Here is a 57,671-nt window from a genome sequence, read left to right as displayed (position 1 = left end):
ACAAACACATAGGCATCCCAATTGATGCTTACCAAGCTAAGTTTAAGCAACGCTTTAATATCGATGAAGCCAGTGAACTGGCGGGGGCGGCAATCATCGTATTTGGGCGTTGTTATTGGAACAAAGATAAGAGTCGAAAGATCATTCAGTTGTGGAACAAAGATATTCGTCGGATGCACATCATTTTAACCGAAGACTAATCAAGTGAAGTTAGGTTTGGATGCCAGCCGGTTTATAAACTACGCACAGTTAATATCTGTCAGCTTGTTTCAATTTGCCAATGCATTTTGCAAATTGTTCGCTTGAGATTGGAATATGCTGAGTTATTTTTAGAACAATACTGAACAAATATAGCAATAATATTGTCGAAATTGATGCATTAAAATATATAAAAACAGCTGCTTACGCATTGCTTGGTGATTCTGACATCGATTGTGGCATGGGATATGCTCTAGGTAATATTGACCATCAACACTTGGTCGTTCTATTTATTACCTAAGGAGTCCATCATGGCTTATTCAAACTTAAACCTCGCTAAGCAACAGCTACATTTTGCGATTAATCAGCATCTCTATGAAACATCGGATGCTTACCGTTGTCGAGTGGACTATGTGATTAAACTTATTGGTGAGCAAGCGGAGAAAGAGCTAGGGATTGCGCACACCAATCAGCATGTACTCTATCAAGAAACCGATTTTGTACTGGGGTACAACTAATGCATTGTTATGTTAAACATTGCGGTGACCCATCGCTCTTTGTCACCGCAATGCCATCACTGAATGCAGCTATTTTGCCGTTTACTCTGCCACCATTTATCACCAAACAGGTAAAAGGCTAAGCCCAATAAGACTAGTCCTGCACCAATGATCAGTGTTTGACTGACCTGTTCCTGGTTGAGTACAGCCCCTAGCGCCATAGCAAATACAGGTGTAATCAAGGTTACTAGTGATACAGTGCTAGCATTAAGGTGCTGCAATATATAGAAATAACCTACAAAGCCAATTAATGAGCCAAATATCCCGAGGTAAACGATTGACCAAATAGACTTTTCACTCCAAGTCTCTGTAGGCACAGTGCCATCAAATAGCAACCAAGCAAGGGCGAATAGCGGAGTTGATATCAGCAAGGCACCCACGGTGCTTGCGATGGGATGAATACTCAAGCTTACCGTCTTAATTAACACACCACTTAAGCTAAACAGGGTTACCGCACACAGGATTAATACTAAGCCTATACCTGCTTCACTGCCCAAAGCCAATTTAGATGAGCAGACTATGGCCAATCCTGAAAATGCCAAAATGAGTGCAACAATTTTCACTCGGCTAAACTTGGCTTCGCCTAAAATCCTTTGCGCCAACAGCCCTGAAATAATCGGTGACAGCCCAAAAAGCAGCGACATGGTACCAGAGGGAATATAACGGGCAGCCATATAGCTTAGCAGCATGCCACCGACAATACCGATGGCTGAAAAGCCATATAATTTAAAGGCTGTTGCAGATAGCGGTAAACGTATTGAACTGCAGGCAATCACTAAGCATCCAATCACTAGTGCCAGCACCATGCGTAATAATACCGCCATAGTGGGATGAACACTCTCGCTGCTCCAGACTATCCCCAGTGGGGTTGTTGACCAGATCAGTACCACAGCAATAAATGCGATAGGGACGAGCTTGGGAAGTGATGGCTTTGTTTTCATTACATGTCTACCTCAATGTTCCATATTGTTAGCAAGGTGACGACAACAGGTAGGCAATGCGATAAAGCGACCGCAATGCTTGAAGTTGCGGTCAGGGATGGCTAATAGCTGGGAGTTTAGTCCATATGATCCGCGGGTGCTTTCAGCCACACACAAACACTAGTTGCGAGTTTTCGCACTAGAGGTTGGTTACACTGGAGTGTATTGGGGCTTGTTAACACAAGGGAGTTCATATTGGTCATTATTTCACTATATTAGTCATTGGTTTCATACTGAATGGCAGGCGGAAGATTGTCAATCAGATAATTAGGCTAAAACTGATTACTGGGGCTCTTTCTTTACTTCCCAAATTAAGCGCTACGGTTCACTGACATTATTTAGATTATTGAGCTAGTATGAATAAACATGAAATGGATTTTACATAGGGCAGGCATGATAACGCGCGTAATATTGATTTTGTTGTTGCCATTTACCTGTGTGCTTTCCGCATTTGGTACTCAAGCTCCAAGTCTTATTCGCTACAATATCTCCGCAGATAAAGTCGATGGCAAACAAAGCTATTATATTGATGTGCTCACATTAGCACTGGAAAAAAGCCGTCCAGAATACGGTGATTTTGAGCTTAAACCTGTTTTTATGTCGATGCCGCAAAGTCGCACAATCAAATTAGTCGCCGATAGAAAGTTAATTGATATTGTTTGGACCATGACCTCCCCTGAGCGTGAACAGCAATTATTGCCCGTGTACTTTCCCATAATGAAAGGTTTGATGGGTTATCGGATCGCAATTATTCGCCGTGATGAACAGTTGCGGTTTGATCACATCAATGATCTTGAAGATATGAAACAGTTGGTTTTTGGGCAAGGTAATGACTGGCCAGATGCTGATATTTTACAGTCCCATGGCCTTTCAGTGGTAAGAGGCGCGTCTGATAACTTGCTAAATATGTTGGTTAAAGGCCGATTTGATGCATTTCCTCGTGCGTTACACGAGCCTTGGGAGGAGGTTTCCGGGCGCAGCGATGTGATGATAGAAACTGGATTACTAGTTAAATACTCAGCACCGATATATTTCTTTGTTAATGCTGATAATCATCAGTTAGCTTCGCGAATTCAGTTTGGTTTAGCAAAGGCGATTGATGACGGCAGTTTCGATGAGTTATTTTTTAGCCATCCAACTACAGCGGGGATATTACAAAAAGCTAAATTGGAGCAGCGGCGAGTAATTGAACTGAATAATCCTAATTTATCCTCGGAAAGTCAGGCACTCACAAGTAGCAAAAATTTGTGGCTACAGTAATTAACCATGTCATTTATCTTAATCTGTAATCCTATGTTTGATCTAAACGGTGATGTTATTGGTTCTGCTTGAGCGAGGAATGGCAATTGAGATAAGTTGCAGGAGTGTTTAAATATCAAAAGGGGCATTGCCCTTTAGCGAATGCCCCTTTGTTGTGTTTGCGGTTGTATGAACCTTTGCCCTTTTTAGGCTTTTCAACTCTTGGCCTAAATAAATTGCTGGTTACTAACGCTTTAATTGCGTTGTCTTTAATCTCTCCTCGACCATGTTCGTGGCCAATATGCGAAGAAGCACGTGGTTTTGCCATATTATTTTCCTTTTACTACAACGAGTGCCGTTACAAAAATCAATCTGATTGAATTGTTGATTTCAGCGAGTCAGTGCCTGCTGAAATTGTGGAGAATATAGGCTATTGCCGACTATCTGTACAGTGATAAAGTGGTCACTTTTTGCGATCAAACCCACAAATGTGATGGCAATTTAGTCAATGTTGGTTGGTTGTTTATCTTGTGGGGGAGGTTGGTGGGTTAGGTCTCCGAAAAGGTGCTAATTTTTAGTGGGGCTGGCTGTAAGCTGTTGTTTTTAAGCCCTTTTGCTTCAAAGGCGCTTGTTAGATGTTGGTGAGGTATAATTCATTGATTATTAAGCCTAATTGCCTCAATTAGCATTGCATCATGATGGTGAGTTGGCTAATATTTTAGATACGTGAACTCAAGCACATTTTTAGTGTCATAAAGTGTAGGTAGCGTTGTGTTGTCCGTGCTTCGGGTTAGTCTAGTTTTGAAAATCTTAATGGTTTGAAGGTGATGAATGGATAGAGCTAAAATCTTGATTATAGATGATGACCCCGTCTGCACCGGCGTGTTACTTGCTATGTTGGGCGATGATTATCAAGTCACCACCGCCAATTCAGGTTTAGGTGGTATCGATCTTTTAGATTCAACCACCCCAGATTTAATCTTTTTAGATATCAGTATGCCGCAAGTTAACGGCTACCAAGTGCTTAAGCACCTTCAGCAAGACAGCATCAAAGCGCAAATACCTGTGGTGGTCATCAGTACATTAGCTGAAGAGTCAGATCAGGAGTTTGCCAAAAAGTTAGGCGCGAGTGATTATGTGACCAAACCAATTTTGCCCGATGCTATTCAACAGAAGCTCGACAAGTATCTAGCGAGCTCCTAGAAGTACAATAACCATATGAAAATAAAGGTTAATGGAAATGCTCTGCCGTAATATTAGCGAATCAAATTGTTATAAGCAGATAGGCTGATTTTTAAACTAATCAGTTAACTTTTAATCGCTGATCGATTATATTTAATCGTCCAGTTTCATGTTGACTCGCAGGGATGCAGTATGGGTCAAACGTCAAACTTAGAAAGCTGTGCTAGCACATTTACCAATTATCAGACAAATGTGCTTAAACTTTTACACAAATATTCTCAGCAACTCAGTCATCTTTAATCGACAACCATAGCGCTTTTAGTTGCGGGAAAAATAAGCTTAGTACCACACCAAAAAGGCTAGCCCACATCACGCACACTAGTGCTGCTACAGCGTATAGCCCCAACTCATTATCCGCTACAGCTACATACATGTGATGGGTGCCTTGTAGCAGCCCAATAAATATTAATAAACATACAATACTACCAATAATTGGTTTTACCATGTTGCTCACCTTATGTAATAAATTGTATCTAACATAGCTAACTTTGATGGCAATATGCAAGTTTACTTAATCCGAGGGGTGATACAGGTAGAGGAAAATCAAATAGCTAGATTCAGCTAACAAAATTCCTTTATTACAATAACTTGTGGAATGTTAAAAATAGCGAGGTCATGTGGCCTTGTGATTTGTCGCTTGTTGAATACTTATTGATAAAGAAGATCGGCTACTTAGCATGATTTTTGACAGGCGAATTTAAGGCGAATATCACAGAGAATGGTGACTTCCTTAAAAGGTTACACAACCTACAAGTCGGTTGTTCAAAGCAGTGTTTAAAGGCGAGTTATAGTGGTCCATATGCGGTGGCAACCAATCTAAACCTAGCGTCACTAGCTTTAAATTGGTTACTTAGCCGCTGAACCACTAACTGCTCGCTGAGGGAGCAACTCTTTAAAATCGTTAGTATAAAGAGTTAACGTCCGCCCGGCTCGGCAAAACGCGTCATCCAATCTTCCACTTGGTTGTACCAATAAATAGAATTATTAGGCTTCATAATCCAATGGTTTTCATCAGGATAATAGATCATGCGTGATTCGACCCCACGGCTTTGTAGCGTGCGGAATAGCTCAAACCCTTGTCCTACCGGTACGCGATAATCAAGTTGACCATGAATGACCAAAGTCGGCGTGTTGAAGTTGCCTGCGCCATAGTGTGGTGAGATAGACTGGTAAATTTCTGGGTTATCCCAGTAGTTACCAAATCGGGTACTATGTACGGCAAAGTCGGCTGACATTTGTGAGTACATGTTATAAACCGCTGCATGGATAAGTAATGCATTAAACGGGTGTTTTTGTCCCAAAATAATCGATGTTAAATAGCCGCCGTAGCTCGCGCCGCCAGCCACCATACGCTCACTATCAATCCAATCTTTGCTCTCAAACCACTCGGTGGCTTTAAATACATCTTCGAGTGATTTATTTTTCCAGTCTGGGTTGATGCTGTCGGCAAATTCTTGTCCAAAGCTACTTGAACCATGGAAATTAGGCCATGCGGTTACATATCCCCAAGATGCAAAAGTTTGTGCATTCCAGCGGTAGTGAAACCCGTCAGAGATAGCGTTATGTGGTCCGCCATGGATCAGCATCATTAGTGGGTACTTTTTGCTGCGATCAAATCCAGGTGGATAATGCACCCACATCTGAATATCTTGGTCATTATAACCTTTATAGGTGACTGACTCATAAGTGCCCAGATCGACATCAGCTAGAATATCGTCGTTAAAGCTATCTAAACGAGTCGTTTTACCACTGCGGGTATCAATTTTAATCACTCGTGCAGGATAGAGAAAGCTATCATTGGCAGCGACGAGGGTACCGTCATTGGCGATTGAAGGCTTGCCATAGTTGGTGGTATCGGTAATGGGCTTCACTTTGCCATTTTTGGCGCTGATGTGGTAAATACGGCGTGTGGCTGCATCGTCGATTGCCGCATAAAAACCTTTACTGTCAGCGGTCCAAACGTAGCGCGCAACCGAACGATCCCAATCCGTGGTGATTTCACGCAGTGTTTTACGCTGAATGTCATACAGGTTTAGGTTTGCCGTGTCGGCATAGAAGCCATGGATAAGTTGACGGGTAAATGCCAGCGTTTTTCCATCAGGGCTGAAACTTGGGTTGGCATCGGGAGCTTCATTTTTTGGCGTGAGATTAACCGCTTTATCACTGCCTATCTTAGCTAAGAAAATATCGATTTTTGGATCGACATTGCGCGTTTTTTTATCCGCTGCCCAGCCATTGGCATTGAAGGCAATGTACTGTTCGTTAGGGCTCACATCGTAGCTAGCTGCACTTTGATAAGAGCGAGGTAGCTGCTTATTGAATGCGGTAGTGACTGGTTCTATTTCGCCGCCGTTAGCATTGATTCTAAAAACGTGGGCTTGTCTGTTTTCGTCAATCCAGTGATCAAAACTTGAATAAGGCAGCTCATTCCATTGTTGTGCAGATAATTTACTGTCTTTATCAGCTTTAAGTTGCTCACTCATTTGCTGCCAGTTTTTACCTGGGAAAATACGGCTGATGAAATATAAGTGTTCACCGACCCACTTTACTCCGTAAACTCCGCCTGGCACTTCGGTTAGGCGTTGTGCTTCGCCCGCTTTGTTTAAAGGCAACAGGTATATTTGTCCAGCTTCATCGTCATCACGTTTGCTGACAAAAGCAAGGGTATTACCATCTGGTGAAAATACCGGTTCGCTAGCACGTAAACCTTTAGCGGTAAGTGGTCGCTGACTACTGCCATCTTTGGCAAATAACCATAGTTGAGTCGCACCTTTATCTTCAGGTACGTCATATTGGGTAACTGGCGCAACAATGTATTCACCATGAGGGGAAATCATTGGGCTACCAATTCTGTTGAGTTGCCACAGCACATCAACTGAAAGAGGCTTGTTCTGCGCCGCAAATGCATTTGCCAGAGGCAGTAGCAGGCACAGTAATATAATCCCGGCTTTCTTCACGAGTGGTCTCCTTGGATAACATTCAATTTGTGATTAGTTTTATTATTGTTAGCCCTCAGTAAGCTGGGGGCGTCATGAGTATAGCGGTGTTCAGTTAAAAGCTGTATCAGAAAATATGTAAGTTTATGTAGCTGAACATTGAGATTGGAAGCAACAAATAACTAGCGTGTGAGTGCAATATCACCACTTCGCACGTAGGCGAAATCGCCATCAAGATTGACCAGTTTAGCTTCGATATGCATCGACATCGGAAACTGGCTATCGGGCTGCTTTATAATGACCTCAGCGTAGGTTCGATAGCGGTTTGACAACATATAATGTTGCTCATCTGACTGACAGTCGAAATAGAAGTTGGGCTCGCTTAAGTTAATGTTCTCTAGTCGGTGTTGGGCTTGACGTAGGTACTTCTCGGTGGTGGTGACGTGGCATTGAAAGTGCTGGTTATTACTTGAGAATACAAACATCAACGCTTTTTCATCGTTCAAATCTCCTTGATAACCCCCATCGTAACGGGTGAGCTCAATGGTGGCCGCCATTGCGCACGGCATTAAAAGCTGGGTTATTACCGCACCCCATAGCGTCAGATTAGTTATGTTTCTAGCCATCACTGCATCCCCGTTACACAGGCTTACTTTGATATTAGTTGACAAGTTAGGATAGATAAAGCTCATTTTATCAATGGTTTACTTAAGTTTTTGCTAATTTTAATCTATGAGTTAACAATAAAAAAAAGGGTAGCGCTTGCTACCCTTGAATCACGCAATTGCCAACTTACATTCTATTCAGGCTTTTGCCAGCTTAGTTCGGTGCTAGACTCAACTGCTGCAGCAATATCCGCTTCGTTAAATAACAGTGGGCGGAACTGTTTGCTGCTCGAGTACAGCTGACTTTGGTCACTCGATTGTGGAGAGGTGATATTGCTCGACTGCGAGTAAGTTAAAATGCCTTTTGCGACAGGCCCTTGGTCGGTAAAGCTCACCGCCATCATCCAACTTGAGCCATAACGGATAGGGTAGCCTTGCGCCGTCAGGCCTGAAGGCAGTTGTGCTTGGCTAACCGGATCTGTGACGCTAGGGTAGGTGTGTTGCGGTATCAAGGTGTCATCACCAGACAGGCTGGTTGAGAACACATTAAAGCCACCAGATGCATTGTGGCTGCCAGGCCACGGTAGTTTGTTACCTGAAGGGCTGCCATCGGGTAGCGATTTTTCAACAAACTGAACCGTGCCAAGTGCTGCGTCCACAGCAAAGCCCGCGGCTTCAAGGTTTATTGCTGCGCGTGCCAGTGCAACAAGTGCACTGCCGTCAGTTGCCAAGGTGTTTGGCGTATTTGCTGCGTCATTGGCGTCAAAAGGCACACTCAACATGCTAGTTTGATCAAATAGATGCGCAAATTCACGGATTAATGGCCCACCAATACTGTCGTTGTCTTGTCTGCCATTCCACTGCTGCAATGCATCACAAGCAGCGCTGATATCCTTGCTCAGTGTTTCGCTAATCATCACCGGCGTATCACCTTGCGCGGTACATTGGCTGATTAAGTCTTCAAACACCAAATGTTGCAGATAAACTTGATTAGACAGCGCCGCGGCTGCTAGCTCATCAAGGTTAAACTTGCCATCTTCACCACCGGCTTCTTGCATAAGCTTGAGCGCCATTCGAGTGCGCAGCGATTGCTGGCCTCGCTCTGGACCATACATTGCAGAGTAGCCCTCAAGTGGGCTAGCTAAGTTGGTTGACCAAAAAGAGTTGTTGGAGTTTTGCACAAAGTCACTGCGTTCTAACTTAGGCGCAAACTCATAGCCAAGCGGTGCATCGTAGGCAAATAACGAACTGTTTCCAGGCAAAATTGTAAACCCAGCCTGTGCACGAGTGGCAATAATGTCGGGATTAGACTTTAACAAGCTAATTGCCACGCCAGTTAAACCGGGTACCGTTGAGTCATCAATATAGAAAGCGTTACCCGCTTTGTCGGCGTACATGGTGTTATTGAAAATGACGCCGTCATAATTCTTGAAGGCTTGCTGAAACTCATCTTTGTTGGTTGCGCGATTCATGGCAAGCCAGTGATCGATTGGATCTTTATTTGCCATGTTGGCGTCTTGTAGCATAAAGGCCTGGCCATCATCCCAACCAAATGGCGCTTGAGTGACTGGGGCTTCAGCAATGGGCCCTTTTGGTGTGGTATAAATATCCTTTTCAGCCACGAGCATGCCGGCGGAACCGCCGTTCACTAGAATTTGTACCGTTTCTTTAGTAATCGGCATCGCTTCGCCGTCAAACAGGTATTGCATACGATCGCCACTGACTAACTCTAAGTTATAGAGCACAAAATGTTCAGCAGTAGAGAAGGTATGTGTCCAAGCTAAGTCTTTGTTAAAGCCAATGTTTATTGCTCCTGGCATACCGACTAAAGAGCCACCCATTACATCTAAGTGCCCTGGGATAGTTAAATGCGACTGCCAGAAACGTAGGTTACCTGTATGGGGAAAGTGGGGATTGCCCAGCACCATTCCCATCCCATTTTCAGTTTTATCTTTACCTAAACCCCAACCATTTGAGCCCAAATCGCGTGGGTTGGTTTCTGGGGTAGTGATCGTTTGTTGGTGGGCTATAAATTTATTATTTATGTCAGTAATAAAGGCCGTTTGTGCTGCAGTTGTCGCCGCTGGGCCAATGATACGCGGTAGGTATTCTTGACCATCACCGGGGTTGGCATAGAAAATGAGATCTAAGAAGTTTGCTGCACCAGGCAGTAATGCAATGGAGAACAGATAGTTAGCGACATCTATACCATTGATTGGTTTGACCCATGGTTGACCTGCGCAGAACGGCTCTGCAGTTTGATTGCCGGCTTCTACATCAGCTAAAAATTGGTTATATCCGGCACTAAAACCTTCCATCAGGGCGCGGGAATTGTAGCTAAAGCTGCTATATTGGTTTTCCGCTTTTTCACGGATTTTTAACGCTTTATAAGCGAAATCAGAAATCAGGTTGCCATTATCTTCAGCGGTTGGTAAGCCTGTCGAAAAATCAATAGATGCGTGGGGGCCAAAATACATTGAACGTTCAGAATTGGCCTTAATGAACCCGTCTGCGAGTACACATAAATTGTCTTGGGCTTGAGCATAGCCACTACCAAAACCTAGGCTTTCTAGGTTGTCTGCTTGAATATGTGGAACCCCATAAGCGGTGCGACGTATTTGGGCTTTCAGTAAGCCATCAGGCGCGAAAACCTGCAATGGCGGAGTGATCTCAGGTTGTGGTTTGTCTCGTTGAATATTGGCGCCGCCGTCGTCACTGCCACATGCTGTTAAAAACACAGATGAAGCAATGCCCATGGTAAGCATGAACTTATTTAAACGCATCGAATGGTCCCTTTTTTGTTGTGTTTTAGCACCAGTAAATAACCGGTGATGTCCCAAAAAATTCGAATGCCCTAATTTTGATTTTTAGATATTAATTAACAGCTTATTGTTCAAATAATTAAGTTTCTAGCGTCAAATACCGCAAAGACATAAACAACCATTTAAACAGTCATTCAAACGTTTGTCTATATTTTGTCAGGCACAATGGATTAGGAGTTTGATAAGCCAGGCTTTGCGTACTTCAGTTTGGATGTTTAGCGAATGAAGTGGTTAAAAAGTGCTAAGTAACTATTTTATGGAGGTTAAGCGACTAAGTCTTCGGAATACATAATGGTATTGCGTCCTGCTTTTTTGGCTTTATATAGTTGTTGATCTGCAGTGGCGAGCAAACGAGCGAGTCCACTCTTAGTCTGCTGTTTGGCGATACCTATACTAACGGTAATACTGATCTTTTGTTCGCCAATGTCGACTTGTTGTTGCGGAATTTTTAGCTTTATTTTTTCGGCAAGTTTAATCACGTCACTCATAGCTGGTGCGGTCAACAAAATACAAAATTCTTCTCCGCCAATACGATAACTTATCGCTGGATTAGAAAGCTGTTCAAGCGTCTGCGCGCAATGCTTCAGTACAGTATCTCCCGCTTCATGACCATACCTATCATTGACCTGTTTGAAAAAGTCGATATCTAGCACTAATACATAAACACTGAGGTCAGTTTGATCGCTGATACTATTATAGTCACGTGATAAAGCTAGGCGATTAAAGCTTTGGGTCAACGGGTCGCGTAGTGCAAGTTGTTGAAGATGATACTCTGAATGCTCGCGGCTATTTTCATAAAGATATGACACTATCCACACTATTAAGTAGGCGCATAGGAAGTTAACAATAGGTGGGCTTATCAATACTGCAGTTTTTAAAAATATGTCGTTTAACACTGTGCAAAGTAAAACTACTGTTGGAAACTGCGCGGATTCTTTCCCTAGCATTAAAAAATACACTATGGGTAAGGTCAGTGCCCAGCTAAATAAGAAGCTAGACAGCTGCGCTTGATAAATTGCGTAAATGACTAGTGCAGTAAGGGTATAGATATATAGCTTGGCATGCCAAGGACGCTGTTTGTTATTTGCGCTTAGCCAAAGCAAATAGATCGACAAAGCGGCAAACAAAAACTGAAAAAACGCCAATATAGGTTTTGCCGGGATAACGCTAACAAGGAACAAATTAGCTAATCCAAGCAGTAACCCAAGTAAACCCAATAAAGCACAGATGCCCATCAAAATGCGCGACCTTAGCTGCTGAGTGTTATCAAGTACGCTAGATTCCACGTTTTTTCCTTAAATGTGTTTTGGGCTTCAATCTTAATCCATTGCACTATATGTTATGGGATTGTTAGCCATGAAGGCAATAATGGATTGGATTAAATAAGGATAATTATGTGTTTACGAGTATTAAATAGTCTTAATGGCGGGTATCCGGTGACAGGAAGGAACATGAATTGGTTTCGACCGATTGGTGTTTGCTTGTATCGATTTGCTGCCGGACTGCATAAGCAAGGAATCAGTAACCAGCGCGCTGAGTTAGAAAACTTACCTTTATCAGCGGTTTTTTGCTGGCACTCATTGTATAGCAGTGTGGTTTCCATGATGGGCGATGAAGATCAAGGCTATGGTGCTGTAGATGGTATGAATGAAAAGGGGTTAGTGGTCAACGCCCTATATGACACTCCCGCGACCTATGCTAAACCCGAGCCGTATTTCTCTGATGGTAATATTAGTATATTACGGTGGCCGCAATATATTTTAGACAGCTTTGCGAGTGTGGATGAAGTCGCTGGTTATGCGGAAAGTAATTCGTTACGTGTTCTTGAGGAAGCCGTTCCTGAGGGGGGCGCAGCAGAGGGTTTAGTGCCAGGCACTGTCCACGTGGCGGTATCTGACCGACTTGGTAATTCACTCATTATTGAGTTCAAAAATGGTGAGCTGATTTGTTATAAAAACCCCGAGTATCGAGTTGTCACCAATGAGCCTGATTATGCAACACAACTTGAAATAATGAAGTACTGGCAGTACTTATGGGGGCAGACTAAACCTGCCATAACCGAACCTAATTTCACTGTTCCTGGTGGAACCTCACCGGTGCAAAGTTTTGAGAAATCGAGCTTTTATTTAACACTTTCCGATAAGGCGAATGATGCCGATGTTGTTGCACAAACTCGGGCATTTATGCAAATAGGTGCAGTGCCGTATCACTTTAATCCTAGTCAATCTGAGTCGCCAACCTGTACAAGATGGACCAGTCTAGCAGACCCGGTTGCCATGAGTTATTACCTACTTAACCCACTCAATATGAGCCCAGCTTGGGTTAAATTTAAGCATACAGAAGCCAAGTGTGCACGGCTTAGATTAATCAGTGTTGTCAATATAGGCAAGGTTACTGCTGGAGTGGATAATCACCCTAACATATATGGCGACATAACTGATTTGCTCATTGAGTGCGATGACCCATTTGCTTATCGCCGCTAGCAACCGCTGACTTCATAGCCTAAAGCACTCAGCTTTAGGCTAGGTTGAATAGGCGATTAGTTCGTTGTGCCTCTATTCGGGACCATGTGATTGTATCGCTGCGCGAACCGAAATGGGCTCATTTTAAAGGTACGAATACTGTCTACCCAGCCGACAACAATAGGCACGAGTGTCCAGCTAAAGAGCAAGTACAGGCTGCCTTTTAAGTAGTGCCCTAAATAGAACTTGTGTAAACCTAGCCCGCCGAGTATTAAACCAAAACATATCGCCAGTTTTTGGTTTTTAATCCGCATGTTGGGATCGACGCCCGCTAACGCTTCAAGTCCTATGGGAGTGTCACATTGCGGACAGTTGTTAGCATTCACTGACATAGTCTCGCTGCAAGCCGTACATCGTGTTTGAAGATTGTGTCTATTTTTCATTGCAAACTCCGGCTTTCTCGTTATTAGTGGCGGCTCTATTATGCGTACAAGTGTTAGCTGAGTGACAGATGCACAGTTCACATTTTTAAAATAATCTCGTTGGTGCTAGGTGTATTAGTCATGGCGAAACCTGAAAAACCCACGCTGGACTATAATTAACTGCAACCCTATCGTTAAAAGCTTAAACGGCCATTAAGTTGTGGGAGGAAGGTATGGCTATGTCTAAAACGCAGTGCAGTGGTGGCTTTAGTGAGATTGTATCGCGAAAAATGCAGATAGATTGCCAGGTGGATATGCCGGCAAAAGCAGTGGATGCGAGCAGTTATCATGTCACTACGACATGGTTAGATGAACAAGCACAGCTGTCACTCATCGAGAGCTATATGCATGAAGAAGACGCGTAGATTACTAATAAATTGCAATGGATTTTTCAAAGCTAGCAGTGATTAGCCCTCTCTATGAGTGCAGCTTGATGCTGGCTTAGAGACGTTTATTTAAAAACAGTCCGCGCTATTAGCAAATCACTAGCAAAGATAACATGAAAGGGACGTTCGCTCTTTGGTATAGCACAGTATTTATTGGGCTACCTAGCTAGCGCAGTAATATTACTTGCTAGATAAGCATGACAAATAGCGTAAAGCAGCATAAAACGGGTTAATGTTTTGCTAATTAGGCCGATATCACTCTTATAGAGACTATTGGCAGTGCTATGTTTTAGCGCTGCCTTGAGGAGTGGTGTTGTGAACGTGATAACCAAAGCAGTGGGTGCTGCCGAGCCCATCGGTGATTTCAGTCAACTAAAAATTGCCTCTCGAACGACTAATCAGCAAACTAGCCAAGCAACGAGTACAAGTGCACTATCAACCACTGATAATGACGTGGTGCAAATATCTGCTCAAGCTTATCAGGCGCTGGCAAGTGACTCTGGTATGACACTACACGCTCAGCGCCGTGCAAATCAGCAAGTTGCAAGCAAGGAAAGCGCCGAACTTGCCCCCAAAGACAAACTCGATGAACTCATTGATAGCCTCAAGCAGCAGGTCGAAGAGTTGCAAAAGCAACTCGATGAACTCGTTGGCGATCGCTCTGAAGGTGCTGATAAGCAGCGTAAGGTACTTGAAGCACAATTGACGAGTCTATTGGCGCAAATTGCCGCGCTAACAGAGCAGCAGCTTAAGCAACAAGCCTAAGGTTCAAACTTACATCCTAGTATGGCCATCATCTGTGATGTTTGCCTTTTGTCTATCGTGCCGGTGCTATATAAGATAGAAAATTACAGCCTCGTGCTATCGCTGCTGGTGGGTTATCACTGCTTGCGTTAACCATTTTTAACTTCCGCTGTGTTGGTCACATGTTGCAATCTCTGTTTGATTTGGGGCGCGTCGACAGCCAATTTGTCGTGTTATTACCATCTAAAAATATTCACACTTAATACTCATGTTTATGAATTTTTATTCACCATTGGGGCGTGGGTAATCATGTGTGTAGCCCTAAGCTTATGTTGCTGCAATGTTGTTGAGTGTGAACCAGCCAATCGAGCCAATATGAGTCATTTCTCTACACCTTAGGTGTAGTCTCACTCCCAGAAATATTAATGCTTAATAAATAACCTGTTGGCTAATTTTGCTTTATCTATAGCAGTTTAGGCTAAATAACGGCCTGTTTATATATCATTTTCAGTGAAAAATATGATCTGTAACCTGTATTGCGTATACCCCTTTAGAGATATTTGAGTGTTCGGCTAGTGATGGTTGTCACACAAATGTTGCTTTGATGTTTACGGTTAACTTGGGTGTTTGTATAGCTGGAAATGTCTTTTTGACAAGTTGATTACAATAATAAATAGCATAAAAAGTGAATAATATTCACTTTGAGGAGTGTGAGATGAAAATTCAAAAACTCGCGATTGCGATCGCTATCTCTGCGGTACTCGCCGGCTGTAATGACAGTGATGATGGCAACAACGTGACTTGTGGTGAAGGCTCTGAGCTAAACCCGGATACTAACGTATGTGAAGTCACCCCAGTTGATCCTGTTGATCCTGTTGACCCGGTTGATCCCGTGGATCCTGTCGAATGTGGTGAAGGCACAGTGCTCGACCCAGACAGCAACACCTGTATTGTGCCGCCTACAACTGGACCTGTAGATTTTTACAACAGTGATAGCTGGCAAGAAAGTTTCCCTGAGCAACATGCTACGTGGGCGAGTACCGATGAAAATAATCCAGAATCTGGTAAGCCCACAGACCTATTAGAGGCTAACCCAAACTTGGTTAGCGCGTGGGCAGGCTACGGTTTTGCTAAAGATTACAACCGTGCCCGTGGCCATCACTTTGCTTTGACTGATGTGATACAGAGCCTAAGAACCGGCAGTCCCGTTGTCGGGCATGATGGTAAAGTGGTCGGGGAGGCAATGGCAGCCTCTTGTTGGTCGTGTAAGTCTCCAGATGTCGCCCGTATGTACGATCTTATCGGCGAAGGCAAATTTGCCAACAACAGTTGGTCGACCTGGGGCCACGAAATGAGCAACACCATTGGCTGTGCGGACTGTCATGAGCTAGGCGAGAATACCTTGCGCCTAAGTCGTCCTTATACCGAGCGTGCAATGACGCAAATTGGTTATACGTTTGCAGAGCAAAACCATAACGGTCAAGCAAGCCAAACGTGTGCGCAATGCCATGTTGAGTACTACTTTGATGGTACAGATGACAAGAAAGTACGTTACCCATGGGATCACTGGGTACCTGGTGTTGAAACCGATTATGCCAGTGTGGTGGGCTATACAGGTAGCGATGAGCTCTACAAAGGTTTTGCCGCAGAAGCGCAGTTAGCTTACTACGACAAGATTAATTTTAAGGATTGGACTAACGCGATTTCTGGTGCACCATCTCTGAAGACTCAGCATCCTGAGTATGAAAACTTGATGGATCGAACCAGCCACGTTATGCCAAATCACTTGGAGTTCAGCTGTAACACTTGCCACATGCCACAGGCAGAGAATGCTGAAGGGGTAATGTACTCAAATCATAACGTTAAGTTTGATGCTAGCAAGCTGCCAAGCGATTGTACTATGTGCCATAGTGCCAGTGATTTTGAAACTAAGTTTGCTAATCGAAAAGCGGAGATTGATGCACTGCGATTCGATGCTAATGGTACCGATCCTCGCCTAACTGAAGTTCACTTCAAAGCGCAAGCTGTGTGGGCTGCCAACGGCGTAGAGGGGATTGAATCAGGCAAGACCATTGGCGAAGCAAAAGGCAATTATGAAGCTGCACTTAATGCTGGAAACGAACTCGCTACCGAGATGAATAGTTTACTGGGCAAAGTGCGTAATGCGCAGTGGTTCTGGGATAGTGCCACGGCATCGCATGGTATCTATGCACATAACATCACCGAAGCCAAGCGCCTATTGGTTAAGTCTAATACCTTATTAGATGCCGCCCTTGTTGAGGCTGATGCCCTTCTCGCTAAGTATGCGCCAGACTATGTGTATGATGCGAGTAAGTATGACAGCAAAGCGAAAGTACAAATTGAAGCCGGTCTTGATTACGACAAGATGAAGTCTGATAAAGATACCTTCATTGAAGAGCGTGTTAAGAAAGAGTGGCCAGTTGAACTGCGCTAACTAGCAAGACCATCTCATCTCTATATTTCCCATCAAAAAGCCAGTCCGCTCCAGACTGGCTTTGTTTCGTGTAGCAAGCCATCCCATGTTATTAAACCGTGAAACTTGATTGCCTATACTGCATAATCAATGTGTTAGGGAAAGGCTAGGTTAGACTAATTTGTTTCAAATGCAGGGAAGTGTCATGAATAAGTATCGCATTTTTATTGCCATTTTAGGTGGCTGTTTTGTTATGAACGCGAGCGTTTCTGCCAAAATATACCAGTGCGAAGTTGATGGTAAGAAGGTGTTCCAAGACCATTTATGTGAGGCTGTTGAAAGCCAACAAGAAGTGGCTGTGGTTGAAAACATCAAAAGTGAGTTTACCGAGCAAGAGCGGCGCTTGATTAACAATAATGAAGTGGCGATAGGGATGAGCGAGAAAGCTTTGCTAAAAAGTCGAGGCGAGCCCGATCAAAAACTTCGCTCTGGCCGAGGTGCAGAGCAGTGGCTTTACCAAGGTGAAGACGGCCGGTTTTCTCAAGTAGTTGTGATTAACGGTAAGGTGTACGATTGGCGAGATTGATAGAATAGCTTTTTAGCTATCCAAGAGTGTTCATTTTGTAATATTTCAAGGAAGTGTTTTATATCATGTTTAAATATGAAGAACCCGAAAAAGTTTTTACACCAAAAGGAAAATATGTAAATGACCGGATGTATGTTCATCGAGATGACTTAGAGTATGCCCTTAGAAAAGCACTCAGAAAACCTAAACATATAATCATATATGGAGAAAGTGGTTGTGGAAAAACGTGGTTGTATAAAAAGGTGCTTAAAAAGCAGAAGCTGCATTATGAAGTTTTAAATGGGGCGACAATTAGTTCATTGGGCTCAGTTAGCGATGCGATTAAAAGTTTAAGCGCTAGAATTCAGCCTTTTGAAAGAACTGCTTACGAAGAGTCTAAGAGCGCATCAGGTAATGTTGCGGTAGCAAAAGGTGAGTTAAAGCATAACAATAAGTATGAGGTTATGACTAGCGAACCGTATCTAGAGTTGGTAAAAAAGTTATTTAAAATAGCAGGTTCAAAAGAGTCTATATTAGTTATTGATAACTTAGAACATATTGTGAAAAATGAGGATCACGTCAGAGAACTCTCATCGATATTAATGTACTTAGATGATGATGAATATGCCAGATATAAGGTTAGAGTTATGCTGGTGGGGACTCCAAATAATCTTCGAGATTACTTTTCTAAAGTTGACTCTAGCCAAACTATAATTAATAGAGTTCAGGAGATACCCGAAGTATCCATCCTTGAGACAGAGAAAGTTAAACAACTTGCGAATAGAGGTTTTTTTAATTTAGTTGGGCTGGAATTAGAATCAGATCTTGTTTCGGGGTTTAACAAAGACTACTTTTTGTCGGCGATGTCTTGGTTTTCAACAAATGTACCTCAATATATTCATGAATTAGGGTTAGAGATTTCAATTGAAGCCAAAGAGTTGAACAATGGTGTAATCAATAATGATTTATATAAAAACTGTTTAAGGAACTGGGTTCAGGAGGCCTTGGTCAGTGAAAATGCCAGGGTGGAAGAGCATATTAATTCAAAAGCTACTAAGCACGGTAGAAGAAATCAAGTTATCTACTGTGTTGGAAGAATGAATAGTAATGAGTTTTCTGCTCAGGAAGTTGAAGATAATGTTCGTAGTACATTTCCAGTAAGTACGCAGAATAAAACACTTAATATATCAGCTATTCTAAAGGAACTGTCAACAGGGAATAACCCTTTGATTAGAAAATCACCTAAAGGCACTAGGTATAGATTTTTGGATCCAAAAATAAAAATAATGGCAAGATGGATGTTAGATAAAACAGATAAAGAAAATATCGAAGTAAAAAAATTTGAAGAGAGTATTAAGTTTTAGTCGCCTATTTTATTTTGAGATAAAGCCTGCTAATAACTCCATAGCAGGCTTTATATTTAATTGATTACTCTGGATCGTAATCCAATACCGGTGCTAACCAACGCTCTGTTGTTTCAATGCTCATGCCTTTACGTTTAGCGTAATCTTCTACTTGGTCGCGGCCAATATTGGTCACCCCAAAGTAGCGCGATTGTGGGTGGGCAAAATACCAGCCAGACACTGCCGCGGTCGGGAACATGGCGAAACTTTCGGTGATATTCAAATCAATGGTTTCATCAGGTTTGAGCAGATCCCATAGTAAGCCTTTCTCGGTATGATCCGGGCAAGCTGGGTAGCCAGGTGCCGGGCGAATACCTTTGTATTTTTCGCGAATAAGCGCTTCGTTATCAAGTTGCTCATCGGCGGCGTAACCCCAAAACTCTTTACGTACTCGCTCATGCATACGTTCAGCAAACGCTTCGGCTAATCGGTCAGCTAAACACTTAAGCATGATGGCATTGTAGTCATCGTGAGCGGCTTCAAAACGGGCGACATGTTCGTCAATACCATGGCCGGCCGTCACCGCAAAACCGCCCATATAATCGGCCACACCTGAATCTTTTGGCGCCACAAAATCCGCTAAACAGAAGTTATCGTTACCAACGCGTTCAATCTGCATGCGCAGGTGATGGGTGGTCATCTCCAGTTCATTACGATTTTCGTCGGTATAGATTTCAATGTCGTCATGATTAACGGTATTAGCTGGGAATAAACCAATGACCGCCTTGGCGGTGAGCCACTTCTCTTCAATGATGGTTTTCAACATAGCTTGGGCATCAGCATAGAGCTTGCGCGCTTCTTCACCCACCACTTCATCATCTAAGATTTTAGGGAAGTGACCGTGTAACTCCCAACTGCGGAAAAAGGGGGTCCAATCGATGCGCTCAATCAAGTCTTCTAATGGGTAGTCATCGAACACTTGACGACCGAGCTTATTGGGCACAAATGGGCTGTAGTTATCCCAATCATGCTGGCAGCGGTTGTCACGGGCTGCTTCAATGCTGATTATCTGCTTGCGCTTGGCTTGGGAATTACGCTTGTCGCGCATTACTTGGTATTCGTTGTAGGCATCATCTATGGTCGCTTGACGAGTTTCATCGTTTATCAGCTTAGATACCATAGGCACTGCGCGTGATGCATCGGCAATATAGATAGCACCTTCGGGCGAATGCGGCGCAATTTTCACTGCGGTGTGAATTTTAGAGCAAGTCGCACCACCAATAATGGATGGGATGGTTAAGCCCGCTTTGTGGAAAGACTTAACGTTATGCACCATTTCATCAAGGCTTGGGGTGATCAGTCCAGACATGCCAATAATATCCACATTTTCGGCTTTGGCGACTTCAATGATTTTCTCAACCGGCACCATAACGCCAAGATCTATCACTTCATAACCATTACAGGCCAACACTACGCCGACAATGTTCTTACCAATATCGTGCACATCACCTTTCACGGTGACCATTAAGATTTTGCCGTTAGACTGGCCTTCGACCTTTTCCAGTTCAATATAAGGGTTGAGGTAGGCAACGGCTTTTTTCATCACCCGCGCAGACTTAACCACTTGGGGCAAGAACATTTTACCTGAGCCAAATAGATCGCCCACAATATTCATGCCGTCCATTAACGGCCCTTCAATGACATCCAGTGGTCGATTAGCGGCCAAGCGAGCTTCTTCTGTATCTTCGTCAATAAAGTCGGTGATACCTTTAACCAGTGCATGGGCTAAACGCTCATTAACAGGCTTGCTGCGCCACTCTAAGTCTTCTTTTTTACCTGCAGTGCTACCATCGCCGCGGTACTTCTCTGCAATGTCGAGCAGTTGTTCGGTGTTGTTAGAGTCGGCCACAGGACAAGGCAAGTTTTGCACAACGGCTTCGACCTTCTCTTTAAGATCGGCATCGATGTCATCATAAATGGCAAGCTGTCCCGCATTAACAATCCCCATATCCATGCCCGCTTGAATCGCATGGTAAAGGAATACGGCATGAATAGCCTCACGGACCGGATTGTTACCTCTAAACGAGAATGACACATTCGATACCCCGCCTGAAATCATTGCATGGGGCAGGGTGCGCTTAATTTCACGGGTGGCTTCAATGAAATCTACCGCATAGTTGTCATGTTCATCGATACCGGTGGCGATGGCAAAAATATTGGGATCAAAAATAATGTCTTCAGGGGGGAAGCCCACTTTATCCACTAATACATTGTAGGCTCGGGTACAGATCTCCACTTTACGCGCCATGGTATCTGCTTGGCCAACTTCATCGAAGGCCATAATAATCGCTGCAGCGCCATAGCGCTTAACTAAGGTAGCCTGCTCAATGAACTTGTCTTCACCTTCTTTCAGGGAAATAGAGTTGACGACGCCTTTACCTTGAATGCATTTAAGGCCCGCTTCAATTACTTCCCACTTGGAAGAGTCAATCATGATGGGGACACGGGAAATATCAGGCTCAGAGGCGATTAAGTTGAGGAACTTTTGCATCACCTCAACCCCGTCAAGCATGCCTTCATCCATGTTGATATCGATGATTTGTGCGCCGTTTTCCACCTGGTCGCGGGCCACCGATAGCGCTTCTTCATATTCGCCGGTTTTAATAAGGCGCAAGAATTTAGCTGAACCGGTCACGTTGGTACGCTCACCCACATTGAGAAACAGCGAGTTTTCATCAATGGTCAGAGGCTCAAGGCCAGACAAGCGACAGGCAACAGGGATATCAGGTAAGGCGCGGCATTGATGTTTAATGACAGCTTCACGGATGACACGAATATGATCTGGAGTGGTACCACAACAGCCACCAATAATGTTTAAAAAGCCTTCAGCCGCCCAGTCGCCAATAACGCTGGCCATCTCTTCTGGCGTTTCGTCATAGCCACCAAACTCGTTGGGTAAGCCGGCATTAGGATGCGCTGACACATAGCATTCAGCTATTTTTGAAAGCTCTTCTACATAGGGGCGCAGCTCTTGCGGGCCTAAGGCGCAGTTTAAGCCGATAGACAGGGGCTTTACATGGCGCAGTGAGTTATAAAAGGCTTCGGTGGTTTGTCCGGTAAGTGTACGACCTGAGGCATCAGTAATCGTACCGGAAATCATAATCGGCAGTCGCTGGCCGAGTTGATCAAATACGGTTTCTATGGCGAATAATGCCGCTTTGGCATTGAGGGTATCAAAAATGGTTTCCACCATGATGATGTCGCTGCCGCCGGCAATGAGTGCCTCAATTGACTCGATATAAGCCTCGACAAGCTCATCAAAGCTGACATTGCGATAACCCGGATCGTTTACATCCGGGCTGATAGAACAGGTTCGGTTGGTGGGGCCAAGTACCCCTGCAACATAGCAATGGCGGCCCGTTTCAGCGGCAACTTCATCAGCGGCTGCTCGAGCCACTCGGGCTCCTTCAAGGTTGATTTCGGCCGACAGTTCTTCCATTTCATAGTCGGCCATCGCGATGCGCGTGGCGTTAAACGTGTTGGTTTCGATGATATCGGCACCAGCGAGCAAATATTGCTTATGAATCTCTTTGATGATGTCTGCTTGGGTTAACACCAACAGGTCGTTATTGCCCTTAACATCGCACGGCCAATCTTTAAAACGTTCACCACGAAAGTGTTCTTCTTCTAATTTATGGTCTTGGATCATGGTACCCATAGCACCATCTAAGATCAGGATCTGTTGTTTCAGCTGCGCTTCGATTTGCGCGTTGATTTGCCTAACTTGAGTTATCGGGGTACGGATCGCCATAAATTTTACCTATTTAAAACAGACTGCAACAGACACACATTCGCTCTAAGCGACGTAACACATTGTATAGCATTGTTTATTTGATCAAAATATTGCTTTCATACAATAAGGAGACCAGCGGTTTTAAGTATTAGCTATAGCATGCTTAATCAACAACATGCAGTGTTACTTTTAGATGTTTATACGTATAGACGTCTATACTAATCAGTTGACCTGCTAAGAGCAAGTTTATTGCTCGATGTTTATCGGTTTTCAAGTCCGCTGTTTATCCCACGCTATCGATGTTTACGACCGATAATAGTGCGCTAAGTTTGTACTATGCTTATACAACGTCAAGCAATGGAGATGCGTGGTGATCAACAAAACAACGTTGCCAGCATTTAGGTGGTTAATACTGATACTCGCTTCTATGGTCATTACATGGCCCATGGCCACCAATATTGATTTTAATATTGGTCAGCTCATCATCGTCGTTTCAATTATTTGGCTTGGATTAATAGCGCTGCTATTTGTGATGAGTTTGCGCAGTCAATGAAGCGACGAGTTGGAGTATGAAAACATGATATCTCCAATTACCTTGATACTGGTTATTATTGGTTATATCGGTGTTTTATTCTTAATTGCCCAATGGGCAGAATCAGGCAGTATACGCGCGCAGAAAGTCACCAATAGCGTGTCAGTTTACGTGCTATCTATTGCAATCTATTGCACCAGTTGGACCTTCTTTGGCAGTGTCGGTATTGCGACCACCTCTGGCGTGTTAATGTTGACCATCTATTTAGGGCCCAGTTTAGTTATGCTGGTGCTATGGCCGTTGATGCAGCGCATCTTGCTGGTTAAGCAAGTTTATCATGTCACCAGTATTGCCGATTTCCTATCCGCTCGATTTAATCGCAGTATCACGCTTGCGGCGCTGGCATCGGTTGTGGCTATGGTCGGCGTAGTCCCTTATTTAGCGCTGCAATTAAAAGCAATTAACGGCGCAATAGACACCGTAATTGACAGTGGCGAGCCTGTATATCAAGCACTGACTTGGTTCATTTGGGCTGGAGTAGCATTGTTTACCATTGTTTTTGGCATTCGGCATTTAGATCCAACTGAGCGCCATCCTGGGATGATGTTAGCTTTAGCTATTGAAGGCAGTGTCAAGCTCATTGCGATGCTAGCGGTGGGGTTATTTGTCAGTTTTTACCTGTTTGATTCACCCTTGGCGATATTAACTCAACTGCAACAGCAGTTGCCTGAAATGGCACAAACGATGGCGCAAAAACCTGCATTAATGACTTGGTGTAGCTATTTGTTGTTAGCCGGTTCAGCATTTTTACTCCTTCCTCGCCAGTTTCACGTTATGGTGGTTGAAAACGCCAATGCTAAGCACGTCATAAAAGCGCAATGGATGCTGCCGTTATATCTATTCTTGATGACGGTATTTGTTACCCCCATTGCGGCTGCTGGCTTGTTGTTACTTGGCCCGCAGAATCCAGATATGTTTATGTTGGCTTTACCAATGGCTTCCGGCCAACCTTTGCTGACGCTGTTGGTATTTATTGGCGGCTTCTCGGCCTCAATGGCGATGTTGATGGTGTCTGGCATGACCTTATCGACCATGTTCAGTAATCACATTGCACTGCCTTTCCTGCAACGTTATTTCCCAAACTCCATATTTAAACGCTATTTACTGCAAAGTCGTTGGCTGGCTGTATTTTTGATCCTCGGTGCAGGTCAGGTGTTTTATTTACTTTTGGGCGACTCCTATATGTTGGTCAATATGGGGATGTTGTCATTTTGCGCGATATTACAGTTTATGCCGTTAGTGATTTGTGGCCTTTACTGGCCAACGGTTACCACCAAAGGCGCCATTGCCGGTTTGGCCGCAGGATTCAGCGTTTGGGGTTATTGCTTGTTACTTCCCTCGCTGATGAATAGCGGTTGGTTATCGGCAGATATTTTGACCGCAGGTCCGTGGGGGATAGATTGGTTGCGCCCAGAGCATCTGTTTGGCTCGCAAATGCAGCATATTAGCCATGGGACTTTTTGGTCGTTAATTGCCAATATTTCGACGTTGATCATGGTGAGTCTTTTTAGTCAAACCCCTGCAGAAGAGCAGCGCTACAGCGCTGAGTTTATCGATGTCATGGCCGACAAAGGCGAAGACAATGAAGCCTTATTTGAGTTGCTACCACAGGATATCGACTTAGCCCCCAAATTGACCATTATTGCCGATATTTTTGGTCAATATCTCAGAGATGATTTAGCCAAACTCAAAGTCGATATGTGCCTATTAGAGGTGGGCTTGTCGGTTGAAGACCCGGTTAACGTGCAAGAGTTGGCCAATTTAGAGCGAGCCACAGAACGGTTGTTGAGCGGGATAACCGGGGCATCAGTGGCACATATGGTTGTGACACAATCAAACTTGTATTCGAAGTCAGAAAAGCAGGTGCTTGCTCGCTATTACAGACAGCTATTAACCCAATTGAAAATTAGCCCAGCTCAACTGCGACAGCAGCTTAACTATGCAAAAGAAAAAGAGCAGTTGGCAAAGCAATACTCTGACAAAATGGAAGCCCTGGTTGCCCAACGTACCGAGGAGTGGCAGGCGGCGATGGATAAGCTTAAGCGCACCCAAAATCAGCTGGTAGAGCATGAAAAGCAGGCATCATTGGGTAAAATGGTGGCGGGCATAGCGCATGAGATCAACACTCCTATCGGGGTATGTGTCACCGCCGCTTCGCATATGAATGATCAGGTCAATGAGCTAAAAAGATTGTTCCTAGCTGGTGAGCTAGACGAGCAAGAGTTTGTTCAGTTTATTGATACATGCATTGAGGCCATGGATATTATTTTAAAAAATAATGCCCGCGCCTCAAACTTAATTCAAAGCTTTAAGCGTGTTGCCGTCGATCAATCTAGTGAGCAGCAACGGCAATTCTTACTTAAGGAGTATTTGCAAGAAGTAATATTATCGCTGCGGCCAACATTGAAGCAGTTACCCCATCATATAACGATTGACTGCGACCCTAGCTTAATGTGCCATACCTATCCAGGTGCATTGTCACAGGTGATCACGAATTTGATCATGAATAGTATTTTGCATGGGTTTGAAGCTGAGCAAATCGGCACTATGACCATTCAAGCACAGTTACGAGATGAGACGGTTGAACTGATCTATGCTGATGATGGTATCGGTTTAGATGAAGAGGGGGTAAAAAATCTCTTTGACCCATTTTATACCACTAAGCGCAATGAGGGCGGAAGCGGCTTAGGTGCGCATTTAGTTTACAACTTAGTCAGTCAAAAACTGCAAGGGAAGGTGGATATCAAAACCGCGCCAAATGAAGGCTTGGTTTATCATATTTTATTTCCGAGGTTATTAGTTAAAGATCATACCAAGCCACCGCCAATAAACTTTGATATCTGAGCGTTTACATAGAACTAGGCTAATCTAACCTTGGCGCTTGTAGTTAAAAGTTGATCAACATGCTTGTATCTGCGCCTGCCAAGTCGTTAGGCTAGGTGCATAGTGTTCATTAACAAGCTTATCCATCTGATGAAAATAACCAGCGTATATCTAATGCGTCACGGTCAGTGCCAAGGCGGTCAAATTTTACGGGGCACTACCGATGTCGCGCTTAGCGCGCAGGGGCAAGCCTTGATGCTCGACAATATTGCTAAGTTGGTAGACAAACTTGCGATGCAGTCGCAGCAACTAAACGCGTGTTTTAGCTCACCGCGGCAGCGCTGCATGTCTGTGGCTAAGCAACTTAACAGCCGTTATGGGCTTGCGTATCAGCAGTGCGACGGGTTAGCCGAGATTGACTTTGGCGAGTGGGACGGCCAGCCACTAGATGAGCTATATCAATCTTGCCAGCCGCAACTTGAAGCCTATTGGCAAGATCCATGGGCAAACCCTGCACCCAATGGCGAAACTATGGCAGCTTTTGAAATGCGAGTGCAAACTGGCTTTGAGCACATAGCCAATCAATGCCGGGGTCAACACATATTATTATTAACCCACGGTGGAGTGATACGTCACTTGATGGCACAAGCGCTAGGCGTTAGTCGAGCCAGTGGTTTTTATTCTCAGCTGGATATCCCCTATGGCGCTGTGGTCAATATCACCTTATATCAGGGCGAGGATGGTCAGATGCACTACCGGCTGCATTGGCCTAATGGTTAATCCGTTCGATTTCGCTTAAGTCGGTGAATTGAGGTCGATGTCACTAGGGTGAACTGAGACAACATTTTGCTACTGAGGTTGGCGACTTGGCTGAAAATCGGCATAATAGCCACAGTTAAAGACTATTGGCCGTCTAGATGTCGATAGTCGAAAGTAAGGTGTTGAGCGTCTTATTGGCCTAGTTACTGGGTAAGATAAGCTTAACTTAATAGGGAATTGGGGAGCAGTCTCACTGCCTGCCCAAGCTGTGCCCGCAACTGTACGCCATAACCGATGCTAACCTGCGTTAGGTTATCGCAAGCCAGGATACCTGCCTTACTTTTCGCCAAGAAACTCGAGCGGGTAACTCGAGGGAGCTTGAAATGAAGTACCTCATGATATCGGTTGGCAGCAACTACATTTCCACGGTGACCAAGTGGGAAGTCAGTTAGCGATGCCTACACAAGATTGTCAACATCATAGCGATAATGCACTAAATGTAACTGATCTGCATTGGCATGCGGGTGAGCGCACGATTCTTAAAGGCGTCAACTTGCAGCTTGCTGCAGGTAAAATGTTAGGCATTATTGGCCCAAATGGCGCGGGTAAATCCAGTTTGCTTCGTTGTTTATACCGCTACCTCACCCCCAGCCAAGGGCAAATCTGTTTATTTGGCAAAGATATTAGCCATTACCCTCTTAAGGCGTTTGCTCGTGAAGTGGCTGTTGTGCTGCAAGATACCCCACAGCATTTTGATATGACCACCGAGCAGCTGGTCATGTTAGGGCTGACACCCCACAAGTCTGCATTGTCGCTGACTAGCCAAGCCGACCATTTTGCGGTTGCGCAGGCTCTTGAAAAAGTGGGTTTATCCCATTTAGCTAAGCAAGCTTATGAGCACTTATCTGGTGGCGAGAAGCAACGGGCACTGATCGCCAGAGCCATAGTGCAGCAGCCTAAACTGTTGATATTGGATGAGCCCACCAATCACCTTGATATCCGCTATCAAATTCAGATCCTTGAGTTACTGCATTCGTTAGGCATTACTGTGGTGATCAGTATTCATGATCTCAACCTTGCCAGTGCGATGTGCGATCAATTACTGCTGCTTAATCAGGGGCAAGGCATCGCACAGGGCATGCCATCACAGGTACTCACCGAGCAATTGATTGGTGATGTATTTGAGGTTTGCTGCGCCGTTGCCCCGCATCCACAGCATCAACGTCCGCAAATTACCTACTACTATGGCTATCAAGCCGGTGAAACCCATGCAGGAGGTAATGATGCAAGTTAAACGCACTTTGCCCAAGCAGCTTTATTTCGGCCTCATGGTGATGGCCATTATGTTAGCCAGCACGCTAACGCCGATGCTCGCGGCCAGTTTTGGCGCGGCTGACATTAGTTTTAGCCAAGTCTATCAAATGATACTGGCGCAGTTGCGCGGAGATACGGGTCACTTTGGTGTCACTGAGCGGATTGTTATGGAACTGCGTATGCCGCGTATTGTGCTGGCTTTTGCTGCCGGGGCGGGTTTGGCCGTCGCCGGTGCTGTGTTGCAAACCGTGACCCGAAATCCTTTGGCCGATCCTTACCTATTTGGTATTTCCTCCGGTGCCTCCCTAGGCGCCGTGGTGGTGATAACGCTGCAGGGGCAAAGCGAGCTAGCTGCGCAGCTCAGCTGGCTAAGTTTGCCATTGGGCGCCTTTATTGGCGCGGTATTATCAGTGTTATTAGTGATGGCATTTTGTGGTGGCAGGTTAAGTATTCAGGTGGAGCGTATGCTGCTATCCGGTGTCGCCATCTCGTTTATGTTTGGCGCCATGACCAGCCTATTATTGTATTTCAGTGGTCCACAGGCCGCCGCATCTGTACTGTTTTGGAGCCTAGGAAGCTTTGCCAAAGCCACCTGGGCCGATGTGGGTTTGCCTGTGTTAACTGTGGTGGGTGCGACTTTGATTATTTTGTTGTTTAAGCGCCAAGTGATGGCAATGAAAGCTGGCGATGAAACCGCTCACACCTTGGGCATCGCCGTCGGGCGCTTGCGGGTTGGCATGTTGTTGCTGTGTTCATTGATAACCGCAGTGCTCGTGGCCAATTGTGGTGGTATTGGCTTTGTTGGCTTAATGGTGCCACATATCGTCAGAATGTTGATGCCCGGCCGCTTTGCGCTGCTAACCATAGCCTTAGTGGGGGGCTTATTCATGATATGGGTCGATGTGATTGCACGTAGTTTACTGAGCTATCAAGAGCTACCCATTGGCATCATTACCGCGGTGATCGGCAGTGGTTTCTTTCTGTTTATCTTAGCCAGTAAACGCCAGTAATAGTTCCAATAATAAAGCTAAAAAATAATGATAAGTATAACGAATGACCTTGAGTTTAATAGGAAGAAACATGTTTCAAATCAAGCCCGTTGACCATCAGCAAGATGAGACCATTCAGCATAAAATCGACAACAAAACCAAACCTCTTGGCGCCTTAGGAGAACTTGAAAGTCTGGCCATGCAACTGGCACAAGTTTTAGGTGATCCTATCTGTATTCGTCGACCTAAATTGTTGGTTTTTGCTGGCGACCATGGCATTGCGGCATCGGGGGTCTCTATTGTGCCCAGTGAAGTGACCACTCAGATGGTGGTTAACTTTTTAGAGGGGGGGGCGGCAATCAATGCATTTTGTCGTCAAAGTGGTTTTGAAATGGAAGTCATTGATTGCGGGATTGCGCAGCCATTAGATATGCCAGGGCTCATCAATCAACGATTGGGCGCTGGAACCAATCCTATTCATCGTCAACCCGCCATGACCATTGGTGCAGTAAAGCAAGGTTTTGCTATGGCTAAAGCCCGTGTGGCACACCACCATGCACAGGGGACAAACCTGCTTGGTTTTGGTGAGATGGGCATCGGCAATACGTCGTCAGCGGCTGCGATTATGGCTGCGGCATTGCAAGTTCCTGTGGCCGATTGTGTTGGCCGTGGTACCGGCATTGATGCGGCGACCTTAAAGCGCAAGCAAGCCCTCATTGAAGAAGCGCTACGCATTCACTCTGACAGCCTAGATGATCCCATTGAGCTACTGGCAGCGCTGGGCGGATTTGAAATTGTACAAATGACCGGGGCAATACTTGCGGCGGCAGAATTAAACATGGTGGTGGTAATTGATGGCTTTATCGCAAGCGCGGCGGCGATAATGGCAATAAAGATCAATGCAAATTGCCGTGATTACATGGTGTTTGCCCATAAAAGTGATGAGCGTGGTCACTTACTGATGCTGGAATTTTTGCAAGCTAGACCGCTACTTAACTTAGGGATGCGTTTAGGTGAAGGCACGGGCGCAGCGTTAGCTCTGCCACTTATCGAGGCTGCGGCGAGCTTTTTCAATGACATGGCAAGCTTCGATGACATGGGCATAGAGATTGATACTAAACAACCGCCAGTCAGCTAATCGGAGCAGGTTATGCTAGTAAGACAGTTGCAGCTATTTTTAATTGCTATTGGCTTTTTTACCCGTATCCCTATTCCTGCCAGTATCACCATTGATGCAGAACGGCTCAATCAAGCCAGTCGTTATTTTGCCGCAGTGGGGATCGTTGTTGGCTTAATTAGTGCGTTTACTTATCTATTGCTGGCCCAGTGGCTACCAGCATCTATCGCTATTGTTGCCGCGATGGTGATGAGTGTGATCGCTACCGGAGGCTTTCATGAAGATGGCCTTGCGGATACCGCTGATGGGTTTGGTGGTGGTTGGACCGTTGAAGATAAACTTGCCATCATGAAAGACTCACGTCTCGGCACTTATGGGGCACTGGCGTTGGTGTTAGCCTTGCTGGCCAAATTTGTGTTGTTGACCGAAGTCGCGCTCATTGATGATTACTTTGTTGCCGTTGCTTTGGTTGTGGGTCATTGTTTAAGTCGTATGTTGGCGGCCAGTATGATCTTTTCAGCGACCTATGTGCGTGACACTCAAAGTAAAAGTAAGCCGCTAGCGAGCAGTCAGACCGCCAATGAGCTTGGCATATTACTCGCCACAGGTGCCGCGGTGCTGTGGTTATCTCCGCTTGAACACTACTTATCACTCATCGTCTGCTTAGGGCTAACGAGATTCATCTTACTTTGGGGCTTTAAGCGCCAAATTGGCGGCTATACTGGGGATACGTTAGGCGCAGCTCAACAGGTGAGTGAGCTGGTCATTTACCTGTTTATTTTGGTGGTGCTGGCATGATCTCTTTAATATTGGGCGGCGCGCGCAGTGGCAAGTCTCGATATGGGCTAAAACTTGCTAATCAAGCAAGTGAGCAGGGCAAGAGCTGTGTTTTTATTGCGACAGCACAAGCCTTTGATGATGAGATGCAGCAACGCATCAATCGCCACAAAGAGGAACGGCGCGCCGATGGTATAGCCTGGCAGCTTATTGAGAGCCCACTGGATTTATCGACCAGTCTTGAAACCCATGCTACGGCAAACAATTTTGTGCTGGTGGACTGTTTAACTTTGTGGCTGACAAATCACCTGATGCAGCAAAGTGATTACGCGGTTATCAAAGCGCAATTACTTAATACTCTACAGCAACTGCCGGGAGATGTGGTGTTGGTAAGCAATGAGGTTGGCATGGGGGTGATACCCGCTGATCCGTTGAGCCGCCAATTTGTCGATCAAGCCGGTTGGTTGCATCAAGCCTTGGCCGAGTTAGCCGATGAGGTGGTTTTGGTCACCGCAGGTATTGCTCAGGTGCTCAAATCTGCGCATCAGGTGCATGAGCAGGGCAGATCATGAGCCAACAACAGAAAAAAGTCGCGCAAAACATATTAATGGTTCAAGGGACCACGTCAGATGCGGGCAAGACCACTTTGGTGGCGGGGCTGTGTCGCTACTTTGCCAATAAAGGGTGGCAAGTCGCGCCATTTAAACCACAAAATATGGCGTTAAACAGTGCTGTGACCGATGATGGCGGCGAAATTGGCCGCGCCCAAGCCTTACAAGCCATCGCTGCGCGAGTGAAACCGCACACCGACTTTAATCCTATTTTGCTGAAACCCAGTTCCGATAGCCAAGCGCAGGTGATCATTCATGGCAAAGCGTTAGCCAATATGGAAGCCGCTGAGTATTTCGGTAAAGACAGCCAAGGCTATCGAGTCAAAGCAATGGCGGCAGTCGAGGCGTCATTGTCTCGCCTACAGCAGCAATATCAATGCGTGCTGGTGGAAGGCGCAGGCAGCCCTGCCGAAATCAATTTGCGTGAAGGCGATATCGCCAATATGGGCTTTGCTGAACACGTAGATTGCCCAGTGATTATTATTGCCGACATCGATAAAGGCGGGGTATTTGCCCATTTGGTGGGGACGCTGGCACTGTTATCGGAATCGGAGCAAGCGCGAGTGAAAGGCTTTGTGATTAATCGCTTTCGCGGTGATATTAGTTTGCTGCAATCGGGGATTGACTGGCTAGAGCAATACACCCAAAAGCCGGTACTCGGGGTGCTGCCTTATATCAACGATTTTCATCTTGATGCAGAAGATGCCATCGATAACGTGCCAGCCAAACAAGCCGCCAGCTTTAAAGTGTTAGTTCTTGTCTGGCCGCGCGTCAGCAACCACACCGATTTTGACCCATTGCGGCTTAACCCCGACGTCGAGTTTCAATATGTGCATGCACAGCAGCAAGTCGACTGGCAGTCACTGCCTCAGGCCGATCTAATTATTCTACCTGGCAGTAAGAATGTGCGTGAAGACCTAGCGGTGATGTTACAGCTTGGCTGGGATAAAGCGATACAGCGGCACTTACGCTATGGCGGCAAAGTACTGGGCATTTGTGGTGGTTATCAAATGCTAGGCTTAGCGATTGACGATCCTTTAGGGATCGAAAGTGCAGCCGGTGAGTCTGAAGGGCTAGGTTTACTGCCAATTGTGACCACATTAACGGCCAATAAATGCCTGACACAGGTTAGCGGCCAACTGCACTTAGACGGTAAGCAAGCGCAATTGCAAGGTTACGAGATCCACTGTGGGCAATCACAACTGCTTAATCAACCTCGGCAACCATTGACACTCAGTACTGATACCGCCAGTGAATTTTTTGAGGGGTGCCTCAGTGATGATGACCAGATTTTGGGTACCTATGTACACGGCCTATTTGATCACCCCCAAGCGGGTCAACTGTTACTGCAATGGGCGGGTATGCAAAAGGTGCAGGCGATAGATATTAGCCAACAACGTGAAATGCAATTACAACGACTTGCCGATGGCATCAGTCGCCATTTAGACATGACGGCAATTGAAGCCATCATTACTGGTGAGTCGTAACAAAAATAATGACTCCATTTAGGAAGGGACCATGAGAGCAGACAATCAACAAGGCAATCAAACAACGAATGATAGCCAAAGCGAACGCGACAAAGTGAAAGCTGAGCGCCATAAAGCGCGACAGCAAAAGGTTAAAGAGGGCGTCGATGCCAAAATCGCCAAAGCGCAAACAGAAAAAGGCGTGCTATTGGTATTAACCGGTAATGGCAAAGGCAAGTCTACCGCAGGTTTCGGCAATATCACCCGCGCGGTAGGCCATGGCAAGAAAGCAGCCGTGGTGCAGTTTATTAAAGGTAACTGGCCCTGCGGCGAGCGCAAAGTGTTGGAGCAGGTTGGAGTAGAGTTCCATGTGATGGGCACGGGGTTTACCTGGGAAACCCAAGACAGAGAAAAAGATACCCAAGCCGCCCAAGCTGCGTGGCAAGCAGCAGAGAAATTACTGCAAGATGACAGCATCGATATTGTGCTATTTGATGAACTGACTTACATGGTGACCTATCACTACATCGAACTTGAGCGCGTTCTGGCCGCGTTGAAAAACCGCCCGCCGATGCAACATGTGATTATTACTGGCCGCGCGTGTCATCGCGAGATTATTGCACTGGCGGATACGGTCAGTGAAGTACAGCCTATCAAGCATGCGTTTGAAGCTGGGGTGAAAGCGCAAATTGGTTTTGATTATTAGGCTGCAATGGTATTGTTTGAAGCATAGGCCTGCATCAATGGCATAGTGATTGTTAAGTGTTAAGTGTTAAGTGTTAAGTGTTAAGTGTTAAGTGTTAAGTGTTCAGAGTAATAGATAAATGTGCATATTTTGAATTGTAAGCTCACTAGCGAATAGTGCCGTGCTTTGCTAACGCTAGAGGCTCTATGAGAGTTTGATGCTGGTTTTTATTTTGAATACAGCAAGTCGCTGTCAGCGCTTGCAGCGCAGCTTGTTTCACATTTTTTGGAGAAATGAATCCAAAAGTGTGCCCAAATTGATTGTTAAACTGCTACCCAAGGTCGAAGTTTAACAATCGTTATCAATGTAGACCGTGATTTAGTTGCTCGCACCTTGGCCAAATCGATATACGATCTGTGCATTGAGCTGCCTATCCGATTGTTTATGTTTAGCGCTATAGTGTTGCTGCCAATCAAGTTGCAGCGCCCAGTTGGCCGCAAGTTGGTAATGCAATCCCGCTCCTAGGTTTATTTGGAATGCTTTTTGGCTTAAGTCTTTGTCACGCATAGACTCGCCAAAACCGGCAGTGAGATAGGGACGTAGTGACTGCTCAGTATTAAAATAATACTGGGTATCTAAACTGTATTGCTCAAAGGTGACGCTGTGCTGACTATGATGCTGCTTTAAGTCGGCTCTGGCGTAGCTTAGCCTAGTCGACAGACTTGGCGTAAAATACAACCCCAGACTTATTGTAGGCGCCCATCCTGACGCTAATCCCCAAGCCGAAGACGGCTGTAGCATGCTTGTACCGGCAGAGATACCGACTATAGAGTAGCTAACAGGATCACCAGTTTGTTCATGATAGCTGTTTAGATAACTGTAACGACTAATATTAGATTCAGTTCGACCGCCACCAATGCGATAGCTTAACTGCAATTTCACTTGTTTATCCGTTAAGCCGTTATCTAACTCTTGCTCCGAGATCCCGATATAACCCGTGCCGGCTTTAACAATATCTTGGCCAAATAATTGGTTAACACCTCGGCCTATTGAGTCGATTGGGTCAAGGAAAAAGCGCGCAGTACTGCCCATGCCTTCACTGCCCCAAACGGTACCGCCCCGAGCAAGGATCTGCTGCTCTTTGTTATATGCCCACTCTCCATAAACCCAACCAAGCACCGGGGTTACCACAATGTCTTGAATTGATGGCGTTTCGGCAAAAGCTTCAACGCCGTATTCCCAGTAGAATGTCGACATCATAAATGAGTAAATAAACGCATCCCATTGACGATAGCCAGACTTACGAGCCGCTTGGTAATAAACGCCACCAAAGTATGGGTGGCCAATATAATTAATGGCGAAATCATCGCGATCCCACACCGGACCAGAGCGAACATTATCCCACCATTTTTGCATCAACCTATCATCACTTTTATCCCAGTTGGTAATACTGGTTGGCAGTAATGTCATTGCACCCGCTACACCAACACCGTAAGCGGCGACAGATTTGGTTTGCGACCACAAACGTGCACTATCTTCACCATGTTGAGGGTTAAATAGCGAGACTTTGTAGGGCGACTCATACCGGGCCCCCTGAGAAGCGAGTTCCTCCCAACTGCTGTTGGTGATCGTTGCTCGATAATAGCGCTGCCCGTCTATTGCGATATCATCAAGGGTTATATCTTCTGCGTTTAGAGCCGTACTGACTAACACAATACATGCTGCGGCAACCGACCTTACATTGAGTTTCAACCTAAAAAAAAGTGACACTTTAATCACCTTATATAAATGAGTAAGGCAGTCTGAAGACTAAAGAGGGGGTTACGACTTTCATGGTCATAAAGCTGTTTTTAACGCGGTGCTGCAACGAGAAGTACATATATCGAAAGCCTCAATGGTGTGCGGTTTTACCAATAAAATTTATAGGTGCATTACACATTTTTACTGAGGTTAAATCGATGAATTAGAGAAAGTTATATCTGCTAGTTGAGTATTCCAACCACAAAAAAAGCGACCTGATTAGGTCGCTTATTCAAGTTGTTTTAAGGCTGTAGAATTAATGCCTTATCAAAATCTTTTAAAGAAGGGTCCAGTTGGCCAAAGCTTGTCTTGCCCAGTAACACATCACTCCATTGTGCATGGGAGAGTGAAATAGTCACACCATCATTTGGCTGCTGCGCAACTTGGATAATGCCGTTACGAAGCACAATGCTAAATGCGGCATCACTATCGTTCATGGCTAAGTTGAACTTTGCATATAAACCTTGTGCTTTTTGGGTATCAACTAAATAACGTAAGTATTCTACGTTTGATGCTATCGGCGACTTTTTCAGCCTTTGCTCATCAATCACGCCCATCATTTGGCCTAATTGCTGAAAGCTGTGTAACTCATGACCCTCTAGTGACAGTTTGCCTTCATGCAACAGCGCTTCTGATATATAGAACCCACGTGCATTTGCCGAACTGGTACGTTGTCCAAGGGCTCTTGCAGCGTCAGCTCTAAGCTGCTTTACATCGGCGTTATTTGCATCAACAGCCAATATTTGCGAGGTCAGATAAAGCGACCACTGCCAGCCATCAAGGCTTTGTTTTTGATTAGACGATTTGACCATTTCAATGACAGCTTCAACGCCGCCAAGGCTGTCTATATACTTCTTGGCAAATTCGTTAGTGCGCAGCGGATTAATATCGTAAACGTCCCAACCATTCCAGCCCATTATGCCGTTATAAACTTGCTTTACATGGCTTTCAACTTGACCATAGATCTCTTTATCCTGTCTGAGCGCCAATGGCATATGCACAAATTCCGCGGCACCTTGTGCATCTTTTCCTAGGCTAATTGCCCGAACGGTTTGATCGTGAATGAGTTGCATCGAATCTCTAAAAGCATGAATCGACTGAACGGCCTCTTCTCGGGTTGTATTGGCTGCGCCATGAATGTCGACATGAAAATCAAAGTCGTATGACAATAGCAAATCTGCTGCCTCTACCAATCGAATGGGATCTCGGTATCTATCGCCTCTTAAGGTGTATAAATTAAAGATACCGCCATCGCCATTAATGGCATTAGTCACCATCAAGCTTTTTTCAGGAAAGTAATAGGCCACGCTATCGGTAACATCTGTGGGACTTGGCAGCACAATCACTTCTGTGCCTGCAATATGGTGTGTTTCTATCTCGTTATGCGTAAATGTAATGTCGGGTGATACATAGCCTTTTTCACCTGACAGTTTATCCATGCTGAAGCCAAGTTGATTAGGAAAGGCATCAGGGCCACTCTCAGGGTGAAGCATGCCAAACTGGATCATGGCTCTCGCGTTGAAATTGCCTGCTAAGGCACTAACACCATTGTCTGCGTGTAAGTGTTTTTCCATCCATTCATGGGCGTATACCTTAGTGTTCTCTCCCATCCAGGCTTGGGTACCAAACACATAATGCGAGTGAGTATACAAAACCGCTGCTACATCAAGGCTATCATTCAACAATTGTTCTAATGCAGCGCGTTGCTCTTTTGCCACTGTCATACTATCGCCTGTATCTACAATAACCCAGCCTTCAGGCGCTTGCACTGCGATTACATTTCCAATCCCCCAGCCCGCAATGCGATAGACACCTTCGGTAATTGGCGTAACGGTTTTGTTCTCTACATGCCAAGCTTTATCGACAACCGAAGCGGGTAGGGTGGTGACAGCGCCGTTTTTCATTGTTATGGGTTCGTAGTTCAACGACATATTGTACTGATCTGCTACCGCAAAAAATGCCGTTGTAATTAATAAGCCGCTACCTATGATTTTTGAATACATGTATGAAACCTTCTTTGTTGGACCTGAGATCGTTTAGGCCTGATTTGTTGCGTCAATTAAACGCACTAATCCAACTGAGGTCGACGAATTAGAGAAAGTCATTTGTGCTAATTCACTTGCTGTAAAGCCGTTTCTAAAATGTGGTTAACATGGTTTATATCAACTGGTAGCCCCAATAAAACAATGGCTTATTGTGAAATGATATAGTGTGTTTGAGGCCCGTTTAAGGGTGATACCATCGTCATTGCGGGACGTTTTCAGGCCGGAACCTAACGCCTGTCCGGCGAGGAATGTGCTGCTACTGCTGCGAGGCGCCACAAGCACCTCCATGTGGGCTCTGCGATGACATCTGATGTGAAAGGATTCACAAATGCCGCGATGACATTGATGTCATAGAGCGGCCATGAAACCGAAGCTCGCAGCCGTACCTACAACTAGATATTTTATCTCTTCGATTTAGGTTTTATTAAAATCCCCAAGCTTGTTATATGACTTACTTCAGCCCCATTTCAAGCTAGACCAGAATTTAAACCTATATACCACCACACTTCGACCAGGAACGAAGTATCAATAAATCAGTTTGTTAGAATGCTCATATCAATTCAACCATATTAAAGAGAATAAAATATGATAGCTGTTATTTTTGAAGTTCAAATTGCTGAGGGTAAAACGGCAGAATACTTAGATATCGCCAATGAGATAAAGTCGCAATTGTTTGAAATAGAGGGTTTTATTTCCGTAGAGCGCTTTCAAAGCCTTACCACTGAAGGCAAAGTTCTTTCTCTTTCATTTTGGGAAAATGAAGAGTCAATTCAAGAATGGCGTGCATTAGAGTCGCACAGGTACGCACAATCTAAAGGGCGTGGTGGAGTATTTAAAGACTATCGACTAAGAGTGGCAGGTGTTATGAGGGACTATGCTATGAACCATCGCTCTGAAGCCCCCAAAGATAGCATCGAAGTTCATGGGTGATATGACGAAATTGATAATTGTCACGAGTCGCGATACATTGACTGGATCAGTTATCGACATAGGTAGCCATGAGTTTGAGCAAGCAAAATAACCTTTCCGTGGTATCAGAAAGTTATAGTCAAGAAATAGACATGGCTGCACTAGCTGCCGCTATGTCCGACTCTTCGAGGATGAAGATTCTATGTGCTCTTATGGACGGAAGAGCTTGGACAGCAACAGAACTGAGTGCTGTTGCAGGCATTTCCGCATCCACAACCAGTTCGCATCTATCACGTTTAGTCAAAGCAAACCTCTTAATGTGCTTATCTCAGGGGCGGCATCGATACTTTAGGTTGTATAACAACAGTATCGCGTCATTGTTGGAAAGTATGATGGGTGTAACTTTTCAAACAAGTAACCCTTCACGCTCGAGAGTGCCTGAAGAGCTGCTAAAAGCGAGAACTTGCTACGATCACTTAGCTGGAGACATTGCGGTAAAGCTATATGATTCACTGGTTTCAAATGGCTGGCTTGAAAGTGATGGAAGTGACCTAACATTGCAGGGTAAAGAAGAATTTCTAAAACTTGGTGTTTGTATTGAAGCAAAAACCAAACGCAAGAAATGCTGCCCGTGCTTGGACTGGAGTGAACGAAAGTTCCACCTTGGTGGGTTCTTAGGGGCATCGTTACTCGAATTTCTTGAAATGCATAGTTGGATAGAACGAGTGTCGGGATACCGTGAAGTAATTATTACGCCTAAAGGGCATCAAGAGTTAAGTCGTCACTTTCAGATTAATAAATAGAGATTATATTTTGATTTTTACCAATTAAAGTTTTTACTCTTTCCCGTTCTTGTCCAAAAGTGAGCTAGAAAGTGCTAGTGTCTTAGCCGTAACAAAAGAATATCTAGCTGTTGTCGTTGATGAGTCCTGCTAGTGAAGTCTAACCTCCTCCCTCTAGCCATCAGAGCTTCAATTAGCGATACTATCCTGCTGAAGTCATAGAAAAATTAGCCCGATACAACCAAGGATTGAGATGAGATTAGTGATACAGTTGTGCTGTGCGGCATTGCTCATAAGCAGCGGTGCAGTGCAGGCAAGCAAACCTGCGGAGAAAATTATTGCCCTATCGCCCCATGCGGTTGAGATGCTGTATGCCATTGGGGTGGGCGATAAGATTATTGCTACAACCGACCATGCCGATTATCCGGCTGACGCTAATAATATCCCTCGTATTGGCGGTTATCATGGTATTCAAATAGAGCGGGTGTTAGAGCTTAACCCAGATCTTGTGGTGGTGTGGGGCAGTGGCAATAAAGCCGAGGAGATTGCCAGAATTAAGTCGTTGGGTTTTCAAGTGTTTGATAGCGACCCTAAGTCTTTAGAGGCGGTTGCCGATGAGTTGCTGGCCTTGGGTGAGCTTACCGGGGCACAAACTCAAGCCAAAGCGGTGGCTGATGACTATCGTCAAAATTTACTGTCGCTGCGTCAAGACAACGCATCAAAACCAGCTGTGGATGTGTTTTATCAGTTGTGGTCGACTCCATTAATGACGGTGGCCAAAAATAGCTGGATCCAGCAGATCATTGCGGTGTGTAACGGCAGTAACGTGTTTGTTGATAGTGATAGCGATTATCCACAAATCAGTATCGAAAGTGTGTTGTTAAAACAGCCGCAAGTTATCTTGCAAAGTCAGGATGAGGGCAATATCTTAGGCGTTAATTGGCAGCAGTGGCAGGATATTCCTGCGGTGAAAAATGGCCATATTTACCAGCTAAATGCCGATATTTTGCATCGTGCAGCGCCACGGGCAATTCAAGGTGTGGAAGTGCTCTGCGAGGCGCTGGATAAAGCCCGTTAACTTTTTGCTAGATCACCAATAAAAATACAAAGGATTGAGAAACTGATGACAACATTATTAATTTGTTTGTTTATTGCGATGTTATTGCCTTATTTAGCCAAAGGCCCTGTTGCGGTGGCAATGGCTAAGTTAGGGGGCTATGACAATAATCACCCGCGCGAACAGCAAGCTAAACTAACCGGTTTTGGCGCGCGAGCGGTTGCAGGCCATCAAAATGCGTTTGAGTCGTTGCTGATATTTGGTTTGGCTGTCGTGGCAGTGTTAGCCACAGGTAAGGTTAATGGTGTTGCTGAAACTGCCGCCATTGTGCATGTCATCGCCCGTGTGGCGTACCATATTTTGTACCTGATTGATAAAGGTACTTTGCGGTCTTTGTCTTGGTTTGTGGCCATTATCGCGTCATTTACCATTTTATGTCAGGCATTTTAGTGGCTGAAGTTGGCAGTAAAATTTAAGATTTGATACCAAAAGCCCCGCTGATAACAGTGGGGCTTTTTTGTCGTGCTATCTTAGGCTAAAACCGCATTAAAGCTGGTAGTTAAAGGTCAGCTTAGCGTTACGTTCTTCGCCTGGCATGCCTCCTAAGAACATGGCTTTGTTGTAGTAGCTTTCGTTGAATAGATTGTTAACGTTTAACTGTAGTTGCCAGCTATCTGCTTGATAGCTAATCGCGGTATCCATTACGGTGTAGCTCGGCACATATCCGTCTGGAATGCCAAATGAGCTTGAGTTGGTGCTGCGCTCATCAACATACTGCGCCCCTAGGCTAATGTTTAATGGGCTGGCAAGCGAGAACCAATCAGCCCCATAGGTGACCCAGGCGCTAGCGGTTACATAGGGCACGCCTTTTTGGCGAGTATCATAGCTGCTGCGAGTGGGATCTTTCTTATCCCGTGCATCTTGATAAACGCCATTGACGTTAACTGACCATTGCTCGTTAAGGTAAGCGTTTAGATCGAGCTCTACGCCGCTAGTTTCCTCGGCGCCATCATTGAAGTATTGCGCAACATTAGGCGCTGACACGCCTTCTTCATAGTCTGGGTTAGTGTAACGTAGGTTAGTGCGCTTACTCTTAAACAACACCAATGACGCCAGCAGTTGGTCATCAAAGGCTTTGTAGCGGATACCTAGATCGTCACTGACAGACTCAGAATCTGGGCGATCATCTTCGCCATTGATGCTACCTAATATACTGTAAGCGGTTCTGCCCTTTGAGTGGTTAACAAACAGTGACAGATCATCGGTTGGCATGTAAGTCACGCCTAAGTTATAGGTAATGCCGTTGTCAGTTGTATCTTGTTCAGGCGTAGGCTCTGCTGCACTGGCACGGTAACGTGCGTCTACGCCTAAATGCTCATATGATTGCTTAATTTCGTTAAATGCAACACCGATACGGGTGGTAAATCCATAACCTAGGTAACCAACGTGCTGAACGCCCACGCCCCAGGCATTGACGGTTTTGTTGTAGTTACTCGTAAGCAGTGGATCATAGTCTTCAAAGCTGCCTTGGCCCCAGTTTGGCTGGCGAATATCGTAGATATAAGGATGTTTACCTTGATACAGTACTTCACCGTTCTTATCTTTGATTATCTTATCAGCATCGTAAATAGAGTATTGCTTAAAGCTAATGGTGCGATCTTCAAAATTAGCGTTGAGCAACAGCTCGTTATCAATGCCGCCTAGCTCGAAGTCATAGCGTAGATCGGCAAAGTACTGCCAAGAGGTTTCATCGGCTTCTACTTTTCGGTATTCCTGACGGCGGGCAGCAAAGGGGTAGAGCACACCGTCTTCTACTAGTGGGCCGCGTGGGTCGGCGTTGATGGTGCCACTGCGGTTCCAGTAGACATAGTTATAAGCCCCCGTTTGTCGTGCAAAACCCGAGGTATAATCGCGGTATTGTAGCTGCTGATTTAAAAATAGGTTGTCGTTAAAGTAGATGTTGTGGGTCAGCTTAAAGCGCAGCTCTTCGCCTTCGTTGTCTTTGGCGATAGGTGAGATAATCCCTGCGTCGCCAAAAGCGTAGGGCGTAAGGCCATCGCCGCTTGCTAGCGAGTCAGCAAGCTGCTTACGTTGCGCTTCAGTGAGGTTAATGCCATTGCCGTTAGGGTCATTAATCAGATCTTCCCAGCTCACTTGATCAGCGGCTTTGCCATCAACAGACGCAGCATTAAAAATTCGGATTGGGTGGCCAATGGAGTCAACAGCGATAGCATCTTTGATATAAGATGCGGACAACATAATATCTTGGGTATCGTCGAACACATATTTTAGCGAGGTGTAGATTTCATCGCGGTCGGTACCAATATCACGATAGCCATCACTGCGGGCCGTTTTGCCCACGATGCGGTAAGCTAAGTCGTCTGTAATGCCACCGGTGCTATCAACTGACAAAGCGTAGGTATCCCATTGGCCAACCTCGACGCCGATATCATGTCTAGATTCAAATTGGGGTTTCTTTTCTATCAGATTGATCACCCCGCCAGCGCTCCCCATACCATATAAACCGGTTGCTGGTCCCTTTAGTACTTCGACAGATTCGACATTGGTCAGCGAGCGGGTGGGGTTAAAGCTATTGCCAAGCCCGGCACCGCCATACATGCCATCAAAGGTATAGTTAGCTCCCAGTCCACGAATGACTAAGTTATCGCCAATACCATAGTTATTGCCCGCTTGGGTCACACCACTGATATTACGCACCAAGTCTTGCAAGCTATCTGCGCCCTGAGCATTGATGAGTTCTTCATCAACAATCACCACTGCGGCAGGCGTTTCCATTAGCGACATATTTGATTTTGTCGCCAAGCCTGAATTCATCACCACGTGGTTTTGTCTTCCATAGACAGTAATATGTTCCACATCCTTGTTTTTCTCTGCTTCTGCTTGGCTTACGCTCGCTGAGTTCTCGGCTGAGACATCGGCTTGTTGTGCCAATACTCCTGCAGAAGAAAAGCTTGCGGCACAGGCGACTGCAAGTAGCGAAAAACGAAATTGTTGCATAAGTTAATACCCCTCATCATTATTGTGTAGCGAATGATAATTATTCTCGTTCGCATTGCAATAGATGTTTCTGTGCCTGATACAAATTTGAGGGGTTTGTTATGTTTTTTAGGGTTTTAGCGAGACGATTTACAAAGTAAATCTTGTATATATAGTGTTAAATGCTTAATTTTGCTTAAAGTTTATGCAGTGTCAGCATCGTGTCGTAAACACGCAGGAAGGGAGTATTGCAGTTAGCTGTTCGACTTAATCGTTTAAGCGATGTGCGCCTTTTGAGCAAAAGGCGGCATAGGTTAGGCTAACGTTAAGACAAGCGTTAAGACAAGCTAGTGACTGTGCTATGGCCGTATTATCAGATGATTTCTTTATGCAAGTTTGAAAAAAACAATACTACTTACCAGTACAAGCACCACATAGCCGAGAAACAACTTGCCAGCTTGACGATGTTTAGTCGCTAAAGCGATAACTTGGCTATTATTAACCTGTTTAAGTTGCTCATTGGCCGATTTGGAGACAAACACCATAGGCAGCTTTAACCCTTTAGGTGCACCGAGCTGCTGCCAGATGGCCGGCTCAAATTCTCTTACAGCTTGATAATAGCGGTATTCTGCTACAACTGAGCGCAGCATAAGTACCGCCCATAACACAGCAATAATACTGATAATCCACATGTCTCTCTCCTTGACGCCGTTTAACTAGAAGCTAATTAAGTAAAAGCCATCAAGGTGAACTTTGCAATGGTGTAAATGGAAAAGCTGTTAGTTTGGCATTTGCTGAGCATAGTAAAACACCGCAATCAACATGGGGGTATATAGCAAGATACCCAGTGCCATTGAGATAGTATGAAAGCGACGGCTGTTGAGCTTGGCGCTGTATTTAAGCTTGGGTGAGTATCGTAAGCTTAATAGCGAAATGATCACATAGAGTGCTAACCAAGCGTACCAAAATTCGGCAAATAGCAATGGAGTTTGCTGTAAGAAACCGTAAAAACCGCACAGTCCCACTAACATGAATAGTGCATTGACCATCTCTTCAATTTTAACGATGAGCGGGCTGTTGTCTCGTCCGCTGATGTACTCATAAATTTTAACTGGAAAGGGCAAAATGAGCAGCGCGGCGATTATCCAAAATGACAGTGTCCAAAACATCAATAAATCCTTTTATTTGTCTGTAGGTAGCTAAACTCGTTCCTATAACAATATGGGGATGCATCAATTGAAATTAAAGGCTTACTTTGTGCCTTTACAGCATGCTTGCGTCGACATCCTTAACCTTAATTTTTAACGCTGCTTCACGGGCTTAGTTCTGTCCGAACTAGCCTTCTGTCCGCCGTTCCCATAAAGCGTCCGCTTGTAGGTTGTCCGGTCACTTTTACAGTGTCCGCGGACACTTTTGAACTGACCGTTACTAGCGGATATATCAATAAAATGAATAAAATCAATGTTTAGTGTTTTTTGGCACGGCAATTGTAATAACTCTTACATTATTGATGAAAACCGCTGTAGCGGACACTGTAAAGGAATAACACCATGATTAAGGATACCAGCGCACAAGATAAGGTCGTTGCCCCCAGCATCAAACGTAAGCTTAAGTGGCCTACCATTGTGGGTATTGGTGTGGTGATGCTGTCGGGATTAGTCTGGGCGAGTGTCGGCAGCAGTGGTGTGAGCAAATCAATCAATCGTGGCGAACTGCGTTTTGCCACGCTAGAGCAAGGGACACTAACTCGTGATATCGCCACTACCGGTAAAATTGTCGCCGCTAATGCCCCAATCCTATATAGCCCTGAGCGCGGCACAGTGACCTTAATCGCTAACCCAGGTGATCGTGTTGAGCAAGGCCAAGTGGTAGCAACCATAGAAAGCCATAGCCTAACCAACAGTTTAAAGCAGCAAGAAGCACTGTTAGAAGGGATGCAAAGCGCACTAGAGCGGGCACGCCTTGATGCAAGACGTGAGCAGTTAAAGGCGCAACAAACCATTGATATGGCCAAAGTGGATTTAGAGGCTGCCGACCGCGAGAGTCGCCGTGGTGACAAGCTGATTGAGAACAAGCTGATTTCTAAAATTGACTTTGAAAAAAGCAAAGATGATCTCCACAAAGCCAAGTTGCTGTTTGCTCACGCTAAACAAGAAGCCAGTTTGATGAAAGATACCTTGAGTTTTGAAGTGAAAAACAAAGCACTTGAGGTCGACCGTCAAGCATTGGTGGTATCAGATCTACAACGTCAGGTGGCCGCGCTGAACATTATCGCGCCGGTTGGCGGCATCATTGGTAACTGGTTAACCGAGCAAAAGGCTCGTATTGATCAAAGCCAACCCATTCTCACCGTTGTTGACTTAAGTGCATTTGAAGCGGAATTGGCCGTACCTGAATCCTATGCTGATGAACTAGGACTTGGCATGGATGTGGAGCTGAGCTTCGGCACGGTCACGATACTCGGTAAGGTGTCATCTATCTCGCCTGAAGTGAGAAATCGCGAAGTGACCGCTAGAGTACGCTTTACCCAAAAAGACAGTTTAAAACTACGTCAAAACCAACGTTTATCTGCCCGAGTGCTGTTAGAAAATCGACCGAATGTGTTGATGGTGAAACGCGGCGCATTTGTGTCATCGGGTGGCGGTCGTGCTGTATATAGCATGAACGATGACATTGCGACCTTGACCGAAATTCAATTAGGCGCCCGCAGTATGAGTCACATTGAAGTGATAGCAGGTGGCGAAGTGGGTGACACCTGGGTGATTTCCAGTGTTGAGCCATTTAGCAATGCTGAACAAGTATTGGTTCGCTAGGAGGCGATGATGCAGAGCTTAGTAATGAATAAACATAAATTAGTCACCCTATTAGCCCTTGCCTTGCTGCTAGTGGCGACGCACAACCTAACAGCAAATCCAGCAGATTGGTTTTTGTTAGGCCTGAATATTATCGACATGTCCGCGCCAGCGGTTGAGTCGAGCAACGAGTTTGCTGAAGTGGTTCATCAAAGTATGGACCTTGCAGAAGTCTTAATCTCTATCGCTGAACAGATTTGTTCAAGCGTAACGTATTAATTTTAAAGGAATGAATTTTATGCTTTCAATGAAGAACATCAACAAGGTATTTAAAACCGACTTAGTGGAAACCCATGCGTTACGTGATTTTAATCTTGAGGTGAAAGAGGGCGAGTTTGTTGCGGTCACCGGCCCTTCTGGTTCTGGTAAAACCACGTTTCTTAATATTGCTGGCTTGCTTGAAGGTTTCACCAATGGTGATTATTTTCTGGATGGTGTCAATATTTCCAACCTTAGCGACAACAAAAGTGCTGCCATCAGAAACGAGAAAATTGGCTTCATTTTTCAGGGGTTTAATCTAATCCCTGATTTGAACCTAGCGGAGAACGTGGAAGTGCCGTTGCGCTACCGTGGTTTTAGTCGTAGCGAGCGAGATAAGCGCGTAAAGCAAGCACTGGAGCAAGTGGGATTAGGTGCCAGAATGAAACACCTGCCAGCACAGCTATCAGGTGGTCAGCAGCAGCGGGTAGCCATTGCCAGAGCACTTGCCGGAGAGCCAAGATTCTTATTAGCGGATGAGCCAACGGGTAACTTAGACAGCATGATGGCGCGCCAAGTTATGGAGCTGCTCGAAGACATCAATAAAGCTGGCACAACCATTATTATGGTGACCCATGACCCTGAATTGGCACGTCGTGCCCAGCGCAATATTCAAATTGTCGATGGTCAGGTGTGTGACTTTACCATGTACCAAGGCGGTCAACCGCAGCTGGTTAGCGACAATGTTCAGGCTGTGAGCTAAGGAGGGCGTATGTTTTTCTATTATCTAGATTTAGCTTGGCGCAGTATTAAGAAAACGCCTTTTTTATCAGTGTTAATGGTGCTTGCCATCTCTATTGGAATTGGCATCACTATCACTACCTTGAACATATACAAAATGGCCTCGGTAAATCCAGCTGGCGAGCGTTCTGACAAGTTATTTGCCGTGCAACTGTGGAGCCAAGGTGAAGATTCATGGGATGAGTTTAATCCGCAGATCACTTATCAAGACTCGTTTAACTTACGCCGTGGTGATATTCCAGTAAGACAAACCCCGATGTTCAGAACGGGTGGGGCGATTCAAACTGATAATCCAGATTTAGCGCCCATTCTTGAGGGAGTGCGCGTGACCGATAGCGACTTCTTTAGTTTGTTTTCTGTGCCGTTTTTATATGGCCAAGCTTGGGATAAAAGTGTTGACCAGCAGGCCAAATATGAAGTGGTGATCAATGCCGATCTAAACCAGCAGCTATTTGGTGGCGAGAACAGTGTTGGGCGCACACTCTATATTAATCGCAAACCCTACAAAGTTGTCGGCGTGATTGACCACTGGAGTCCAAAACCTAAGTACTACGACGTAAACAACGGTGCCTTTAATGATTCTGAGCAAGTATTCGTGCCATTTTCGCTTACGCCTATTGAAGAGTATCAAAGTTGGGGTAACAACCAAGGTTGGAAGCATGAAGATACCCGTACAGTGGCAGCAAAAATTGTTTCAGAGCAGCACTGGTTACAGTATTGGGCAGAGCTAAAAGATCAACATGATGTCGAGCTGTATACCGCTTGGGTGCGCAGTTATATTGAGCAGCAGCAAGCACTTGGGCGTTTTAACTCGCCCAATGCCGATGTACAAATTATGGATGTCGCCGACTGGTTAATCGAAAACCAAGTGGTCGCCGAAGATAACAAAGTATTGGTGGGCTTAAGTGCATTGTTCTTAGTGGTGTGCTTGGTCAACATGCTGGGGTTGCTACTGGCTAAATTCCTGAAACGGGCGCCAGAAGTGGGTGTACGCCGCGCCATTGGTGCAAGTCGCGCGCAAATATTTTCCCAGCATATGGTGGAAGTCGGCTTAATTGGCTTTTGCGGCGGCATAATCGGGCTACTTTGGGCTTGGGGCGCCTTGTCATTGCTGGCGGCTAAGTTTGAATTAGAACAAGCGCTAACTTCACTTGATATGAGTATGTGGCTGGTTGCACCCACAATCGCAATTTCTGCGGCTTTGGTTGCCGGTATTTATCCCGCTTGGCGGGTGTGTAGTACCAACCCAAGCATTTATCTTAAGAGCCAATAGGAAGGCCGATTATGTTACAGATAAAACCTATTTTAAGTATGTTATTGCGCAGTAAGAGCTCGCCTCTGTTGCTGCTACTACAAATTATCTTATCGGTTGCGATTGTGGCCAATGCCAGCTTCATTATTCACGAGCGATTAGCCTTGATGGATAGAGACTCAGGCGTGGTAGAACAGGAAGTATTTGATTTTACCATGTACAGCTTCGACCCCAGTGTCGATCTTGTGCAGCAGCAACATAAAGATCTGCAGTTGATCCGTGACCTGCCAGGGGTTAAGTCGGCGACGTTCAGTAGCATGACGCCGCTAAGTGGTGGTGGTTGGTCTTCAAGCTTTACCATTGGCACCAGTGAGGAAGATGAGCGCAGCGCACCTAACTCAGCTATGTACTACGGTGACGAACAGATGGTTGACACCTTAGGGGTTAAGCTGATTGAAGGGCGTAATTTACGTCCGGAGGAGATATTACCCACATTCACCGACAGCGGCGTTAAAGGGATTGTCTCAAAAGCCTTTGCTGACCAAGCTTTTCCTGACGAATCAGCAGTAGGCAAGGTGATTTACAACGGTAATCTAGGTGAAGAGGCGATTGAGATTATTGGTGTGGTTGAGCGCCTACAAGGTGCTTGGGTTAACAGTGATAATCTTGAGTACTCGGTGATTATTGGTGTGGAGCTAACTAACGCGTTTATGCGCTATCTGGTTCGAGCCGAAGAGGGCACGTTCACCCGCTTGAAAGAGCAGATCCCAGAAGTGCTGCACAAAGATCAGAAAAACCGGGTGATTCAAAACTTCACCACACTTACTGAACATCGCACCAGCGTATACCGTGATCACGAGCTCATGGCATCGGTGTTATCTTTGATGGTGGTATTACTGTTACTTATCACTAGCTTAGGATTAACCGGAATGGTGATGTTTAATATTGAACGCCGCACTAAGCAGATAGGCACCCGCCGAGCGTTAGGGGCAACCAAACGCGATGTGGTGAGCTTGTTCTTAGTGGAGAACTATATCATCTGTTTAGTTGGCGGTGTGGTTGGCGGCCTGCTGGCGATAGCGCTTGGTCAGCAGTTAATGCAGCACTATGATCTGCCGCAGCTTGAGTGGCAATATCCACTAGCCACCATTGTTGGCTTAGTGATTGTTACCACTTTAGCGGTGATATTCCCGGCGACCAAAGCGGCTAAAATCTCGCCAGCGATTGCTACCCGTAGCGTGTAAGTGTAATTGAGATAACACGTTAATCATCCAGTTAAGCGGATTGCCTGTGGTATTCATAGTCAATCCGCTTTATCTTCTTAGCAGTATTTTTCCATAGATAGACATAAGGACATATGGATACGATTCTTATCGTTGATGATAATCATGCGGTTTGCAGTGCATTGGCGCTGATGTTAGAGCTCAATGATTATCACACTATCAGTTGTTATTCGCCCGATGAGGTGCTGCCGATTTTGCAGCAGCATGATATTGCCTTGGTGTTGCAAGATATGAACTTTACCCAAGACACCACTTCTGGCGAAGAAGGTAAGACGCTGTTTTATCAGATTAGAGCGCAACAACCGGCACTACCTATTATTTTGTTGACGGCATGGACACAATTGGAAGTGGCCGTTGAGCTGGTAAAGGAGGGTGCGGTTGATTACATGGGTAAACCTTGGGATGACGACAAGCTACTTACCAGTGTTAATAATCTCATCTCTCTACATGCGCTGAGCCGTGAAAATAGCGTATTACAAAAAGCTGAGCATGAGCGCATGCAGGCTCTCGATGGCGCAGACTTGTGCGGAATCGTTTTTGGCAGTGTAGCCATGCAACGCAGTGTAGACTTAGCCTTACAAGTGGCTAAATCTGATGTGTCGGTGTTGATCACGGGCCCCAATGGCGCGGGTAAAGACAAGCTAGCCGACATTATCCATGCCAATTCACCGCTAAAACATCGGCCTTTCATCAAGGTCAATATTGGCGCTTTGCCCATGGAGTTGTTGGAAGCAGAGTTATTTGGCGCTGAAGCGGGCGCTTTTACCGGTGCAAACAAGGTGCGTATTGGCCGTTTTGAAGCGGCTGACGGCGGCACACTTTTTTTAGATGAAATCGGTAACCTACCTCTATCAGGCCAAGTAAAACTGCTTAGAGTGTTGCAAACAGGCGAGTTTGAGCGCTTGGGTAGCCATCAAACCCGTAAGGTTAATGTGCGAGTTATCAGCGCCACTAATGCCGATTTGGCCGAGGATATTGCTCAGGGGCGTTTTCGCGAAGATCTGTTCTATCGTTTAAATGTCATCGAGCTTGCACTGGCTCCGTTGCAGCAACGATTGGAAGACATTATTCCATTAGCGACGCACTTTATTGGTCAAGATTTCAGTATTGATAAGCAGGCCCAACAAGCGCTACAGGCTCATAGTTGGCCAGGAAATGTCCGCGAACTAGAAAATGCCTGTAAACGTGCGGTGATTCTAGCCCAAGATAAGCGATTAACCACGGCTGATTTTGGCCTAGATACCTATTCGACAACTCCCGTGCTGAATCAAGCGGTGACGCCGGCAAGCTCGGCAGTATCTGCCGCCGTTCCCTCACCACAAGAAGCAGACAAAGTGGATGTGGATAAGCACAGTATTGAGCAAGCATTGCAGCAACATAATGGCGTGATTGCGCGCGTGGCTAAGTCACTGGGGTTAAGTCGTCAGGCGTTATATCGGCGCATGGAAAAATTTGGCATTGAGAAGTAGAGCGGGTTAAAAGGAGTCTATGTCACTATGACATTACGCGTTAAATTAGTGCTCGCAGCAATGTTTGCCAGTAGCAGTGGTTTATTATTGTTATTGCTGTTTATCGTGATTGAAGTGCCCGATTTAATTGATCTTATGGGCTATACCGCCCTGGGGCTAATTGTTGCCAGTTGCTTGTTATTAAGTGGTGCCCTAGCGGCATTTTTTACTCGCACACTCGACAATAGCCTCACTGCGTTAGAGGTGGGGTTACTTAATTTCAAAGACAATGACTTTAGCGTCAATATCCCAGTAACGGGTGATAAACAGCTACAAGCACTTGCCGATCTATTTAATGAATCAGCCGGTATTTTACGTAAAGAGCGTCAGTACATTTATCAGCGAGAACTGTTGCTCGATAAAGTGATTCAAAGCTCGCCCAATATCATGTTGTTGTTTGATGATCAGCAACGCATCATCTATGCCAATGACGCTGCGCGCCATGCGTTTAATCAAGGCAGCCGTATTGAAGGTTGTTTGTTGCCAGAGTTATTAGCCACCCAGCCAGAGGCGTTAGTTACGGCGCTGAATAACCCCAAAGGTGGGCTGTTCACCACCGCCGGCGTTGATGGCGCCGAAGATGAAACTTGGCATTTATCCCGCGGACGGTTCATGCTCAATGGTCAATATCATCATTTATTGCTACTAAAGCAGATGACCCGAGAGTTAAATCGGCAAGAAGTGGCGGTGTGGAAAAAAGTTATCCGTATCATCAGCCATGAGTTAAATAACTCTGTCGCGCCAATCGCTTCGATGGTGAAATCTGGACGTAAAATCACCGCATCAATTGACGATCCTAAATTGGCAATGATATTCGACACCATTGAAGATCGTACTCAACATCTTAGCCAGTTTATCTTCAACTATGCTCGCTTTGCTAAATTACCACTGCCAAAGAAAACCGCGGTTGATTGGCAAAAGCTAACTGAGCAATTGCGTCAGCACTATCAATTTACTATTGAGGATAGTTTACCCCGCGAACCCGGCTATTTTGATTTGGTACAGATGGAGCAAGTGCTATTAAACTTGCTTAAAAACGCCCACGAATCGGGCTCCCAGCCCAGTGAGATTAGTTTATCTGTTCAGGTCACTCAGCTTGATGAACAACAGCGTGGGGTGATGATTGTGGTTGCCGATGCGGGCAGTGGCATGTCATCTGATGTATTGGCGCAGGCACTGCTGCCTTTCTATTCCACCAAACAAACAGGTACTGGGTTAGGTCTGCCATTATGTCGTGAGATCTTAGAGGCCCATGATGGTCACATCAGTTTGCATAACCGCCAGCCACAAGGCTTAGAGGTGCGGTTATGGCTGCCGGAGTAACGGTATTGCTAGCGCAAAACTCGGTAAAAAATTGAGGTATCTCAAAGTCCGTTAGATTTTTCTAATAAAAAACTTTTGCATATAACAAGTTTTATATTACACTGCTGCATATCTTATGACGTGCAGAGGTTGAGATGAAAAAACTATTAATTGTGGGTGGAGTTGCGGGTGGTGCATCAACAGCAGCGCGAGCGCGACGTTTAAATGAAGATGCTGAAATTATCATGTTTGAACGTGGCGAGTTTGTTTCTTTTGCCAACTGTGGCTTGCCGTATCACATTAGTGGTGAAATCGAAAACCGTAGTGCGTTAGTCTTACAAACGCCGCAAAGCTTTAAAGCCCGCTTTAACGTTGATGTGCGGGTGCAACATCAAGTCATCGCGATTGATAAACGCAATCAGCAAGTCAGCGTCAAAAACCTTCAAACCGGTGAGATTTATCATGAAAGCTATGATGCGCTGCTATTGTCTCCTGGCGCCGCACCCGTTGTGCCGCCGATTCCTGGCTTGCGAAATCCGCTGACCTTTTCTTTGCGTAATATTCCCGATATGGACCGGATTATGGCGCAGATCTCAACTCAAAAACCTAAGCATGCGACGGTAGTTGGTGGCGGTTTTATCGGCTTAGAGATGGTAGAGGCACTGCGCCATATCGGTATCTCTGTGAGCTTAGTTGAGCTATCAAACCAAGTGATGGCGCCGGTGGATCTTGAGATGGCCAATATGCTGCATCAAACGTTGCTAGCGCATCAGGTGGATTTGAAACTCAATGTGGGTCTGCAAGCGGTCGAGCAGGTCGAAGCTGGCCTTGAATTACATTTGAGCAACGGCGAAACACTGGCGACTGAAATGTTAATCACCGCAATTGGTGTTAAACCTGAGGTTCAACTCGCTGCAGAAGCGGGTCTTGCCGTAGGCGAGCTAGGCGGCATTGCGGTTGATGAGCAGATGCGCACATCCGATCCAGCCATCTTTGCGGTGGGGGATGCCATTGAGTCGATTGATTTCATGACTGGCGAAAACGTGCTGGTGCCGTTGGCTGGGCCAGCTAACCGTCAAGGCCGTATTGCCGCGAACAATATTTTTGGTGCGAATGAGTCCTATAAGCGTACTCAGGGAACCGCTATTTGTCGTGTATTTGACTTGGCAGTGGCCAGTACCGGCTTAAGTGAAAAACGCCTTAAAAACATGGCATTGGACTATGACAAAATTTATGTCCACGGCGCTAGCCACGCAGGTTATTTCCCCGGTGCCCACCCAGTGTCATTGAAGCTGCTGTTTGCTCGTGAAGATGGCAAAATCCTTGGCGCCCAAGCTGTGGGTAAAGACGGCATTGATAAGCGTATTGATGTGCTAGCTGTGGCGTTAAGAGCTGGCATGACCGTGTATGATTTACAAGACTTGGAGCTCACCTACGCTCCGCCTTTTGGATCAGCTAAAGATGTGCTCAATCAAGCTGGATTTGTGGCGGCGAATTACCTTAAGGGTGACACTGTACTATGTCACAGTGAAGAGGTGGCAAACCCCAGCGTAGACCAGGTGCTATTGGATGTGCGCAATCCTGGTGAGCTGGACAAGGTGGGTAGCATTAGCGGTGCGATTAATATTCCCGTAGACCAGCTGCGTGAGCGTTTAGCTGAGTTGCCAAAAGACAAGCAGATTTTAATATTCTGCCAAGTGGGACTGCGAGGTAATGTGGCCTATCGCATGCTACATAATCATGGATTTGATGCTAAAAACCTGACCGGTGGTTATAAAACATATCAGCTAGTGCAGGCACAGTTTTAGCCGCCTGTAGCACTGATTAGGAGAGCGTAATGATTGCATCATTGATATGGCCTTTAGTGGGCGGACTGTTGATTGGTTTAGCGGCCATTTTGTTATTGCTGGGCAATGGTCGTATTGCGGGAATTAGTGGCATTTTTTCCCAAGCCCTATTTGAAAACAAGGGCGCTAAAGGGCTGAGTTGGCCGATGGTATTTGTTATTGGCCTGCTTTTGGGAGGCGGTGGTTACCGACTGTTTTCTGATCAAGTCTTTACTGTTCAGGTTGGTATCGTGCCGTTAATTATCGCCGGTCTATTGGTTGGGGTGGGCAGCAGCCTAGGCTCGGGCTGTACCAGTGGTCATGGTATCTGCGGCATAGGTCGCTTATCTAAACGCTCAATTATCGCTACTTGTGTGTTTATTGCCAGCGGTATGCTCACCGCCACTATTGTGCACTAGGGGGTTGATATGAATAAAGGTGTTGCGCTGATCTCGGGCCTATTATTTGGTTTAGGTTTGATGGTGTCTGGGATGGCCGATCCCGATAAAGTGATCGGCTTTTTAGATGTCAGTCGTATGGCTGATGGCAGTTGGGACCCAGCATTAATGATGGTAATGAGTGGCGCATTAGGCGTGTATTTGCCGCTATATTTTCTCGTGGTCAAGCCACGTATCTTTAACGGTGATAGACCATTATTTGCTGATAAATATCACTTGCCGACCGTGAAAACGGTTGACGGAAAGTTGGTATTGGGCGCGATATTATTTGGCGTTGGCTGGGGAGTTGCTGGCATGTGTCCAGGGCCTGCAATTGTCAATCTAAGTAGCTTCGATCCGCTGTTTATACTGTTTGTCATTGCCATGGTTGCGGGGCAATTTCTAACTAAACTCTGGCGTACTCGACAACAACAAACCGCCGCCTCCGGTTAGGTAAAATAACCCATATTGATTATTAAAAATATTTTGTAAGAGACGTTAAATCAGCAGTTTAGCGTCTCTTTTTTTGTCTAACTCTTCATGCAAAAGAATTATCCTAAGGTATTAAACCTACTACCTTTATCCTAGCCCTAAATGCTGGTTTATCGTGCAAATTTCATTACTGCCATGACGAATGTAGATGATTGCTGTTAAGGTGGTTTTTCTCGTTTTAGGCCGCAGCCATAGCGGACCCAAATGGCATAGTCATAACGAAGGTTAGCAAGGGAATGATGATCAAAGGATTACTCACAATAGCGCTATTATTGTTTAGCTCTGTGAGCCACACGCAAGAGAGCGATATTGAAATCAGTGGTCTGGTTATCGACCGTACGCTGACTCGTTTTGGTAAAGATTTTAGCTTTTACTACTCGAGTTATTGGCGTGACTTGCCTTTTACGCAAGGCTTTAACGTTAGCCTAAACGAAACCGTTTTTCCACAGGCTGGCACTCGCCTTACGCTTGAAGTGAATGGCCAAACACTTTATGTCACCCACTTTGGTCGGCGTGCAAGTCCGATTAAAGAGCGTGCCGAACAAGCCATATTACTCACCATTGATTATATGGCGCAGGTTCGCGCCAATGCGATTACGGGTGAGTTTGCGGATGCCGACGATGGATATTAGCAGATAGCGTCAGTGCAACACGGCTATCTCAGGGATTAAATAACTAGAGAGACAGAAAATGAATTACAGGATGTTAATCATTGCTGCGGGGACCGCTTTTTCAATCAGTGCCCAAAGTACCGAACTTGTCTACACCCCCATCAACCCAAGCTTTGGTGGTTCACCGCTAAATGGCTCATACCTACTAAATAAAGCCAATGCACAGAATGATAATAGTGCCGATAGCAACGACAAGGATTTCGTCACCCGTTTTAAGGAGTCACTAGAGCGTAATATCATGAACACCATCACCCGCGGCGTTGCCAATGGCGAGATCAGTGATGGTATCTATGATACTGGCGATTTTCGTATTGAGGTGGCGACTATTGGCGATGGGGTGATGTTAACCATTACTAACCTGCTCAGCGGTGAAGTCACCGTGATTGAAATGCCAGTGTACGGAGTCTAACCAATGAAACAGTCTATTTTAGTGTTCATTGCTCTGCTACTCGGTGGTTGCAGTCTAGTGCCAAAGCCAGAGCTTAATATTCAGGAAGCTGAGCTTAATCCAATGAGTGAGACCATGCAGGCGTTGCAGGCTAAACAAGGGCCTAAGTATCCAATTCCTGTGGCTGTGTATTCTTTTCGGGACCAAACAGGGCAGTATAAACCGCAGCAAAATGTGAGTTCATTTTCCACCGCAGTGACGCAAGGGGCGACATCCATGTTGGTGCAGACCCTGTTGGATTCCAAATGGTTTACTCCCGTTGAACGTGAAGGCCTGCAGAATCTGCTCACGGAACGTAAAATCAGTAAGAAACAGCCTAAACAGGCCAGCGACAAAGCGGTGCCACAGTTGACCAATGCCAGATTGTTGTTAGAAGGCGGCATTATCAGTTATGAAACCAATATCAATACCGGCGGTGCTGGGGTTGAATATTACGGTATTGGCGCCTCTGAAATGTACCGTGAAGATCAGGTTACCATCTATTTGCGCGCGGTTGATGTGCATACTGGTAAGGTGCTGATGTCGGTATCGACCACTAAACGGGTGTTTTCTCAGGAGATGCGGGCTGGCCTAATCCGTTTCACCAGTTTAAACCGCTTAGCTGAAGCTGAAGTGGGTTTCACCACCAATGAGCCAGTGCAGTTTTGTGTGCTGCAGGCGATTGAGCTAGCGGTATCAGAGATCGTCGATAAAGGTGTCGCATTAGGTTATTGGTCTCCCGCGACTGAGGTGCAAACAGAATCGACCTTAGGCGCGTCATCTTAGACGTTGCTCAACATTAGTAAAAAAGCCCAGTGAGCAAGCTCATTGGGCTTTTTTATTGGTTCCTTTTCAGGCTACAGGCCGCATTGATTGCCAGAATAGTTGAAAGCTAGCTTCGCGGTGTGGTTCATCTTGCCAAAGCTCTGGGTTGTCTAAGAAAAACCGCGTGGTCGCAATATATTGACCATGGCAGCTTTCGCGCATCAGCGCTAATGGGTGTTTAGCTAACAATCCTGCCTGTTGCCCTTGTTTAATCAGCTGTTCAATAAAGCTTAGGATGCCTGTCATAGCTTGCTCTCTAACCTGGTGAGCCACCGAGGGCGACAGC

51 protein-coding genes and 1 riboswitch (2 of these 52 cut by a window edge) are annotated in these 57,671 nt (G+C 45.4%); of the genes, 36 read left to right on the top strand and 15 right to left on the bottom strand.

Annotated features, from left to right (window positions below; translation table 11 throughout):
* Together FLM48_RS17575 and FLM48_RS17570 are read left to right on the top strand one after the other, a co-directional pair.
* A protein-coding gene (locus FLM48_RS17575; RefSeq protein WP_179025545.1) for a hypothetical protein crosses the window boundary here: on the top strand, positions 1-200 show its 3' portion. It extends 727 nt beyond the left edge of the window; the window shows 200 of its 927 coding nt (coding positions 728-927); the start codon falls outside the window, past its left edge; the stop codon is at positions 198-200.
* Between the two features lie 309 nt (positions 201-509).
* On the top strand, positions 510-716 hold the full coding sequence (locus FLM48_RS17570) for a hypothetical protein (protein ID WP_028771579.1): 207 nt from the start codon (positions 510-512) through the stop codon (positions 714-716).
* 56 nt (positions 717-772) lie between these two features.
* On the opposite strand, the gene FLM48_RS17565 is transcribed toward FLM48_RS17570, so the two are convergent.
* Positions 773-1,696, bottom strand: coding sequence for a DMT family transporter (locus tag FLM48_RS17565; RefSeq protein WP_179025544.1), 924 nt, complete (start codon positions 1,694-1,696; stop codon positions 773-775).
* Between the two features lie 405 nt (positions 1,697-2,101).
* Here FLM48_RS17565 and FLM48_RS17560 point away from each other — a divergent pair, with 405 nt between their 5' ends.
* Positions 2,102-2,995: an ABC transporter substrate-binding protein gene (locus FLM48_RS17560; protein ID WP_179025543.1), complete on the top strand. Its 894-nt coding sequence runs from the start codon at positions 2,102-2,104 to the stop codon at positions 2,993-2,995.
* Between the two features lie 115 nt (positions 2,996-3,110).
* On the opposite strand, the gene FLM48_RS17555 is transcribed toward FLM48_RS17560, so the two are convergent.
* Positions 3,111-3,302 (bottom strand): ribosome alternative rescue factor ArfA, encoded by a 192-nt coding sequence (locus tag FLM48_RS17555; protein WP_179025542.1) that lies wholly within the window; start codon positions 3,300-3,302, stop codon positions 3,111-3,113.
* A 503-nt stretch (positions 3,303-3,805) separates the two neighbouring features.
* On the opposite strand from FLM48_RS17555, the gene FLM48_RS17550 reads away from it, so the two are divergent.
* Positions 3,806-4,177, top strand: a complete 372-nt coding sequence (locus tag FLM48_RS17550) for a PleD family two-component system response regulator (protein ID WP_179025541.1) — start codon at positions 3,806-3,808, stop codon at positions 4,175-4,177.
* A 265-nt stretch (positions 4,178-4,442) separates the two neighbouring features.
* Here FLM48_RS17550 and FLM48_RS17545 read toward each other — a convergent pair whose 3' ends face one another.
* From FLM48_RS17545 to FLM48_RS17525, 5 genes are all read right to left on the bottom strand, one after another.
* Positions 4,443-4,661, bottom strand: coding sequence for a hypothetical protein (locus tag FLM48_RS17545; protein WP_028771574.1), 219 nt, complete (start codon positions 4,659-4,661; stop codon positions 4,443-4,445).
* A gap of 469 nt (positions 4,662-5,130) precedes the next feature.
* Positions 5,131-7,173: a S9 family peptidase gene (locus FLM48_RS17540; protein ID WP_179025540.1), complete on the bottom strand. Its 2,043-nt coding sequence runs from the start codon at positions 7,171-7,173 to the stop codon at positions 5,131-5,133.
* Positions 7,174-7,334: 161 nt separating this feature from the next.
* Positions 7,335-7,778: a hypothetical protein gene (locus FLM48_RS17535; RefSeq protein ID WP_051484374.1), complete on the bottom strand. Its 444-nt coding sequence runs from the start codon at positions 7,776-7,778 to the stop codon at positions 7,335-7,337.
* A gap of 173 nt (positions 7,779-7,951) precedes the next feature.
* A complete protein-coding gene (locus tag FLM48_RS17530) occupies positions 7,952-10,540 on the bottom strand; it encodes an acylase (protein WP_179025539.1) in 2,589 nt (862 codons plus the stop codon).
* Positions 10,541-10,842: 302 nt separating this feature from the next.
* A complete protein-coding gene (locus FLM48_RS17525; RefSeq protein ID WP_179025538.1) occupies positions 10,843-11,865 on the bottom strand; it encodes a GGDEF domain-containing protein in 1,023 nt (340 codons plus the stop codon).
* A 165-nt stretch (positions 11,866-12,030) separates the two neighbouring features.
* On the opposite strand from FLM48_RS17525, the gene FLM48_RS17520 reads away from it, so the two are divergent.
* A complete protein-coding gene (locus FLM48_RS17520; protein WP_372847125.1) occupies positions 12,031-13,062 on the top strand; it encodes a linear amide C-N hydrolase in 1,032 nt (343 codons plus the stop codon).
* Between the two features lie 56 nt (positions 13,063-13,118).
* Here FLM48_RS17520 and FLM48_RS17515 read toward each other — a convergent pair whose 3' ends face one another.
* Positions 13,119-13,484, bottom strand: coding sequence for a TM2 domain-containing protein (locus FLM48_RS17515; protein WP_256870967.1), 366 nt, complete (start codon positions 13,482-13,484; stop codon positions 13,119-13,121).
* 212 nt (positions 13,485-13,696) lie between these two features.
* Here FLM48_RS17515 and FLM48_RS17510 point away from each other — a divergent pair, with 212 nt between their 5' ends.
* From FLM48_RS17510 to FLM48_RS17490, 5 genes are all read left to right on the top strand, one after another.
* Positions 13,697-13,888 (top strand): hypothetical protein, encoded by a 192-nt coding sequence (locus FLM48_RS17510; RefSeq protein ID WP_179025536.1) that lies wholly within the window; start codon positions 13,697-13,699, stop codon positions 13,886-13,888.
* A 336-nt stretch (positions 13,889-14,224) separates the two neighbouring features.
* Positions 14,225-14,674, top strand: a complete 450-nt coding sequence (locus FLM48_RS17505; protein WP_179025535.1) for a FlxA-like family protein — start codon at positions 14,225-14,227, stop codon at positions 14,672-14,674.
* Positions 14,675-15,368: 694 nt separating this feature from the next.
* Positions 15,369-17,108, top strand: coding sequence for an ammonia-forming cytochrome c nitrite reductase subunit c552 (locus FLM48_RS17500; RefSeq protein WP_028771567.1), 1,740 nt, complete (start codon positions 15,369-15,371; stop codon positions 17,106-17,108).
* A 184-nt stretch (positions 17,109-17,292) separates the two neighbouring features.
* Positions 17,293-17,673, top strand: a complete 381-nt coding sequence (locus FLM48_RS17495) for a hypothetical protein (RefSeq protein ID WP_179025534.1) — start codon at positions 17,293-17,295, stop codon at positions 17,671-17,673.
* A gap of 65 nt (positions 17,674-17,738) precedes the next feature.
* A complete protein-coding gene (locus tag FLM48_RS17490) occupies positions 17,739-19,016 on the top strand; it encodes an AAA family ATPase (RefSeq protein WP_179025533.1) in 1,278 nt (425 codons plus the stop codon).
* Between the two features lie 64 nt (positions 19,017-19,080).
* On the opposite strand, the gene metH is transcribed toward FLM48_RS17490, so the two are convergent.
* The gene (gene metH / locus FLM48_RS17485) at positions 19,081-22,806 is read right to left on the bottom strand and encodes a methionine synthase (protein ID WP_179025532.1); all 3,726 of its coding nucleotides are present in this window, start codon (positions 22,804-22,806) and stop codon (positions 19,081-19,083) included.
* 559 nt (positions 22,807-23,365) lie between these two features.
* On the opposite strand from metH, the gene FLM48_RS17480 reads away from it, so the two are divergent.
* The 9 genes from FLM48_RS17480 to cobO all read left to right on the top strand — a co-directional run bounded on the left by FLM48_RS17480 (position 23,366) and on the right by cobO (position 33,942).
* Positions 23,366-26,224 carry an ATP-binding protein gene (locus tag FLM48_RS17480; protein WP_179025531.1) on the top strand — a complete coding sequence of 953 codons (2,859 nt, stop codon included), beginning with the start codon at positions 23,366-23,368 and terminating at the stop codon, positions 26,222-26,224.
* Between the two features lie 129 nt (positions 26,225-26,353).
* Entirely contained in the window at positions 26,354-26,983 is a 630-nt protein-coding gene (locus FLM48_RS17475) for a histidine phosphatase family protein (RefSeq protein WP_179025530.1), read from the top strand.
* 175 nt (positions 26,984-27,158) lie between these two features.
* A riboswitch (cobalamin riboswitch) is annotated at positions 27,159-27,316 on the top strand.
* A 100-nt stretch (positions 27,317-27,416) separates the two neighbouring features.
* A complete protein-coding gene (locus FLM48_RS17470; protein WP_179026418.1) occupies positions 27,417-28,256 on the top strand; it encodes an ABC transporter ATP-binding protein in 840 nt (279 codons plus the stop codon).
* Positions 28,243-29,286, top strand: a complete 1,044-nt coding sequence (locus tag FLM48_RS17465) for an iron ABC transporter permease (RefSeq protein WP_179025529.1) — start codon at positions 28,243-28,245, stop codon at positions 29,284-29,286. The genes FLM48_RS17470 and FLM48_RS17465 overlap by 14 nt, the downstream gene beginning before the upstream one ends.
* Before the next feature lie 70 nt (positions 29,287-29,356).
* Entirely contained in the window at positions 29,357-30,403 is a 1,047-nt protein-coding gene (gene cobT / locus FLM48_RS17460; protein ID WP_372847120.1) for a nicotinate-nucleotide--dimethylbenzimidazole phosphoribosyltransferase, read from the top strand.
* Between the two features lie 12 nt (positions 30,404-30,415).
* The gene (locus FLM48_RS17455; protein ID WP_179025527.1) at positions 30,416-31,180 is read left to right on the top strand and encodes an adenosylcobinamide-GDP ribazoletransferase; all 765 of its coding nucleotides are present in this window, start codon (positions 30,416-30,418) and stop codon (positions 31,178-31,180) included.
* Positions 31,177-31,731: a bifunctional adenosylcobinamide kinase/adenosylcobinamide-phosphate guanylyltransferase gene (gene cobU, locus FLM48_RS17450; protein WP_179025526.1), complete on the top strand. Its 555-nt coding sequence runs from the start codon at positions 31,177-31,179 to the stop codon at positions 31,729-31,731. The genes FLM48_RS17455 and cobU overlap by 4 nt, the downstream gene beginning before the upstream one ends.
* Positions 31,728-33,257 (top strand): cobyric acid synthase, encoded by a 1,530-nt coding sequence (locus FLM48_RS17445; RefSeq protein ID WP_179025525.1) that lies wholly within the window; start codon positions 31,728-31,730, stop codon positions 33,255-33,257. Before cobU ends, FLM48_RS17445 begins: the two co-directional genes overlap by 4 nt.
* 31 nt (positions 33,258-33,288) lie before the next feature.
* Positions 33,289-33,942 (top strand): cob(I)yrinic acid a,c-diamide adenosyltransferase, encoded by a 654-nt coding sequence (gene cobO, locus FLM48_RS17440; RefSeq protein WP_179025524.1) that lies wholly within the window; start codon positions 33,289-33,291, stop codon positions 33,940-33,942.
* A gap of 357 nt (positions 33,943-34,299) precedes the next feature.
* Here cobO and FLM48_RS17435 read toward each other — a convergent pair whose 3' ends face one another.
* A complete protein-coding gene (locus tag FLM48_RS17435) occupies positions 34,300-35,691 on the bottom strand; it encodes a DUF3943 domain-containing protein (protein WP_256870966.1) in 1,392 nt (463 codons plus the stop codon).
* Positions 35,692-35,963: 272 nt separating this feature from the next.
* A complete protein-coding gene (locus tag FLM48_RS17430) occupies positions 35,964-37,724 on the bottom strand; it encodes an alkyl sulfatase dimerization domain-containing protein (protein WP_179025523.1) in 1,761 nt (586 codons plus the stop codon).
* 627 nt (positions 37,725-38,351) lie between these two features.
* Here FLM48_RS17430 and FLM48_RS17425 point away from each other — a divergent pair.
* The 4 genes from FLM48_RS17425 (at position 38,352) to FLM48_RS17410 (ending at position 40,964) form a co-directional block, all read left to right on the top strand.
* Positions 38,352-38,696 carry an antibiotic biosynthesis monooxygenase gene (locus tag FLM48_RS17425; RefSeq protein WP_179025522.1) on the top strand — a complete coding sequence of 115 codons (345 nt, stop codon included), beginning with the start codon at positions 38,352-38,354 and terminating at the stop codon, positions 38,694-38,696.
* A 74-nt stretch (positions 38,697-38,770) separates the two neighbouring features.
* Positions 38,771-39,478 (top strand): helix-turn-helix transcriptional regulator, encoded by a 708-nt coding sequence (locus FLM48_RS17420; RefSeq protein ID WP_256870965.1) that lies wholly within the window; start codon positions 38,771-38,773, stop codon positions 39,476-39,478.
* A 232-nt stretch (positions 39,479-39,710) separates the two neighbouring features.
* Positions 39,711-40,535 carry a cobalamin-binding protein gene (locus FLM48_RS17415; RefSeq protein WP_179025521.1) on the top strand — a complete coding sequence of 275 codons (825 nt, stop codon included), beginning with the start codon at positions 39,711-39,713 and terminating at the stop codon, positions 40,533-40,535.
* A gap of 45 nt (positions 40,536-40,580) precedes the next feature.
* Complete coding sequence (locus FLM48_RS17410; protein ID WP_028771544.1) at positions 40,581-40,964, top strand: MAPEG family protein; 384 nt, start codon at positions 40,581-40,583, stop codon at positions 40,962-40,964.
* Between the two features lie 96 nt (positions 40,965-41,060).
* On the opposite strand, the gene FLM48_RS17405 is transcribed toward FLM48_RS17410, so the two are convergent.
* The 3 genes from FLM48_RS17405 to FLM48_RS17395 form a co-directional block, all read right to left on the bottom strand.
* The gene (locus FLM48_RS17405) at positions 41,061-43,532 is read right to left on the bottom strand and encodes a TonB-dependent siderophore receptor (protein ID WP_179025520.1); all 2,472 of its coding nucleotides are present in this window, start codon (positions 43,530-43,532) and stop codon (positions 41,061-41,063) included.
* A 365-nt stretch (positions 43,533-43,897) separates the two neighbouring features.
* Entirely contained in the window at positions 43,898-44,203 is a 306-nt protein-coding gene (locus FLM48_RS17400) for a hypothetical protein (RefSeq protein ID WP_028771542.1), read from the bottom strand.
* Between the two features lie 87 nt (positions 44,204-44,290).
* On the bottom strand, positions 44,291-44,680 hold the full coding sequence (locus FLM48_RS17395; protein WP_179025519.1) for a hypothetical protein: 390 nt from the start codon (positions 44,678-44,680) through the stop codon (positions 44,291-44,293).
* A gap of 381 nt (positions 44,681-45,061) precedes the next feature.
* Here FLM48_RS17395 and FLM48_RS17390 point away from each other — a divergent pair, with 381 nt between their 5' ends.
* From FLM48_RS17390 to FLM48_RS17330, 13 genes are all read left to right on the top strand, one after another.
* Positions 45,062-46,324 (top strand): efflux RND transporter periplasmic adaptor subunit, encoded by a 1,263-nt coding sequence (locus tag FLM48_RS17390; RefSeq protein WP_179025518.1) that lies wholly within the window; start codon positions 45,062-45,064, stop codon positions 46,322-46,324.
* 24 nt (positions 46,325-46,348) lie between these two features.
* Entirely contained in the window at positions 46,349-46,582 is a 234-nt protein-coding gene (locus FLM48_RS17385) for a hypothetical protein (RefSeq protein WP_179025517.1), read from the top strand.
* Positions 46,583-46,601: 19 nt separating this feature from the next.
* On the top strand, positions 46,602-47,324 hold the full coding sequence (locus FLM48_RS17380; RefSeq protein ID WP_028771538.1) for an ABC transporter ATP-binding protein: 723 nt from the start codon (positions 46,602-46,604) through the stop codon (positions 47,322-47,324).
* Between the two features lie 9 nt (positions 47,325-47,333).
* Entirely contained in the window at positions 47,334-48,635 is a 1,302-nt protein-coding gene (locus tag FLM48_RS17375) for an ABC transporter permease (protein WP_179025516.1), read from the top strand.
* An 11-nt stretch (positions 48,636-48,646) separates the two neighbouring features.
* A complete protein-coding gene (locus FLM48_RS17370) occupies positions 48,647-49,858 on the top strand; it encodes an ABC transporter permease (RefSeq protein ID WP_179025515.1) in 1,212 nt (403 codons plus the stop codon).
* Positions 49,859-49,971: 113 nt separating this feature from the next.
* Positions 49,972-51,366: a sigma-54 dependent transcriptional regulator gene (locus FLM48_RS17365; RefSeq protein WP_179025514.1), complete on the top strand. Its 1,395-nt coding sequence runs from the start codon at positions 49,972-49,974 to the stop codon at positions 51,364-51,366.
* 27 nt (positions 51,367-51,393) lie between these two features.
* On the top strand, positions 51,394-52,728 hold the full coding sequence (locus FLM48_RS17360) for a PAS domain-containing sensor histidine kinase (protein ID WP_179025513.1): 1,335 nt from the start codon (positions 51,394-51,396) through the stop codon (positions 52,726-52,728).
* A 134-nt stretch (positions 52,729-52,862) separates the two neighbouring features.
* On the top strand, positions 52,863-54,515 hold the full coding sequence (locus tag FLM48_RS17355) for an FAD-dependent oxidoreductase (protein ID WP_179025512.1): 1,653 nt from the start codon (positions 52,863-52,865) through the stop codon (positions 54,513-54,515).
* Between the two features lie 29 nt (positions 54,516-54,544).
* The gene (locus FLM48_RS17350; RefSeq protein WP_028771532.1) at positions 54,545-54,952 is read left to right on the top strand and encodes a YeeE/YedE family protein; all 408 of its coding nucleotides are present in this window, start codon (positions 54,545-54,547) and stop codon (positions 54,950-54,952) included.
* Positions 54,953-54,961: 9 nt separating this feature from the next.
* Positions 54,962-55,423 (top strand): DUF6691 family protein, encoded by a 462-nt coding sequence (locus FLM48_RS17345; protein ID WP_179025511.1) that lies wholly within the window; start codon positions 54,962-54,964, stop codon positions 55,421-55,423.
* A 278-nt stretch (positions 55,424-55,701) separates the two neighbouring features.
* Entirely contained in the window at positions 55,702-56,094 is a 393-nt protein-coding gene (locus FLM48_RS17340) for a curli production assembly/transport protein CsgE (RefSeq protein WP_179026415.1), read from the top strand.
* Positions 56,095-56,152: 58 nt separating this feature from the next.
* On the top strand, positions 56,153-56,542 hold the full coding sequence (locus FLM48_RS17335) for a curli assembly protein CsgF (RefSeq protein ID WP_179025510.1): 390 nt from the start codon (positions 56,153-56,155) through the stop codon (positions 56,540-56,542).
* A gap of 3 nt (positions 56,543-56,545) precedes the next feature.
* Positions 56,546-57,346 (top strand): CsgG/HfaB family protein, encoded by an 801-nt coding sequence (locus FLM48_RS17330; protein ID WP_179025509.1) that lies wholly within the window; start codon positions 56,546-56,548, stop codon positions 57,344-57,346.
* Positions 57,347-57,412: 66 nt separating this feature from the next.
* Here the strand turns inward: FLM48_RS17330 and FLM48_RS17325 are convergent, their stop codons facing one another.
* Positions 57,413-57,671: the final stretch of a TetR/AcrR family transcriptional regulator gene (locus FLM48_RS17325; protein WP_028771527.1), read on the bottom strand. 317 nt of this gene lie beyond the right edge of the window; only the last 259 of its 576 coding nucleotides appear in the window; its start codon lies off the right edge, out of view; its stop codon occupies positions 57,413-57,415.

It is taken from the genome of Shewanella sp. Scap07, assembly GCF_013394145.1.
Taxonomy (GTDB): domain Bacteria; phylum Pseudomonadota; class Gammaproteobacteria; order Enterobacterales; family Shewanellaceae; genus Shewanella; species Shewanella waksmanii.
This window is presented reverse-complemented; position numbering and strand designations above follow the sequence as displayed.

What these genes read in the sequence shown, in the direction of transcription:
- FLM48_RS17405 (WP_179025520.1), bottom strand. Translation starts at nt 43,532, where the DNA reads ATGCAACAATTTCGTTTTTCGCTACTTGCAGTCGCCTGTGCCGCAAGC.
- metH (WP_179025532.1), bottom strand. Translation starts at nt 22,806, where the DNA reads ATGGCGATCCGTACCCCGATAACTCAAGTTAGGCAAATCAACGCGCAA.
- FLM48_RS17375 (WP_179025516.1), top strand. Translation starts at nt 47,334, where the DNA reads ATGTTTTTCTATTATCTAGATTTAGCTTGGCGCAGTATTAAGAAAACG.
- FLM48_RS17410 (WP_028771544.1), top strand. Translation starts at nt 40,581, where the DNA reads ATGACAACATTATTAATTTGTTTGTTTATTGCGATGTTATTGCCTTAT.
- FLM48_RS17555 (WP_179025542.1), bottom strand. Translation starts at nt 3,302, where the DNA reads ATGGCAAAACCACGTGCTTCTTCGCATATTGGCCACGAACATGGTCGA.
- FLM48_RS17550 (WP_179025541.1), top strand. Translation starts at nt 3,806, where the DNA reads ATGGATAGAGCTAAAATCTTGATTATAGATGATGACCCCGTCTGCACC.
- FLM48_RS17395 (WP_179025519.1), bottom strand. Translation starts at nt 44,680, where the DNA reads ATGTTTTGGACACTGTCATTTTGGATAATCGCCGCGCTGCTCATTTTG.
- FLM48_RS17330 (WP_179025509.1), top strand. Translation starts at nt 56,546, where the DNA reads ATGAAACAGTCTATTTTAGTGTTCATTGCTCTGCTACTCGGTGGTTGC.
- FLM48_RS17465 (WP_179025529.1), top strand. Translation starts at nt 28,243, where the DNA reads ATGATGCAAGTTAAACGCACTTTGCCCAAGCAGCTTTATTTCGGCCTC.
- FLM48_RS17495 (WP_179025534.1), top strand. Translation starts at nt 17,293, where the DNA reads ATGAATAAGTATCGCATTTTTATTGCCATTTTAGGTGGCTGTTTTGTT.
- FLM48_RS17480 (WP_179025531.1), top strand. Translation starts at nt 23,366, where the DNA reads ATGATATCTCCAATTACCTTGATACTGGTTATTATTGGTTATATCGGT.
- FLM48_RS17345 (WP_179025511.1), top strand. Translation starts at nt 54,962, where the DNA reads ATGAATAAAGGTGTTGCGCTGATCTCGGGCCTATTATTTGGTTTAGGT.
- FLM48_RS17520 (WP_372847125.1), top strand. Translation starts at nt 12,031, where the DNA reads ATGAATTGGTTTCGACCGATTGGTGTTTGCTTGTATCGATTTGCTGCC.
- FLM48_RS17425 (WP_179025522.1), top strand. Translation starts at nt 38,352, where the DNA reads ATGATAGCTGTTATTTTTGAAGTTCAAATTGCTGAGGGTAAAACGGCA.
- FLM48_RS17430 (WP_179025523.1), bottom strand. Translation starts at nt 37,724, where the DNA reads ATGTATTCAAAAATCATAGGTAGCGGCTTATTAATTACAACGGCATTT.
- FLM48_RS17380 (WP_028771538.1), top strand. Translation starts at nt 46,602, where the DNA reads ATGCTTTCAATGAAGAACATCAACAAGGTATTTAAAACCGACTTAGTG.
- cobU (WP_179025526.1), top strand. Translation starts at nt 31,177, where the DNA reads ATGATCTCTTTAATATTGGGCGGCGCGCGCAGTGGCAAGTCTCGATAT.
- FLM48_RS17475 (WP_179025530.1), top strand. Translation starts at nt 26,354, where the DNA reads ATGAAAATAACCAGCGTATATCTAATGCGTCACGGTCAGTGCCAAGGC.
- FLM48_RS17415 (WP_179025521.1), top strand. Translation starts at nt 39,711, where the DNA reads ATGAGATTAGTGATACAGTTGTGCTGTGCGGCATTGCTCATAAGCAGC.
- FLM48_RS17350 (WP_028771532.1), top strand. Translation starts at nt 54,545, where the DNA reads ATGATTGCATCATTGATATGGCCTTTAGTGGGCGGACTGTTGATTGGT.
- FLM48_RS17390 (WP_179025518.1), top strand. Translation starts at nt 45,062, where the DNA reads ATGATTAAGGATACCAGCGCACAAGATAAGGTCGTTGCCCCCAGCATC.
- FLM48_RS17385 (WP_179025517.1), top strand. Translation starts at nt 46,349, where the DNA reads ATGAATAAACATAAATTAGTCACCCTATTAGCCCTTGCCTTGCTGCTA.
- FLM48_RS17545 (WP_028771574.1), bottom strand. Translation starts at nt 4,661, where the DNA reads ATGGTAAAACCAATTATTGGTAGTATTGTATGTTTATTAATATTTATT.
- FLM48_RS17455 (WP_179025527.1), top strand. Translation starts at nt 30,416, where the DNA reads ATGCTAGTAAGACAGTTGCAGCTATTTTTAATTGCTATTGGCTTTTTT.
- FLM48_RS17360 (WP_179025513.1), top strand. Translation starts at nt 51,394, where the DNA reads ATGACATTACGCGTTAAATTAGTGCTCGCAGCAATGTTTGCCAGTAGC.
- FLM48_RS17340 (WP_179026415.1), top strand. Translation starts at nt 55,702, where the DNA reads ATGATCAAAGGATTACTCACAATAGCGCTATTATTGTTTAGCTCTGTG.
- FLM48_RS17370 (WP_179025515.1), top strand. Translation starts at nt 48,647, where the DNA reads ATGTTACAGATAAAACCTATTTTAAGTATGTTATTGCGCAGTAAGAGC.
- FLM48_RS17470 (WP_179026418.1), top strand. Translation starts at nt 27,417, where the DNA reads ATGCCTACACAAGATTGTCAACATCATAGCGATAATGCACTAAATGTA.
- FLM48_RS17510 (WP_179025536.1), top strand. Translation starts at nt 13,697, where the DNA reads ATGGCTATGTCTAAAACGCAGTGCAGTGGTGGCTTTAGTGAGATTGTA.
- cobT (WP_372847120.1), top strand. Translation starts at nt 29,357, where the DNA reads ATGTTTCAAATCAAGCCCGTTGACCATCAGCAAGATGAGACCATTCAG.
- cobO (WP_179025524.1), top strand. Translation starts at nt 33,289, where the DNA reads ATGAGAGCAGACAATCAACAAGGCAATCAAACAACGAATGATAGCCAA.
- FLM48_RS17335 (WP_179025510.1), top strand. Translation starts at nt 56,153, where the DNA reads ATGAATTACAGGATGTTAATCATTGCTGCGGGGACCGCTTTTTCAATC.
- FLM48_RS17560 (WP_179025543.1), top strand. Translation starts at nt 2,102, where the DNA reads ATGAAATGGATTTTACATAGGGCAGGCATGATAACGCGCGTAATATTG.
- FLM48_RS17355 (WP_179025512.1), top strand. Translation starts at nt 52,863, where the DNA reads ATGAAAAAACTATTAATTGTGGGTGGAGTTGCGGGTGGTGCATCAACA.
- FLM48_RS17500 (WP_028771567.1), top strand. Translation starts at nt 15,369, where the DNA reads ATGAAAATTCAAAAACTCGCGATTGCGATCGCTATCTCTGCGGTACTC.
- FLM48_RS17365 (WP_179025514.1), top strand. Translation starts at nt 49,972, where the DNA reads ATGGATACGATTCTTATCGTTGATGATAATCATGCGGTTTGCAGTGCA.
- FLM48_RS17490 (WP_179025533.1), top strand. Translation starts at nt 17,739, where the DNA reads ATGTTTAAATATGAAGAACCCGAAAAAGTTTTTACACCAAAAGGAAAA.
- FLM48_RS17445 (WP_179025525.1), top strand. Translation starts at nt 31,728, where the DNA reads ATGAGCCAACAACAGAAAAAAGTCGCGCAAAACATATTAATGGTTCAA.
- FLM48_RS17535 (WP_051484374.1), bottom strand. Translation starts at nt 7,778, where the DNA reads ATGGCTAGAAACATAACTAATCTGACGCTATGGGGTGCGGTAATAACC.
- FLM48_RS17530 (WP_179025539.1), bottom strand. Translation starts at nt 10,540, where the DNA reads ATGCGTTTAAATAAGTTCATGCTTACCATGGGCATTGCTTCATCTGTG.
- FLM48_RS17565 (WP_179025544.1), bottom strand. Translation starts at nt 1,696, where the DNA reads ATGAAAACAAAGCCATCACTTCCCAAGCTCGTCCCTATCGCATTTATT.
- FLM48_RS17515 (WP_256870967.1), bottom strand. Translation starts at nt 13,484, where the DNA reads ATGAAAAATAGACACAATCTTCAAACACGATGTACGGCTTGCAGCGAG.
- FLM48_RS17570 (WP_028771579.1), top strand. Translation starts at nt 510, where the DNA reads ATGGCTTATTCAAACTTAAACCTCGCTAAGCAACAGCTACATTTTGCG.
- FLM48_RS17400 (WP_028771542.1), bottom strand. Translation starts at nt 44,203, where the DNA reads ATGTGGATTATCAGTATTATTGCTGTGTTATGGGCGGTACTTATGCTG.